The sequence below is a fragment of the Kiloniella laminariae genome (assembly GCF_027214005.1).
Lineage (GTDB): Bacteria > Pseudomonadota > Alphaproteobacteria > Kiloniellales > Kiloniellaceae > Kiloniella > Kiloniella laminariae_A.
Map to the genome: position 1 here is coordinate 171772 of NZ_JAPWGY010000003.1, position 56229 is coordinate 228000.

Here is a 56229-nt window from a genome sequence, read left to right on the forward strand (position 1 = left end):
CAAACACTCGCAAGGATTCTGACACAGCATAACTGAGGCAAAAAATCCGACAGCCCGCCAAAGTCACATTTAATCCTGACGTGGCGACTAGCTGTGAGAATATTCTTGAAGATCTTGGTGAAAAAAAGCTTATCTCATTGATATTGTTTGTTTTTAATTGATTTATCGTTGCGGGAAAGAATACTTTAGACGCCGCAGCATAGTAGAGAATTTCACGTCGATAGCAGAAACCAGATCGCTCAAGCTCACCTTTGAGATCTCCTGCCAATTCCGAAGCCGCAGGATGAAATAAAACACCGTTACCAGGGTTCAGTTGCTTGCATATAAGGGTCGCCAGATTTGTAACATCACCTTGAGCTGAAAATACTTTTTCGAATCCGGATTTTCTGGCCTCGGTTGCCGAAGCGTCTCCGACGCAATAAACCGGAGTATCAAAAGGAACCGGATACTGTTTCAGCGCACGTACACCATTGGCTGATGTAATGACAAAAGCCTGTACGCCTGTGAAATCAATATCCTTGCCGGGATAGAACTCGATTTCGATCACCGGATCACACAAGACCGTACGCCCCATGGAACGAAGATCAGAAACCAGGGGCTCACAATCAACTGTCGGCCGGGTAACAAGATGCAAAATCATCTCTCACCCCTTGATTCAGAGTTGCTGGGCTTCCAGCTCTTTAAAAAATGCCTCGCCAGCCTGCTCTTTGAGATCCTGCCCTGCAGAGCGCCCAAGTTTCTCAGCATCACCAAGTGCGCCTCGTCTTTCTGCCCGGAAAATCTGGCTGCCATCTGTCGACGCCAGAAGAGTACGCAAATAAAGCTGATCCCCTTCAATCTCGGCCAGAGCCGCAATCGGCGTTCGGCAGGACCCGTCAAGTTCTGCGAGACAGGCGCGTTCTGCAGAAATCCGCTGCATTGTCGGAAGATGATGGATCGCATCCACATAGGAGCGCACCCTTGAATCCCCGCTGCGAATTTCGAGTCCAACCGCACCCTGAGCCGGAGCAGGAAGCATTTCCTCAATAGAAAGCGCTGCAGTAATCAGTTCTGACTGTTTCAGGCGGTTCAAGCCAGCCACGGCCAATAATGTTGCATCGACTTGGCCTTCTGCCAGTTTACGCAAACGGGTTTGCACGGACCCCCTGAATGTAATCACCTCCAGATCCGGGCGACGGGCCTTGATCTGTGCCTGACGTCGCAGGGACGCAGTACCGACAACCGCACCTTGCGGCAAAGCATCCAGGGATGATGCCTTGTTTGAGAACCAGGCGTCACGGGGGTCTTCACGTTCAAGAACAGTTGAAATTTCAAGCCCCTCTGGCAACCAGGTCGGGACATCTTTCATTGAATGCACGGCAACATCAATACTTTGATCCTGCAGTCCTTCTTCGATTTCCTTGGTGAACAACCCCTTGCCACCAATCGCCGCAAGCGCCCGGTCCTGGATCATGTCCCCTGTGGTTTTGATCACCACAATCTCAATCGCGTCATCCTGAGCCAGTTCCTCATGAGCCGCAGCCAGCAACCGTTTCACTTCGTTGGCCTGAGCCAGAGCAAGCGGGCTCCCCCGTGTCCCAAGTCGCAAAATAGGTAGATCAGTCATTAGTAACGCCATTATATTTCGGGTGTTATTCGGGCCCGGTTTCTCCGGATGATTCTGCTGCACTCTACCCGTTCAGGATGATTCCGACAATTCCCATCGCCAGAAACAGCGACGCGACCAAGCGACGCAGAACAGCGCCTTCTCTGAAATAGAGTCCTCCAATAAGCACGGATATGGGAATGGAGGCCTGTCGCACTGTCGCGACAGCAGCAACATCAGCACCTTCACTATAAACGTAGAGAATGAGGAAATAAGAGCTGTAGCATATCGCTCCAATCATAAAATAATGAACCGGGCGGGCAATAAAGGCCTTAACCGTGCGCACCCCGGCATTATCACGATCAATAAGCCAGTAAAGCAGACAGTAACTGGGAAAACAGAAAAGGTTGACCCAAAAATTGAGCACTGACGGCTCAAGAACCTGCATGGCCGTTGCATCCGCAAGGGTATAAATTCCGGTCCCGAGCAGAGACAAAAGTGCAAAACCCAGGGTTACCGGATCATCAAACAGCCGGTGTCCTCGCCGGTATTGCAACATAAAGGCAGCAAAGAGAACCAGCAGGACAAAAAGGATGACAAGAAGGTCATATGACTGGCCTAAAACCAGAAAATTAAAGGCTATCACAATCAACGGCGTCGAGCGGATAATCGGATAATAGGCCGAAAGGTCGCCTCTTCTGAGCACAGCAACCAGCCCGCTGCCATAGCACATCTGACCGATCCAGGAAAAAATCACCAGATCCCATGCTTCAAAAGCAGCAAATAAATCAAACCCGGACAACAGGCTGTGACCAAAAGCAATAGTGATCATGCCCAAGGTCAGTGCCAGAAATCCGGTTCTCTGGTTTTCTCCCTTCTTGATCAGGGTATTCCAGAGTGGATGCAGGCAAGCTGATAACAACACCAGCGCAGCGATTGTAAGTCCCATAAAAAAGTACCCGGGCAGGACTCGCAATCATAACGGATTTTCTCATCCGGGATTTACGTGTCACAAAAAAAAAATAAACACATAATGTTGTATTCACCTCATTCCTGAGGGGCAACTTTTTTATCAAATAACTGATATTAATAGTAATTGTTAAGTTTATCGTTTTGTCAGAAAAGACATGTAACGGATTTGGAAAGGTCTGTTACCGGGTTATGTGTTTTTCGGCCCATTCCATCCCCTGCGCAAGCCATTCCATCTTGATATGATGCCCACCCGGATGAAGGCACAGCTCCAGCACCCTGCCAGAGTTGCAATTATCCCAGACCTGACAAACCAGTTCTGCTAACCTCTGCTCGACGGGCTCACCTTTACAGCCATTTTCATCTTGCCATATAGCCACACCTTCCCGTACATCGCCCTGATACCAGCGGCTGCCAATCTGACGACCTTTCATCGGCACCACCGTGTCCGAAAGGCCATGAATGTGCCGCAAGTTAACCGCCGTTTGGCAACTTGGTGGATGTGGACGCCAGAACGAACCCGCAACCGGGAAAAATGCCGTGAATTCTTCACCCGTATAACAGGCAACATCCCAGACCATGGACCCGCCCTGGGAAAACCCGCTCGCCCAGATCCTCGTGTCATCCAGTCGCCAGGTGGCTCGCAAATCATGTAATATATTACGGGTAAAGGTTATTTCGTCCCTTTTTTCACTCGGTGCTCCCACGTTTGACCAGCTTCGGTTCAAACCATCTGGCACAACAAGCAAAACCCCTTTATGCGCCGCCAGCGCCCGCAAGTTCCGGTTTTTGATCACGCTTTCAGCTGACTGGCCATACCCGTGATAATAAAACAGTACTGGCATGGCCTGGTCCACGAGACCATTCCCCGGCAAGACAACAAGATAATGCCCTCCCGCAACATCCCTTTTCTGAACAAGTGTATCGTCTTCTGGTGTTTCGGCCTGAGAGATTGAGGCAATTAACAGACCCAAGGCAAATACACCCAATACGACAAACAACTCTAAATGTTTCATGATTTGATCGCCTGCACCTGGCTTGTGTTAATGCCACATGATCAGGCTTCAGATGTTTATGTAAAAACAATTTTTGGTTATCTATCACCGGATGGGTTGCGGAAGACGCGCCCTTCATCATAATCCTTCAGCAAAGACTTGCCGCAGCGCGGCAGATAGTATTTTCTGGTTACAGAAACAAACGAGTCTTGGCTGAACTGTATAATTTCCGCCTGCTCCTCACGACAGCCACTTCAGACAGCAACGGGAAAAATGAAGGTTCTTGGTATCGAAACCAGCTGCGATGAAACAGCCGCAGCAATTGTCGACAGCGATCACAACATTCTGGCAAACAGGGTGCTTTCCCAGCTTGAAGAACATGAACCCTATGGCGGGGTGGTACCGGAAATCGCAGCCCGCAGCCACATGGATCATCTCGATCGGCTGATCCGTGAAGCACTCGAAGAAGCCAGACTTGGTTTCGAGGACCTGGACGGGATTGCCGCAACAGCCGGCCCCGGTTTGATTGGCGGGGTTTTTGTCGGGGTCATGACAGCAAAAGCAATTGCCGCTGCCCGAAAATTGCCTTTTCTGGCTGTAAACCATCTGGAAGGTCACGCCCTTACAGCCCGATTGACCGAAGGAGAAGCAGCGGCATTTCCCTATCTCCTGCTGTTGGTGTCAGGCGGCCACTGTCAGCTGCTCGCCGTGGAGGCTGTCGGCTGCTACAGCAGGCTTGGGGGAACAATTGACGATGCTGTCGGGGAAGCTTTTGACAAAACCGCAAAAATGATGGGACTTCCTTATCCTGGCGGCCCCTTGATGGAACAGATTGCGAAGAAAGGTGATCCTGAGCGCTTTGATCTTCCCCGTCCGATGAAAGGACGACCTGGATGTGATTTTTCCTTTTCCGGGCTGAAAACTGCAGTACGCAACAAGATTCTCGAACTGGCTGGCGAAGACGGTGCAATTTCCAATCTTACTGATCAGGACAAATCAGATCTCGCAGCCTCTTTCCAGGCTGCCGTGGGTGACGTTCTGATTGATCGCTGCTCGCATGCAATGGATCTTTTCCAAGCCAGATACGGACGCCCCGGCCCCCTGGTTGTCGCAGGGGGTGTCGCGGCAAATCTCGCCCTGCGTGACCGCCTTACCGCGCTGACAGACCAGCGTCAAACCAGCCTGCTGGCCCCACCTGTAAAACTTTGCACCGATAACGGAGTCATGATTGCCTGGGCCGGGCTTGAACGGCTGCAGCTGGGTCTGACGGACTCGCTTGATTTTGCCCCCCGCCCCCGCTGGCCGCTGGACCAGCTTACAGGTGTAAAGGATCGCGCCTGATGTCTGACACATGCTCTGCTTCTGTTGGCGTGATCGGCTCCGGTGCGTGGGGAACTGCCCTCGCAGCTGTTGCTGCAAATGCGGGTAACAGTGTGGCCATCTGGTCGAGAAATCCACAAGTAGTAGACGATATAAACAATCAGCATGAGAATGCCCTCTATCTAAAAGGTGCCGCGCTTGATCCCACTATTCGTGCAACCACGGATGCCAAGGATCTTGAGAATGCCGATCTATTACTGCTGGTTACCCCTTCCCAACATCTCCGGTCTGTGATTACCCCGATCAAACCATTGATTGACCCGGATGTTCCCCTGGTACTCTGTGCCAAAGGTGTTGAGATCAGTAGTGGCCTGTTGATGAGTGAGATGCTCGAAGAGGTACTGCCCAAGAACCCTCTGGCCGTACTTTCCGGACCAACTTTTGCCATCGAAGTTGCCCGGGATCTGCCGACAGCCGTTACACTGGCCTGTGCAGATGCGGCTCTTGGACGAAAATTGGCCAACACGCTCGGCAGCCGTGCCTTCAGAATCTATCATTCGACTGATCCCGTTGGTGCCGAAATTGGCGGGGCCGTTAAAAATGTTATCGCCATTGCTTGCGGCATCGTTGATGGCCGTCAACTGGGTGACAACGCCCGGGCTGCCCTTATTACCAGAGGCCTGTCCGAGATCGTACAGCTTGGCATCGCCAAGGGGGCGCGTCGGGAAACCCTGATGGGCCTTGCGGGTATGGGCGATCTGACCCTCACCTGCACAGCAACACAATCACGCAACTATGCCCTGGGCAAAGCTTTGGGCAGCGGCGAGAAGCTGGCAGATTACCTAAAGGGACGCATTACCGTGGCGGAGGGCCTTGGCTCAAGCAAATCCGTCTCGGCTCTTGCCCGAAAACTCCAGATCGACATGCCAATCTGCAATGCCATCTGTGACGTACTCCATCATCAGGCTGACATTGATCAGACCATTGCTGATTTACTCGCCCGTCCCCAAAAAGCAGAATTCTAACTATCGATTGCCACAACAGGAAAATACCAATGAAATTTATCTTTTCTTGCGTTGATAAAAAAGACCATGCCCACATCCGCGCTGAAAACCGCCCGGCTCACCTCGAATATCTGGGCAAGTTCATGGATCGGGTCGTTGTTGCCGGTCCTACTCTTGGTGCCGATGGAGAAAGCATGACTGGTAGCCTTCTCATCCTTGAATTCGACGATGCCATCGCCGCTCAGGAATTTGCCGAGAACGACCCTTACAAACTGGCAGGACTATTCGAACAGGTCACGATTACACCCTGGAAACAGGTTTTACCTAAATAGATTATTACCAGTCCCTGTTTCCTTCCAGCCTGACAGCGACGGACAACAGCGTTGTCTTGAAAATTCACAATGTTATGCTGGCCCTGGTTGGAAACAGGGAGAGTCTCGATGGCATACTGGCTGATCAAAACCGAACCCGGCAGCTGGTCCTGGCAGGATCAGGTCGAGAAGGGAAACGAGCACTGGAATGGTGTGCGCAACTATCAGGCTTCAAATTACATGAAAGCGATGAAGCTGGGCGATCACGCTTTTTTTTATCATTCGGTGAAAGAGAAAAGCGTGGTCGGAATCGTTGAAATTTCCCGTGAGTATTATCCGGATCACACTGATGAAAGCGGCCGTTTTGGCATGGTCGATGTTCGGACCGTCAAAGCGCTGAACAGACCTGTTAGCCTTGCAGAAATAAAAGCAGAAAAAGACCTTCAGGAAATGGCCTTGTTAAAACAGTCCCGTCTTTCGGTCATGCCTGTTACCAACGCTGAATGGCAGATTATTTGTAAAATGGGGCAGACAGTTCCAGACGTATAAACGGATATTCCGCAAACACCAAAAACCACCCGAGGGGAAGAAATACCAGAATTTCTATTTTTTCCCGCCTTCAGAGAGAACCTTTTCCACAGCCTGATTCAGGGCTGATGTCAGGCTTTTGCCAACAGCACCACCACTTCCCTTGATACCCTGAGAGATAATGATCCGCATGGCATCAACATGTGCTTCAATCAAATCGAGCCGCTGACAGGCCGCGACCATGTCCTTCTGGATCAATTTGCAGAGGGATTTACCTGTTTCAGTCAGCAGGGGAAAGTTAAAGGTCCCCGCCTGACCTTTGATGTCATGGCTGATTCCCTGTATTTCATCGATCAGAGCTTCGGGAGCCGGACTACTTTCCCGGGCCTTCTCCAACAATCTGGAAATTTTCTCTACATCCTCGGCGACCCAAACCTCGTACTCCTGCTCCATATCCTGCAAAGCAGATTCGGCTGAGGCCACAATGTCTTCAAGATCAGGTCCCCCCCGTGTCGGGACTTTGGATTTGAGATTATTCGTCGGCATTTGCACGTTCGCTTCCACTTATCGACACTTTGATCAATGCCCCTGGCTCTTCATAAAACATTTGGACCCAAGGGGGCTTTATTGCAGTTTAAAGCAAAATTCTTAACCAAGTAACAACAAGAACAAATAGAGTAACTTGTTAATTTTAAAAATAAAAAATAAACATCAACCAGGATCTGCTTCTTATCAATTTCATTTATTACCTATTAACTCCTGCTCATTAGAATAAGACTAAATATAATAGATCCCTGCCGCCCGAATTCGTTATCACCAATGTATGACCCCAAGGTAACAGCATGGATCAGTGAAGCCATTCGGAGCACCCATGAGTGAAAACGAGGTAATCGCTTCTCTACGTCAGGCCCGTGATCGTTTCCTGGCTTTTGCCTTCTGTCGTGCAGACTTGCTGATCGAACTTTCTGATACCCACAAAATTGTCTTTATCAGTGGCGCTACCCAAAGCCTATTCGGTCGCACAGTAGACGATTTGACGGGGCAGTCATTACTTGATCTCGTTGTTCCCCATGAGCGGCCCGTGCTCCACCAACTGCTCAACGGCATGGTTGGAGGAGACCGCCCCGACCCCATCAATATCCGTTTTGTTAAAAAATCGAAAGAGCCACGGGACCTTTCGATTACCGGATACTATGTCGAGGATCTCGAAAAACATTTCTTTCTTTCCTGCAAAATTCCTTCCGCTCATGCTGTGACAGCCCCACAGGTTCACGACAGACTCAGTTTTGGCCAAGCTGTGATTGAGCATCAGAAAAGCAATCCAGAAGACAAGCTGACCTTTATTGAACTGGAAAATTATGATGAATTTTCCAAACGCCTGACCAAGGAAACCAGATCTGAACTTAGCGAAACCATTAACAGCTATCTGCGTGCCAGCTCTTCAGAAGCCAACTCGGCTGCGTCTTTTGGCAATGGTCGCTATGGTTTGATCAGCCGCCCTGATCTGGATATTGAGCATCTCAGCAACGAAATCACCCGTCAGGTTCAGGCAGCAGATCCTACGGGTGTTGGCCTCAAGATTGAAAAAGCCAGCATCGCGCTTGCTGACAGTGGCATCTCTGGCGGAAATGCCGCCCAGGCCCTGAGTTTCATGATCCAGCAGTTTGCCCAGGACCATAATCAGGCCTTTAGTCTGGAAGAGTTGGCCCATTCGCTGCCGGAAATTCTTGTCCGGATACAAAAGACCGCAACACGGATCAAAAACGTGATCAACGGCGCTGATTTCATGATCGTTTTTCAGCCGATTATTGATCTCAAAACTCGCAGAACCCATCATTACGAAGTTCTCGCACGTATTAACGATGAAACAGGATCACCCCAGGATTTCATCAGATCAGCCGAAGATCTTAACCTGATCAAAGGTTTCGATCTTGCTGTCTGCCGTAAAGCAATCAAATGGCTGGAAAATAATCCGAGCAAAAATTTCAGGCGGCAACTGGCTGTCAATCTCTCTGCCGCCTCGATTGGAGAACAGGATTTCATCGAAAAACTGATCCCCATGCTCGAACCCTTCAAGGATACCCCTGAGAAGTTATTGTTCGAAATAACGGAATCCACCAAAATTCCTGATCCGGTACTCGCCAATCAATCGATACAGAGCTTGCGTAAACTGGGGCATAAAGTGTGCCTGGACGATTTTGGTGTCGGCGAGGCTTCCTTGCAATATCTTAGAATGTTCCAGATTGATATTCTCAAGATTGATGGCAGTTATGTTAGGGAAGCATTGAATGATACAACCTCGACCCACATCCTCTCTTCCATTGCTGATCTGTGTAAAAAACTGAATATCACGACTGTTGCAGAAATGGTCGAGGATGAAGCCACGACCAATATGCTGATTGGCTGTGCTATCGATTTGGGACAGGGCTATTATTTCGGACGCCCCTGTAATGACATAACGGTATTTGAGGAACCGGATAAACCTAAAATCGTCGTTCGCCGCGGCCAGAGTTCCGAAACATGGTCCTGAAGTCCTAAATTTTTACTGTCCGACCAAATTTCAAATATTTCAAAACTTTGCTGTAAAGATTTTGCTGCATTGCGGTATAATTTTTCATTATCAGACCAATAACTTATCGAAAATTTCCAGATAGATCTTGAGAAAGCATCTTTTTGCGTAAATAATCCCTGCGAAGAAAAATTCGCCGCTCAAAGAAGTGGCGCAACAATAAATAAAAATAAGGGAGACCGAAGCATGTCGGACGCCACTGTTTTCCCAGTCCCGGAAAATCTTGCCGAAAAAGCCTGGGTAGATGAATCTCGTTATCTGCAGATGTATCAACAATCCGTCGAGGACCCGGAAGCATTCTGGGCCAAACATGGCAAAAGAATACATTGGTTCAAACCCTTTACCAAAGTAAAGGATATCAATTTCGGGCCAGAAGATGTTCATATCCGGTGGTATGAGGACGGCACCACCAACGTCTGTTACAACTGTATTGACCGCCATTTACCCACGAAAAAAGATGACACCGCGATTATCTGGGAAGGCGATGACCCCAGCGAACATGAGTATATCACTTATGGTCAGCTCTATGATCACGTCTGCCGTTTTGCCAATGCGCTAAAAGCCCGAGGTGTAAAGAAGGGGGACCGGGTCACCATCTACATGCCGATGATCCCTGAAGCCACCTACGCCATGCTCGCCTGTGCCAGAATTGGTGCTGTGCACTCCATCGTTTTTGGCGGCTTCTCTCCCGATGCCCTCGCCGGCCGCATTCAGGGCTGTCAATCAAACTGTGTGATTACAGCTGATGAAGGGCTTCGCGGCGGCAAAAGCATTCCGCTTAAAGCCAACGCCGACAAGGCACTTGAAAGTTGTCCCGGTGTCGACACGGTATTTGTGGTCAAACGCACAGGCGGCAATATCAGCTGGAATGACAAACGCGACGTCTGGTGGCACGAAGCCTGCGAAGCCGCAGACAACAGCTGCCCGGCTGAAGAAATGAATGCCGAAGATCCTCTGTTCATTCTCTATACCTCCGGCTCGACCGGCCAGCCGAAAGGTGTCTTGCACACGACCGGTGGTTATCTCGTCTATGCCTCGATGACCCATAAATATGTCTTCGACTATCACGACGGCGATATTTACTGGTGTACAGCTGATGTGGGCTGGATTACCGGACACAGCTATATCGTTTACGGCCCTTTGACCAATGGTGCGACTACACTTGTTTTTGAGGGTGTCCCCAACTACCCAAGCGCCTCGCGATTCTGGGAAGTTTGCGACAAACACAAGGTCAATATCTTCTACACTGCACCAACAGCCATCCGTGCCCTGATGCGCGAAGGCCTTGCAGCGGTGAAAAAAACCTCCCGCTCCTCCCTGCGACTGTTGGGGTCGGTTGGCGAACCAATCAATCCCGAAGCCTGGATGTGGTACCACGAGGTTGTTGGCGAGGGGCGATGCCCAATCGTCGATACCTGGTGGCAGACAGAAACAGGCGGCATTCTGATCACACCGCTGCCTGGCGCCACCCCACTCAAACCAGGTTCTGCGACACGTCCCTTCTTTGGCGTGAAACCCCTGCTGGTTGATAACGACGGGAACACGCTAGAAGGCGCGACAGAGGGCAACCTCTGCCTTTCAGATTCCTGGCCCGGCCAGATGCGGTCGGTCTATGGCGATCACGAGCGCTTCATCCAGACTTACTTCTCGACGTACAAGGGCCTCTATTTCACCGGAGATGGCTGTCGCCGGGATGAAGACGGTTATTACTGGATCACCGGACGGGTCGATGACGTCATCAACGTCTCAGGCCACCGCATGGGAACCGCCGAAGTTGAATCCGCACTTGTCGCCCACCCAAAGGTCGCCGAAGCCGCCGTCGTTGGCTATCCCCACGATATCAAAGGTCAGGGCATCTATACTTACGTAACCCTGAACCTTGGGGAAGAGCCAAGTGATGAACTGCGCAAGGAGCTTGTTACCTGGGTGCGCAAGGAAATCGGCCCGATAGCCACCCCGGATCTGTTGCAGTGGGCTCCCGGTCTGCCCAAGACCCGTTCCGGTAAAATCATGCGCCGGATCCTGCGCAAGATTGCCGAAAATGATTACGGCAGCCTTGGCGATACCTCGACGCTTGCTGACCCAAGTGTGGTTGACGATCTGATCGAAAACCGCATGAACAGATAGACTACAAAATAGAAAAGAGGCAAAGCAGCATCAGTCCGCTTTGCCTCTTTTACTTTTCTATCCATATCTTAAATCAATTCCATTTCTGCTTCAGAAAATCCAGAAAAACCCTAAGCTTTAGCGGTACGTACTCCAGCTGCTGGTAATAGGCCCACATCTCGAAGGGGGCGCTGGAAAGCTCCTGCAGGACAGGGGCCAATTCTCCTCGCGCCAATTCCTTTTCGATAATCAGGGCCGGGATATAGGCAATCCCCTGACCATCGACCGCAGCGGCAATAATAGCGTCAGTATTGTCACTTCTCAGTTTCCCTTCGACCATCACTGGAGCATGCCCCGGAAACTGCCACTCCGTTCTCCCTTTCCCCAACCCATAACACAGGCATTGATGTGCAGACAGATCTGAAAGGAGTCCGGGCTCTCCCCGCGCAGCCAGATAGCTTGGAGCAGCAAAAAGGAAATTATGATATCGGCATATCCGCGCACCGACAAACGCCCCTGAATCAAAGCCAGATATCCAACGTGCCAAGGATACATCAACCTGAGACAGGGGCAGCTTGTCATAATTGACAGCCTGCAGTTCGGTTTCAATATCTGGATAACGGCGCATAAACTCACCGATAGCAGGTACCAAAAACCGGTTTAAGAGAGGTGCCGGAGCCGCAATTGTCAATTTCCCACGCGGGGTCTGCCCAAGACTGGCTGTCTCTTCCAGCAGGGTTTGCCATTCTCCTCCCAGAAACCGCATCCTGTTGTAAAAATGCTCTCCAGCTTCTGTTAGTGAAATCCGGCGTGTGGTTCGTCGCAACAGCTGAACTCCGAGCAGGTTCTCAAGTTCGACAAGCCGCTTACTGACCACTGAAGGGCTGACATGCAACGCCCTCGCAGCTCCTGCCATGGTCCCCTGCTCCACAACCAACCGAAGCATCAGACCACGATCAAAATCATCCATATTATTTCCACTACAAGAACATTCACTTCGAAAATACAGCAATTGTTTTCATCTTATCCAGCAATAAAGTGGTATCTGCTTTAAACGATACCGAACAAGGAAGTTGAAATGTATGTAATTGAAACTGTCAGCTGGAACGCAAAGCCCGGTGTAATGGATCAACAAATGATCAAAGCTGTCAGTGTAATGGTCCCGGATTTGGTGCAGTTACCAGGCTTCCTGCACCAGAGTCTGGTCAAAACGTCACAGGGAAAATGGATTGGCATTTACTACTGGGATACCGAGGCCAATGCCCATGCCTCCAATGATCTCATGGCAGGCAAGGCCTCTCTGGAACAGCTTGTTTCCCTGATTGATCTGGAGAGCCTCGCAATAGAAGTCATGGCACCGCTTCAGGAATCCACGCCCCTCATAATCACGAGATAACCCGTAGAGAAGAGAAAGGGCTTAGGGGCCTACTCCACCTGTGTTATCAAAACATCCAGCACAGCAGCGCCTCTAGACCAATCCTTCGTAAATCTTTCGCTCCGGATCAACCGCGGCGCGCTCGTCTCGCTGTAAAGCCTTCCAGATCTGAAACAGGGCATCCGAAAGGCTGGTTTCACCGGCCAAAGGTATCGCCTGTGGATCGGCGCAAATCAGGCCGCTGTTCAATCCTTGATAATAAATGATCCATTTCTGTGCGGTTTCTGCGGACAGACCCTGATCCTGAAAAATCTGGGACCACTGGTCTTCGGGAAGAGAAATCGCAGCAATATGTTTGCTCAGAACATTGCGAACCGCTTCTGAAATATCGTCAAGGTTGAAAGCCCGGGGACCGTGTAATTCCAGCAACTGCTGCCCGGCTGCCGGGTCAAGGAGCGCGGACAGCAATAAGGACACCACATCCCTGTTTGCCACCATTGGGAAAGCGGGGCCATCAGCCAGGAAAACAGGAAACACCGAATGGCTTTTTGCCATTGTCAGGGCGGGCGCCAGGTTTTCCATCAGGAACGCGATCCTCAGCACCGTCAGATCTCTGCAGCGGTCCATAAGTTTCTTTTCGACATCAGAGAAAAAATCGGCCCAACCTGTGGCTTCTCCTGCACCCATGGCAGAAAGGAGTATCACTTCGGGTTTTTCCGGCAAATCATCCAGAGCCTCAAACAGAGCCTTGCAATAGTTTTCCCGGTACGTGAAGGAGCCATCATCCCGGCTGAAGGGCGGTAATATAAGCAATAGCCGCTGGGCACCGTCCAGTGCCTTTATCCAGCTCGCTTTATGTGCGGGATCTCCTTCGTTCACCTCTGCTCCCCGCCCCCGCCAGAGATCTCGACAGCTCGCATCCGCCGTCAGAATTCTGACCAGTAGGCCTTGCCCGACCAGCTGTTCGGTTACAGAGCGGCCTATCGTGCCTGCAGCATCAGCAATGAGGTACATCCAAATTTTCCTTACAACAATTCGCTCCCTTTATCACTCTCTCAACAACTTGGGACAAGCTGCAAAAAAGCCGCAGCCCAGAGAAATCGGAAAAGGAGAAATCTGAAAACCGGAGAAACTCTGTTGCTTTATTTTTGAAAGGGGCTCTGTGATAGACTATGACATCAGGATTAATACCGCTCTGCTAAAGGTCAGTCATGCGCTCCAGTTGTCCCATTTCCCGGTCACTTGATATTCTTGGCGACAGGTGGACCTTGCTTGTCATTCGCGACTTGATGTTTTTCGGCAAAAACCAATATGGGGAATTCCTGGCCTCGCCAGAAGGAATTTCCACCAATATCCTTGCAGATCGACTGAAAAATCTGGAGCAGGTCGGCATCATAAGCAAAGAAGCCTATCAGCATAACCCGGTTAGATATACCTACTCCCTGACCTCGAAAGGCAAGGATTTACAACCTGCTCTTGCTGCTCTCTTTAGTTGGGGGCTTGAGCATGTGGAAAATTCCATCCCGCCAGACCAATCCCTTCTTAAACTGCAGGATTGATCCCCTCTAACAAGGTACATCAACAGCCTTGCAGAGAAAATGCATCATAGGCATGGCCGCTTTATAGGACTTCACAACATCCTGTAAAAATTCAGGTTTCTGCGCAGCTTCTGGTGAAGCCCGATGCATCAGAAAAAAAGTTTTGCGTTTCAGATCATCAAGATGCGGACTAGCTGCCGTAAATCCCTTTGGCGGGCGTTGTAATCCATCACCCCCGACACCTCCAAACATTTTTTTCAGCGCCTTGTCCTCAATGACCTTGCTCCAGGCTTCAGGGCGATCAGTAATTGCCCGGCGGATTTTGTAGAGAGCGTCACTGGGGGGCAACCAGATCCCAGCGCCATAGAAAACCTCATCTGTTGCCAGGTGAACATAAAACCCCGGTGCATGAACATCTCGTCCCAGACCATGACGAAAATGACAGGCCGCATGCTCCTTATAGGGACGTTTGTCTTTGGAAAAACGTACATCGCGATGAATCCGGAACATGGAACCACCATTGCGGCGCGCATCCGCAACAAAATGCGGCGTTAGTTCTGCCAGAGGATCAACCATAGCCTGGATAAAATCGAGCAGAGGATCTTGCAACGTTTCCCGATAACGTTTTTTATTGGCCTGAAACCAGTCGCGGGTGTTGTTTTCCTTCAATTCATCAAGAAAATCAAAACCGGCTTTGGGAAAACCGGAAAATCCCGAACTCATATCTAGCTCCTTCTTGGCGGAAAAGCGTCAAACTTGGGAATGGTATCATCCATTGAATCCCAAGGCAGTGCATTTTTGACAAACATATCCGCTGTCGGTCTGTAAAGCTCAGGACGATCCAATGTTGCCGCCCCGATCAGGACAAGCCCCGGGCCTATTTCGGGTTTGCCATAAAGGCGACTGTTACAGCTGGCGCAAAAAAAAGTGCGCATTTTTTTACCGCTGCCGCCTGTTGTCTCAAAACAGGTAACCTCCCCTGTCACAGAAAAACTGTTTTCAGGAACTCCCAGTAAAGAAATATAGGCAGCGCCACTCAGCTTCTGGCAGTTGCGGCAGTGGCAGTTAACCTTGAAGGCTGAATCAAGACAACTTGTCTTATATCTGACCTTGCCACAAAAACACCCGCCTTCCAGGACATCGATCATATTTTCCTCCTCAGACCTGACCTGTTTTTTTACAATTACATAACTTGCAAAACAAAAGTGACTTGAATATGTCAAATCAGAATAAGAATTCAACCCGAAGATCTTGTTGGATCAATCTTTAATAGCCCCATTCCGCAAGAACCCTGAACAGACAAATGCCACAGCTTTGCGATGAGAGAAGCATTTTTGCCTCATCTGCCTCGACACTATGACAGATCAGTCAAATTATTGCCTTTATTCAGTCACTTACCCTTTTTGTGACACAAAAATGTACAAAGAGGATGCCCAAGTTTGACCAGATCTTGTCCCTTCACTTTGCCCCGTGCCCCACCCTATGTTTTGAGGACAGCAACAACAGAACAATAAAGGAACTATACAATGAATAAATTGCTTCTTGCTTCTTGTGCTCTGGGTCTTCTTGGCGTGGCTTCCCTTGCTAATGCTGCTGAGGTCGCTGGTCGGGTCATGACAACCGACCCGGCCTCCAACACAATTGTAATGGAAGATGGAACAGTGCTGCAGCTGCCAGAAAACCAGACGGTAGAAGGCCTTGCGCCCGGGACAGAGATCATTGTGACCTTTGATGAGCAAGATGGAAAAAACATGGTCACCGATATCAAACCTGCTTCATAACAACAGGTTTATCATTAACGGTACTTATAACAGGGGCGTGTATATACACGCCCCTGTCTGTTCATTTTCAGGAAGGTATATCGTCGATGGCATTAAGTCCTGCCAGACGTTTTTTCCGGGCTTCAGCATAGCGTGTTGCCAGTTTGAAAGACACCCAATAGCCGACAAGCCCCAAACCGATGCTATAGGGAAGAAAGCCAACCAGAATTGAGGTCCCTGCTTTTTCAAGCATAAACCGGAAAACCTCGACTACTGTACCCCACAAACCGGACTCAAAGGTAAGATGCTGACCAATGGTTCTGGAGAAACTTTCAAAGTCCTGTTCCGGGTCGAAATCGAGCAGCAACAGCCTTCCTGTGACATAATAGAGATAGTACAGAGGAAGCATGGTCAAGGGATTGGAGAGCCAGGACCAGGCCATGGCGATAATCAGGCTGAATTGCCAGCGCAATACATAACGGCAAACCCACCAGACAACAAAAACCATATAGAGTTGAACGCCGACTGTTGGCGTCATGCCCAGTGCCAGTCCCATCATGACACCACGGGCAACAGTCTCCGGCTGGTCGACAGACCTGAGTACGGGTATCACCAGGCGAAAATAAAGTAACCGAAGCATTCCTGCGCTCGGTTCTTTCTTATTGCGGGCGTGCATCTTGTTCTTGAACCAGGACTTCATCTATTCTTCTGTTAACGCCCTCTATAAATATATTCGAATTTCGCAAATAGGAATTGATCATCCTTGTGACAACATACCGTGACTGTTATAAACCAAAATTATCGTTAGTCCACGGACAAAAATCCACTTTTCCGGGCTGTGACAGACCATCACAGTTCCTTGTGATCATCACATGCAAAGGGTAACGAAAGCATGAATCTACCCAACTGGCTCAGTGTTTTCAGAAGCGGCGCAGGCTTCATTGTCATTTACCTGCTCACCCAGGGTACACAACCCCTTCTGATCACAGCCATCGTGGTGATGATGATTGCCGAAATATCAGACATGGCAGACGGTCACATTGCCCGTCGCTATGGCCAGGTCACCAAGCTCGGGATGATTATTGATCCCATGAGTGACAGCCTCTACCGCGCCATGGTGTTTATCGGATTTCTTGGAATTGGCTGGATACCCGTGTGGTTTGTAGCAATTATTATCACGCGGGATATCGTGGTTTCCTACCTGCGGATTTTCGCCCAGCAACAGGGCTTTACCATGGCTGCCCGCTCCAGCGGAAAAATCAAGGCCATCGTCCAGGCATGTGCCCAGGTTTGGACAGTCGGTCTCTACGCCCTTAACGGGTTTTTCAGCCAGTACATGGATATCCCCCAGGTTTCTTTCTGGCTGTTGGCAATTGCCACAGCTGTCACGGCCTGGTCGGGTTTCGACTATGCACTGGGCTATGTGAAATCCCTGCGCAAACCCGCTTGATTTATTGCCAAGAGCCACGGGCAAGCGTTTGATTTAAACAACTTTCTCGCCAACACGCATCTTTTCTATAACCCAGGGTGCAAAACGGGAAATTTCAGGTAGACAGCGTTGTTCCAGAATTTCGCAGGACTTCTTGCTGATCATTTTTTGCAGTGATTCCAGTTCATGGCGACGGGTTGCCAGCATCAGGCTACGCGAAAACGCTGGCCCAGGCAGGGGTTCACAACGGATTGATGGCAAATGTGTCTTTGCCTGCAGGAGACAAAGCGGGGTGGTAATCGCCCAGCCGATCCCGACAGCAACCATCGCAAGCGTTGCATCGGCAGTATCGAACTCAAACCGACGCCGTGCCTCAATCCCGAGCCGTCGCAGATGAGTCTCTATGTTAATCCCGGTCAGGGAACGAGAGCTATACCGTACCAGGGGAATATCTTCCGACAGCTCCTTCAGGCTTTCTATTTTTTTTGTGTATCCCACAGGCAGGGCGAGAACAAAGGGTTCCCGCAGCAAACGATGCGAAATAATTCTCTCTTCCGTTTCCACACTGCCTTCCGTGATCACAACATCCACCTCCCGGGTAAACAGCCGCTTCACATGCAGCTTGGTCAAACCAGACCAGACTGACCACTCCAGCGCCTCATCCATCAATTCCTTAACCAGATGCGGCCCGACTGTAATCCCGAAGGAATCGACCATTCCTACATTCAATCTCGGCAGAGATCTCTGTTGGTGGGCCCGCACCATAAAGGAGGTTTCCCGCGCCGTATCAAGCAGGGATTTGGCCCGATCAAACAGGGTACGCCCTGCAGGCGTCAAGGCTGGCGGACGTACAGCACGGTCCATCAGCTTGACATTCATTTTCTTCTCAAGTCCACCAACAGCCTGGGAAACAGCTGATTGCGTAATTCCCTTCTGCTGCGATGCGGCTGTCATTCCCCCTGCTTCGACAACTGTCACAAAAATGTCCAACGCACGCAGATCAAGATCGAGATGAGACACAAAAAACTACCTTAAAAAGAGATAACTGCCCGAAACCGTTTATTTTTTGGCCACAGAGCCTTTCAGGAACCCGATAAAAGCAGGCCAACCTGATCGCCTATCCAACAATTAGCAACATTAGTATTACTTATAGTCTCATCAAAGCAAAAAGATCACACAAAGAGTGAGGGGAAGCAGCCTATAGGTCGCAACCCTTGCCTGAACGACTGCTATACGCGGATTTTTGACTGCAATATTGAAAACCCATTATCAATGAATATCTGTTGATTTTTTGTTCACTAAATGTTCCCATTAATGCTCATTTTTCAGAGGATGCATCATGGCGACAACAACTAAATTGCTGGAAGCACACTGTTCCTTTATCGAACAACAGCCGCTTTTTTTTGTGGCAACTGCTGGTCACAAGGGTCGGGTCAACCTCTCTCCCAAAGGTGTGGACAGCCTGCGTATTATTGATGAAAAAACAATCATGTGGCTTAACCTTAGTGGAAGTGGCAACGAAACTGCAGCTCACTTGCGTGAGTTAAATCGTATGACATTGATGTTCTGTGCCTTTGAAGGATCTGCTCTGATACTCCGGGTTTATGGTCAGGCAAAAGTTCTCCATCCCAGAGATTCCGGATGGAAGACATCTCTCGCCGCGTTTCCCGCTCTTGCCGGAAGCCGTCAGATTTTCATCATGACTATCGATCTTGTCCAGACCTCTTGCGGCACAGGTGTTCCTGTTATGCAGTTTGTCGAAAACCGGGCAGAGAAAGAACTTATCCCCTACTACGAAGAGATGGGACCAGAAGGTGTTGAAAAATACTGGAAGAGAAAAAACACCCGAAGCATTGATGGCCAGCCAACCGGAATATTCAATGATTCCGGGGTATGACCTTAGAGTTCATCACCATTGCAGGTCCGTCATCCGATCAGGAGATTTGCCAGTTCAACGAAGCCCTGTCCGCTCCGGCTATCCGTGATCCAGGTTGGCTCATTGGGTATACGCCCAACAAAATCAGCAACATTCGCCACACCGACCGAATGGGGAAAACGGGCAAACATCGGAGCATCATTCGGGGAATCTCCAGCAAAAACCACCTGATCCAGAACATCTTCCAGCTCAAGATTATAAACTTCCCGGAACAGCACCTCTGTCATAGTCAGTTTGTCGTAATCACCAAACCAGCCGTTTACATGAATTGAACTGATCTTTGCCTTGGCTCCCGCCTCGTTAAAAAGGTCAACTATCCGGTCAATCTGCTCTTGTGGCAAAGCCTCAACATCCTCGCAAAAATCAACAGCGAGATCAGCGATTCTGTAATCCTGATCCGAAGCAATTCCACTCCCCGGCACTGCGAGAGGGATGGATTGCCGTAGCTGCTCGATCTTCATTCGATCAAGTTTGCGCTCAGTCTCATCCTTCCAGAAACGGCAGATCATTTTACGATTGCCGTGATCATACCGAAAATAGAATGCTCCGTTTTCCCCTACAACAGCATCAACAGGCCACATCCGAGCAATATGATCACACCAGCCAGCAGGACGCCCGGTAATCGGGATCACATGGAACCCGGCCTTCTGCAGGCGATCCAGCGCCAGATAGCTTTCGCCTGTCAATCGGCCTTCGCTGGTGACGGTGTCGTCAATGTCCGTCAATACAAAGCGGATATTACGACAGACAGACTTGGGAAATTCGTTCAGGGGCTTCATCGCGCATTCCACTTTACTAGACAGAGTGGTGAGGAAGAAACTGTACCAGTGAATCTCCCCGCCAGGACTTACTCTACCTAACGTTTACCCAGATAAAAGAAAAGGTTTTCCAAAACCGTAAAAGGCCATCCAGTTCCGCCTTTTATGTCACCGCCTTCATAAAAACACCTGCCAGCTTTTGGCACCCCTGTTTGATTTCTTCCCGAGTACAGGCGCCGTATCCCATCATCAGCCCTTGGTGAATATTTTCGGGCGACGCGTAGAACAAAGACAAGGGAGACAGTGAGATTTCCTCTTGATCAGCTCGTCTGACGATTTCACGATCTGTCGTTTTTTTCATAACCTTATCTGTCAGGAATGCAGTCAAATGTAATCCGGTTTCATCGGGTTCGACCTCCAGATATTCCGGTAAAAAGCGTCTGATATTCTCGAGCATACAGATTTGCCGTTCGGCATAGAGGCGGCGCATACGGCGAATGTGCGCCGAAAAATGGCCTTCAGCCATAAAGTCTGCAAGGGCAGGCTGTGCCAGCAGGGACGAACGGTCATCCAGCAAGGCCCTGGCCGCGGCCACTGAATCAACCAGATCCTCGGGCACAACCACATACCCCAGGCGCAACACATGGAACAGGACCTTGGAAAAGGAACCAAGATAAACCACTCGCCCCGCCTGCCCGCTCCTTTGCAACCGCTCAGCTTCTAATCCCTGCAGAGAAGATAAGGGATTCCCTGAAAACCGGAATTCACTGTCATAGTCATCTTCCAGCACCCAGGAATCATTCTCTATCGCCCAATCAAGCAGTTCCAGTCGACGGCGTAAAGACATCACAACCCCGAGGGGGTATTGGTGTGAAGGCGAGACAACAGCCATACGGGCTGAAGGCGCCAGTCGCCGGCCTGCCTCGACTGAAAGCCCCTCTGCGTCTACAGGCACCGGGACTGTTGTAATTCCAGCGGAATGAAGAGGCCCCCGTAGCCCCGGATAACCTGGCTCTTCAAACCAGACCTGATCACCGGAATCAAGCAGAACCCTGGCCATGAGGTCGACCGCCTGCTGGGACCCCGATGTAATCATAACCTGTCGCCAGTCACATTGCAGTCCCCTTGCGGCTCTGAGGTGATCAGCAATTGTCTTGCGCAAGGGTGCATAACCACAGGGATCAGGGTTGCGCAGAACTTCATCTTTGGGATAACGCCAGGTTCGCGCCAGAGACCGGGCCCAAAGTGGAAAGGGAAATGAATCAAGATCAGTCATGCCCGGTGCAAAAACCCTGTGACTCCGATGAACCCTTTTCTCCATGGCGGCAAGCTCCAGCCCGCGCTTGGATAACCCTCGACCTGATCTGACTCCTCCCGTCTGCCCCTTTTCCCCTAACGCCTGTGCAATAGTCCCAAGATCTTCAGGCAACACCCCGGAAATAAAGGTTCCTGATCCCGTTTGTCCTTCCAGATACCCTTCAGCAAACAGCAGGTCAAAGGCGCCCAAAACCGTATTTCGAGAACAGGAGAGTTCTTTTGCCAGAAAGCGGGTAGACGGCAAACGCTCTCCTGGAAGAAGGCGTCCCTTGAGTACGAGATCCCTGATCTGGACATAGAGTTGCCGTTGAAGAGGCATTTCGTCCTCTTTTAGCAGACTGATTTCCAATAACGGTGTGTTGGATGATCGCGCAGAGGTGGACAAAATCAGGTTGGCTCCTGTGTTCTGAAAAATACAATGAACTGTTGGTACCAATTTTTCATGAACCTGTCTTTGCCGCAACGGAGAAAAGCTTTCTAATACTCCTTGTCAAAAATTGAACCCGAACAATTTTTCATTCCAAATATCGTTACTGCAAATTTCCTTGGCGACTGTTATGCAAGAAGGGACCTATCCAGTTTATCCAGCAGGCAAATAAATGTCCCAGCAAACCAACGGATCTTCCAGTCTTCTCGCCAGCCTCGCTCCTGGCAGCTTTGTCATTCTCTGGAGTTCAGGTTTCGTTTTTGCAAAAATGGCCTTGCCCTACGCCGAAACCATGACATTGCTGGCGACCCGTTTCCTCATCGCCATGGCTCTTATGCTGGTCATTTCCCTTATCTGGAAAGCCCGCTGGCCAAAAAGCATGACCCAGGCTTTACACATCGCTATCGCTGGTATTCTGCTTCACGCGACTTACCTTGGGGGAGTTTTCGCAGCAATTGAACGGGGACTGGAAGCAGGTGTTGCTGCCCTGATCGTAGGGATTCAGCCCCTGCTGGTCGCTTTTGTTGCAGGTATTTTTCTCAAGGAAAAGATAACAGCCAAACAATGGACAGGGCTCGTCCTAGGTGTCAGCGGTGTGATCCTTGTTGTCTGGTCCAAACTCGAAGACGGCCTGGGGACTGAACTCGGTGTCGCCATCGCCGTTATTGCCCTGATCGGTATTTCCATCGGGACGGTTTATCAAAAACGCTTCTGTGGTGAAATGGACCTGCGCACAGGTGCCGTCATTCAATATACAGCAGCAGCAATCCCGACGGGAATTTTAGCCTATTTCACGGAAACCATGATCATCAACTGGACTGGAGAAATGATTTTTGCCATGGCATGGCTGGTCATTGTCTTGTCTGTCGGGGCGATCAGCTTGTTGTATCTTCTGATCCGCAAGGGTGCCGCCTCTAAAGTCTCAAGCCTGTTCTTTCTTGTGCCCCCTACGGCATCCCTGATGGCCTGGATACTTTATGACGAGGTTTTTCAATCCGCAGCCCTCATCGGTATGATCATGACGGTGCTGGGTGTTGCTCTCGTTAACCTGAAACCGATCAAGCGGTTTGGGCTACGTAGTCGGCCTGGTTAAGAAAACCTGTTGCTGCGACGACCTAGAGATTTCCCATAAGCCGATCTTCAAGCTCGCAGGATTCGTCGATGATCAGGGTATAAAGACGCCGTACAAATTCGGGATCAACGCCTTTGAGCTTCCCTGTCTCGGCGTTGCGTTCACGGACTTCGTCAACCCGGTCCTGCAGCACAGCGGGGACCCCGTGTTTGCTCTTGAGCTGAGCCACTTCGCGAATAACCTGGAAGCGCTGGGAAAAGAGTTCCATGATCTGATCATCAAGATCATCGATACGTCGGCGATAAGGGGCTAGAAGCTCCATAAAGAAAGTAACTCCGGTACTTAAGAATCTGGCCTGTCGTGAAAATAGCAGGCCCTAGAAATCCACACAAATTCCCTTGCGTTCCCAATCACCATACCGTGTCGGCTCCAGCCCCTGCGGGCCACCGATCTCTTTTTTCCGCTCCAGGCCTTCCATCAGCTCCTTTTCGCGCTGAAGTCGGGCTTCAAGAGCACGCTCGAGATCCTTTGCGACAATCTTCTTGCGATTGGCAACAGCAGAGACTTCCTGCGAAGAGGAAGAAGAGACAACCGGGCGCTTTCCCCCCGGTTTATGTGCCGTAAATGTTCTCGTCATACCTATTCATATGGCATGTAAAAAGTCACAAGCCAAGCCCCGTTCACAAACAATTCCAGAGATAAAACACCCCCCAGATTACAGAAAACCATCTTTGCATGGCACCCTCGCTGAAAAATCGCTTTTCTCCTTTGCCAGACGTGATAAACCGTAGCTTATGACAGAAAACAGCAAAAACTCTTCCAAGGCCCGTCCCGGCGGCAAAGTAAGTTCAAGTCGGAAGTCTTCTTCCCGACGGCCTGCAAACCCGCGCGAACTGGTTTTACTTCTCCTGAAAAGCATTCTCAGGGAACAACAGACTCTTGACGAGGCTCTGGGCAACAACCTCGCTGCCTTTGAAGCAATGGAAAAACGGGATCGCGCCTTTACCCGGTTGCTGATCTCGACTCTGATGCGACGCCTCGGGCAGATCGACAAAGCCATCAATGCCTGTATGAGCCGCAAGCTCCCGGTCAAGATGGTCGATGTTCGTGATATTTTGCGCCTTGGCGCAGCCCAGTTGCTGTTTCTCGATACACCACCGCATGCCGCTGTCAGTACATCTCTTGATCTTGCCCGGGGCCCGCGCCTGGCTGGGCACAAACCCTTGATGAACGCCGTATTACGACGGATTTCCCGCGAAGCCGAAGAACTACTGGCTGGAATGGACGACAGCCGTGACAACATGCCCAAATGGATGTGGGAAAAGTGGTGCAAAATCTATGGTGAAGAAACCACCCGCGCCATTGCCCTTGCACATCTTGTAGAGCCCCCGCTTGATCTCAGTGTCAAATCTGCCCCGGAACAATGGGCAGAAAAGCTTGGTGGGACTGTCACTTCTGGAAATTCGATTCGTTTGCAGCAGGGATCCGGTGATCCAAGCCAGCTTCCCGGCTTCAACGACGGGGAATGGTGGGTTCAGGATTTTGCCGCCAGTTTGCCAGCCCTGCTTCTAGGCCCTGTAAAGGACCTCAGAATTGCGGATATCTGTGCCGCACCTGGCGGGAAAACCGCTGAGCTTGCTGCTGCAAAAGCAAATGTAACCGCGGTTGATGTTTCTTCCAAGCGGCTAAAGCGTTTGCGCGAAAATATCAAGCGCCTGAATCTCGACGTAGAGGTCCTTACAACAGATGCAACGACATGGCAGGTAGAGCAGCCTTTTGATGCCGTCCTGCTTGATGCCCCCTGTTCTGCCACCGGCACCTTGCGCAAGCACCCTGAACTGGGACGGATCAAACGACAGGCCGACGTCAACCAGCTTTCCCAGATCCAGAGCAGACTCTTGGAAAACACCCTCTCCCTGGTTAAACCCGGGGGTCTTATTGTCTATGCGACCTGCTCGCTAGAACCGGAAGAAGGGGTAGAGCAGATAGAAAAGCTCCTCGAGGAAAACCCGGCGTTGGTAGAAAGGTTACCCATCAGAGCTGAAGAGCTGGGTCCTGAACCCTGGCTCGCATCCCTTGTGACCGCTGAAGGCGATTTGCGTTGCCTTCCCTGTCACCAAAAAGAAGAAGGCGGCATAGATGGCTTTTACGCCTGCCGCCTCAAGAGGATATAGGAGCTTCGATAACTTCCAGGATACCGGGCTATGCTGCCCGGATACCCTGGATAAACGCTTCAACATTCTTGCGCATTTCTTCTGAATGACGCGCAAGTTCATTGGAAGCTTCAAGAACCTGCTGAGATGAATGCCCAGTCTGAGACGAGGCCTCGCTCACCCCTTGCATGTTGGAAGTCACTTCAGAAGTCCCCGCAGAGGCTTCCTGAACATTTCTGGAAATTTCCTGTGTTGCCGATCCCTGCTCTTCAATAGCCGTGGAGATCGAGTTGGAAATATCATTCATTGCGGCAATTGTCTTGCCAATGGCCTCAATAGCAGCAACTGCAGATTTGGTTACTTCCTGCATCTCGTTAACCTGCCCACTGATTTCATCAGTTGCTTTGGCCGTCTGGTTAGCAAGATTTTTCACCTCACTGGCAACAACAGCAAACCCTTTACCTGCTTCGCCAGCCCGAGCCGCTTCAATAGTCGCATTCAAGGCCAGAAGATTGGTTTGTTCAGCGATATCGGAAATAAGCCCGACCACCTCACCAATACGATTGGAAGCCTGCTCAAGCCCTCTGATTGTCGCAATGTTTGCATCTGCTTTGGAAACAGCATCACGGGCAATCTGACTGGACTCTCCAACCTGACGGTTTATCTCTTCGATTGAACAACTCAGCTCTTCAGCAGCGGCCGCAACAGTTTGCACATTAACCGAAGCCTCTTCTGCTGCAGCTGCAACAGTATTGGAACGCATGGCCGTATCCTGGGCGATCGTCGACATCTCGCCAGAAGTATTTTTCATCTGGGCCGCTGCAGAACCAACCTGGGTCAGAATATCATTGCTATCCTTCTCAAAAGCAGCAACCAGTTGCTCGATACGTTTCGTCCGCGCTTCCCGCAGAGAAACCATTTCCAGTTCCTTGGCCGCCATTTCATCCTGTTTGATGGCATTCTCTTTAAAGGTCTGGAGAGCAGAAGCCATATCGCCGATTTCATCGCTGCGATCCCGACCAGAAACCTCAAAGGTTTTATCTCCATCCGCAAGTTTCAACATCTCATTCGTCGACTGCTGGATAGGACGGACAATCGAGCGGGCAAAATACCAACCCAGTAAAGCCACAAGAACCAGAACAACAAGCCCGATCAACAGAATATAAATGGCAGCTTCGTTTGAAGATTCCAGTACTTCCTCTTCGTCAATTTCAGCAATCATCGCCCAGCGAATGCCTTGAAAATTCAGCGGTACATAAGCAGATACAACCGGGATTCCACGGTAATCTGGTACAGTCTCAACACCACTTTGTCCCTCAAGAGCCAAGCGAACCGTCTCTGTTTCAACTTTTGTTTTAAGGATAGTTGGCTCATTGGACAGTCTGGAATCACTGCGCATCAGATAGTCATTACCAACAACATAGGTTTCCCCACTGCGGCCCATACCTGTACTCAACTGCAATATGCTGTTGATGCGATCAATAGGCATTTGAAAGACCAGGGCACCCTGAAATCCGGTAGTAGTTATAATCGGTGTCGCCATAAAACTTGCAGGTGCTCCATAACTTGGACTGTAAGGAGCAAAATCGATAAAGGTTATATGGCCAGCCTGTTTGCTGGCTTGTGCGCCTTTGAAGGCTGCTGCCAGTCCCGTATCTTTGTACTGCCCTTCAAGCAAATTTGTAGCGTAATCCAGCTCCTTGAAAACCGTATAGACAACATTGCCCTCTGCATCGACCAGAAAGATATCATAATAACCACGGCCATCCAGCATCTGCCGGAACCATGGGTGAAAACGTTTGTGTTCAATATGGTAGGCATCGTCTATAGCAGGTCCGTCAAAGAGGTGCTTTTCGCCCAGCTTTTCCGTATTCCCGGCCGCATTTGTTTCAGTTGTGCCGCTTTCGTTGATATAAATCCCCTGAAGGGATTTCAACGGGTCGCTATGAAGTCTTTTCTCATCTCGAAACCCAAGAGCCAGATTAGACAAAGCATTATGAACATAGCCGTTGGCCGCGGTGATCGTGATATCTTCTTCAATCGACTGAAGATATTGTGCCAATGATGCTGTTCTTGCTTCTGCACGGGCAAGTAACGTCTGTTTTTGCTGATCGACAAGATTACTGGATGTGTTTATGACAGAAAACACACCAACAGAAACAACAGACAATATCGCAATAATCACAAACAATATTGGCAATTTTTGCGCTATTTTTAAATTGGTAACCATACCGGAACTCTTCATCGAAAGGTCCTCCTATAGCCCTATTTCCTTTGATTCTCTGGCTTAAAGTTTAATTTTTATCTAAAAAAGCCAAAAAATACTCCCGACTGCATACCATCGTATGTCAAAACATTTAATTCTTGCTTAAAATTTCGCCTTAAAACTCCGGGTAGAAATTCCGCATACTCAATCAATAACAAAGACGGAGCACCAGTCAGATAACCACCACCTTGCGAAAAACAGGTGTTGCTGTTACCAAAGTTAAAGAACATTTCTTTCATTTTTTGCCTGACAGGCCCCAGACAGAACGAAACAGAAAAATGCAAAAACCCACCCGCATAGCTCCCTCAATACTCGCCGCTGATTTTTCCCAACTCGGCAAGGAAATACAGCGTCTTGATCAGGCGGGTGCTGATTTAATTCATGTAGACATCATGGACGGCCATTTTGTCCCTAATATTTCATTTGGCCCGGCGATTACCAAATCTGTCCGATCAGTCACCAAAAAACCGTTTGACGTACACCTGATGATTTCACCCGTGGATCTCTACATTGAAGCGTTTGTCGAAGCAGGTGCCGATATCATCACTATTCACCCTGAAGCTGGTCCACATTTTCATCGCACCATTCAGTTGATAAAATCTTTGGGTGTTAAAGCTGGCCTTGCCCTGAACCCCGGAACCCCGATTGAGATCGTGGATCATGTCATAGAAGACCTGGACCTTTTGCTTGTTATGTCTGTAAACCCCGGATTTGGCGGGCAAAGCTTCATACCCGGCGCCCTTGATAAAATTTCTGCCTTGCGGCAGAAAATTGATACAACCGGAAAAGACATCGACCTGGAAGTTGATGGTGGTATTAATTTTGAAACGGCACCCAAGGCCATCGCCGCCGGAGCAGATCTTCTCGTCGCCGGAACCGCGACCTTCAAAGGTGGTCCAGATCACTACGCAGCCAATATCCTCAAAATGAAAGGCCAGTAAGAGCGCGCAGAGATGGAAGGGCACAGCCAGTCCCAATCACCAGAAAATACCAGAATTTCAGACCGATGGGTTCGGGGAAAGACGAACCTGAGCGAGCGACTATCTGCTTTTTTTAGACTACCAGGTCCAATTGCTCTTGCCAGAATTGGTTTCAAATTAAGGTATCTCTATTATATCAGCCCCCTGTTTTCGTCACAGTTGATACGGCGGCCCACCACCAGTCTTGTTTTCGCCCCCTCAGATCCGTGGCTCGGCAATACAACACGCGGGCGAAACATCCTTGCCGGACAGATCGAACTGGCAGGACAGATTATCCACAATCCCGCCCCTCTCTGGAATCCTCTTGGTGCTGAGCAGGAGTTTATCAAGGAACTACATTGTTTCGGGTGGTTGCGCGACCTGCGGGCTGTTGCCGGTGACCAGGCAAGACGATCCGCGCGCCAGATGGTCAACCTCTGGATAGAAGACAATAGCAACTGGAGGCCCCTTTCCTGGGAACCTTCAATGACAGGCGCTCGTCTCTATAACTGGCTTGGTCACTATGAGTTTTTTGGCAGCTCGGCCGACATAGAGGTTCGTCAAAAATTACTGGAATCTATTTCTCATCAGGCCCGTTACCTTTTCCGCTGCCTCCCTGCAGGCTTAACTGGGGTCGAGCTTATCAGAGCGATCAAGGGACTGCTTTACGCCGGTGCCTGCCTGCCAAACCGGGAACTCTGGCTTGAGCGGGCTTTAAGACTGTTGGCCAGGGAATTACCTGGTCAGGTTCTGCCTGATGGCGGCCACATACAGCGCAGCCCGCATATTCATCTCGAAGTATTGCGCCATCTGATCGATATACGCGCCACCCTTCACGCCTCGGGCAGAGAGGTGCCAGGGTATATCATCACAGCAATTGAGAGCATGTCACCAGTCCTGCGTCTGTTCCTTCACGGAGATGGAGGGCTTTGCCTGTTCAACGACTCAAATGAAGATCACGGCTGGCAAATCGATATGGTTTTGCAAAGAGCGGAAGGCAGAAAACAACCCCTTATGTCCGCCCCACAGAGTGGCTTTCAGCGTATTCAGTCAGGCAGGATACTTCTGATTGCAGATGCCGGAGCCCCTCCGCCGCCCGGACTTGATCTTAGTGCTCACGCAGGCACTCTCAGTTTCGAAATGTCGATTGGTCGCGAACGCCTTATCAGCAACTGTGGCGTGCAGCGTCATCACCCGCAATGGCGTTGGGCGCCAAGAGCAACGGCGGCCCATTCAACAGCCACGCTGGGGGAAACAAACTCAGCTTATCTTACCCCAAGCAACGGCCTGGCGCGCCGACCACAAAACGTGACCTGCAGACGGGACGAACGCTCTGGCGAAGTCTCTTTGGATATGAGCCATGACGGTTATCTGGAGAAATTTTGTCTTGTTCATTATCGGCAGATCACAGTCTTGGCAAAGGGTGAAGGAATAGTCGGCATTGATTCCTTTTCTCCACCCAGTTCAAAAATACAAGCAGATAAAGTCAATTTTGCTATCCGCTTTCATCTCCACCCGGATGTCCAGGCATCCCTGATCAATGGAGCCGATGCCATTCTGCTTCGCCTGCAAAAGGGCGGTGGATGGCAGATTACCTGTCACGGAGCGCATCTTGCCCTGGAACCCAGCATATATCTCGGTAAAGCTGGTGATATCAGAAGAAGCCAACAGGTCATCATGAGCGGTATAACAACCAGTAATGAAACAAAAGTAGAATGGAATCTGGTTAGGGTTACCAACAAAAAAACCGATGATGAACCTGACCAAAGCAACTTGTGGGACCTGTAAATTCGGTGCTTGATCTTCTGACAATTTTTGCCCTGTTCTGCCTTGCTTCCTGTCTTGCCACGAGCCTGTTGCGCAAGTTTTTACTGCGCAAAGGCGTCCTGGATACTCCCAATGAACGGAGCAGCCACACAATCCCGACTCCCAGAGGGGGGGGTATTGCACTGATGGCCGTTCTTCTCACTGGTTGGGTGGGCTATGGCCTCTCTGCTCCCGAAGTCTTACCCGGATTTTGGCAGATTATCCTGGGCAGTCTGGCTTTGATGGCTGTTTCCTGGCTTGATGATGTAAAAAATTTATCAGCAAAAACGCGTCTTGTTATACAGATTTTTGCTGTAGCCCTGGGCTTCTGGGGTTTGAATCGTGCAGGGTTGTCGGTTCAGCTATTCCCCGGTTACCTCCCCCTTTGGTTAGATCATCTCATCCTCGGTCTAGCCTGGATCTGGTTAATCAATCTCTATAATTTCATGGATGGTATCGACGGAATTTCAGGTATCCAGACAATCTCGATTACCCTTGGCTTAATTATCCTGGCCTGGCAATTGCCCCTTCCGCAAGGTTTTCAGTTTTTACCCCTTATCATTATGGCCTCGACAACCGGGTTTCTGATCTGGAACTGGGAACCAGCCTCGATTTTTCTGGGAGACGTGGGCTCAGTTCCTCTGGGGTACATTCTCGGATGGTTTTTTCTCTTGTTAATCTCCCAAGGCCTTTGGGCTGCCGCGTTGATCTTGCCGCTTTATTACCTCTGTGATGCGACCTTTACTTTGATAAAGCGCCTGCTTAAAAAGCAAAAAATCTGGCAAGCTCACCGGGAACACTGTTATCAATGGGCAGTCCGGAACGGAGCCAGCCACAAACAGGTCGTTCTGGTAATTCTGGGCTGTAATATCGGCTTGCTTGGGATAGCGGTATGGTTCAGCCAGAACCATCCATGGCTAAGTTTGACTTTTGCACTAATGCTGGTAAGCCTGACAATGATCGTTCTTCTTCGCAAACAGGGCTTAAAGGCCTCTGGCAAACAGAAGCCGTAACCATTATTGTGCCGCACAGAATTGAAAGAAATTATACTCGGTCGGTAATAAGGAAAGTGCACCAATGAGGCTTCAGGCCACTCCCCGTTTCAAGTCTCTGGTAGCTTTTGTCCATGACCTGATCATGGTCGCGATTTCTTTTGCCCTGGCACTTGCTCTGCGCACCGATGTCACTCAGCCCGTTTTGCTGCCTTCAGGCGACCTGTTGCCGACTTGGGGATTCTTTATAATAGTCGGTGCTTTTTCCTTTTGGTTACTGGGCTTTTACAAAGGAATATGGCGCTACGCCTCAATGAACGATCTTTTTAACATTATCAAAGCCGCCACTTTGATCATGTTAATCTTTGTTCCTGTATTGTTTTTCTGGAACAGACTGGAAGACATCCCTAGAAGCTCGCTGATTATAAACTGGTTTATCCTGATCTTCTTGCTGGGTGCCCCCCGGATGCTCTATCGCATCTGGAAAGATCAGGGCTTTCGCCGGATAATGGAAAAAAACAGTCATCTCAGAATACCTGTCTTTCTGATCGGGGCCGATGATCTCGCGGAAGCTTTTGTTCGTCATATCAGCCGTGATCCCGGTAGCCTGTACGAGGTCGTCGGCATTCTTGATCCCAGCGGAAAAGAAGCGGGACGGCGAATTCATGACATCCCGGTTGCTGGCCCCCTCGAGAAACTTGAGACTGCGCTAAAAGTCTGCAGCACGACGAACAGAGCACCACAAAGGCTTGTCATATCAACAGTGCTGGAACGTGAGGTCATGCAGTTTATCAATGCTATAGCTGAAAAGCAGGCACTGATACTGGACCGCTTACCGAACCCTACCGAATTTAAAAGCAGTAATGGCGAAAACATCGAAGTGCGGCCAATTGCTATTGAAGATCTTCTGGGCCGGAAACAGGCCACTCTTGATCGGCAAGGAATGCGGGATCTGATTTCTGATCGCAGAGTATTGATCACAGGTTGCGGTGGTTCAATCGGCTCGGAGTTGGCACGGCAAATCGCATCCTTTGGTCCAGCACACCTGATCCTGCTCGATAGTTCTGAGTATAATCTCTATTCAATCGATCTGGAAATTGATGAAAATTTCCCGAATTTAAAAAGAGATGCTATCATTGGTGACGTCCGCGATCGTTCCCGACTTGAGCAGGTCTTTGAACGTTTCAAGCCCGAACTGGTCTTCCATGCTGCTGCACTGAAACATGTCCCGCTTGTAGAAGCTAACCCGGTAGAAGGCGTCCATACCAATACATTGGGCACCCGAAATACTGCCGATGCCTGTCGTAAGGCAGGCGTGAAAACGATGGTATTGATATCCACCGACAAAGCGATCAACCCTCCGAATGTCATGGGCGCAAGTAAGCGACTGGCAGAAAGCTATTGCCAAGCTCTCGATATTGCCGGAAGAGACGAAGGAAAAACCCGTTTTGTCACCGTTCGTTTTGGCAATGTTCTCGGCTCAACCGGGTCTGTTGTCCCCCTTTTTGAACGGCAATTGCGTGCCGGAGGGCCCCTTACCGTTACCCACCCAGATATTACACGCTATTTCATGACCATCCGAGAAGCCGTTGAGCTTGTCTTGCAAACCATGACTCTTGGCGCAGAACTTGGCAGTAACGATGCCGGAAAAATCTATGTTCTGGATATGGGTGACCCGGTAAAAATAGTGGATCTGGCCAAACAGGTTATCCGGCTTGGGGGATTTGAACCTGATCAAGAAGTCATGATCGAATACACTGGTTTACGACCAGGAGAAAAACTTTACGAAGAGCTTTTCCACGAAAGTGAACCACTCCTCCCAACCAACCATAACAGCCTCAAACTAGCTTCACCCAGAACGGCAGATCTGGAATTTATGATCCAGAGCCTGGATCACCTGTCCCAGCTCATCCAGAAAAGAGACCGGCCAGGGGTAATTGCCCAGCTGCGCCGTCTGGTTCCGGAGTATAATGGCCAACAACCCCAGGATAGAGATCTCGAAGCAGCAGCCTCTCACCAATGAGATTATAGCTGCCACTTCAAGCACTCGACGCATTGCATCAACCGACACTTCACGCTATTAGTGGCGCGCCATTCGAAAAATCGGCCAACCAGGGCGACCACCCTTGTCAAAAGACACAGGGAACCGCCCCACCTCCTGCTCCGGCGGGCAACCGGGGTAGAAGACAGCTGCTAAGGAACTGCTATGTCTGAGACCATCCGTCGTGCGCTCGTTTCCGTTTCCGATAAATCCGGGCTTGTAGAATTCGGCAAGTTTCTTGCTGATCAGGGGATTGAGATCCTCTCAACCGGCGGATCAGCCAAGGCCTTGAAGGATGCTGGCGTACCGGTCAAGGAAGTATCCGCGCACACCGGTTTTCCTGAAATAATGGACGGGCGGGTCAAGACCCTGCACCCGAAGATCCATGGTGGTATTCTGGCCAGGCGCGATCTGAAAACCCACACCGATGCCATGACCGAACACGACATCGCCCCGATTGATCTGGTGATCGTTAACCTCTATCCCTTCGAGGCAACCGTGACCTCTGGTGCGGATTACGAAACCTGTGTGGAAAACATCGATATCGGAGGCCCCGGTATGGTACGGGCTGCAGCCAAGAACCACGGCTTTGTTACCATAATTACCGATCCGGCTGATTATCAGCTTGTGATCGACGAGATGAAGGCGCAGGGCAACAGCACATCCGCTGAACTCCGCCGCAAGCTGGCCGCCAGTGCCTACAGCCATACTGCCAGATATGATTCGATGATCTCCAACTGGCTCCAGAGTGAATGCGGGATCGACTTCCCCCGCGAGACCACTCTTGGCGGCAAACACAAACAGTCCCTGCGTTACGGCGAAAACCCGCATCAGGTTGCTGCCGTCTACAGCTCTATCGACGCACGTCCCGGTGTGGTCACCGCAAAGCAGCTGCAAGGGAAAGAGCTCAGCTACAATAACCTCAATGATACCGACGCTGCTTTTGAACTGGTTTCCGAATTTGAGGCCCCGACCATTGCCATTATCAAACACGCCAACCCCTGTGGCGTAGCAACGGGCGACAATCTCAGTGATGCCTACAAGGCAGCGCTTGCCTGTGACCCGGTCAGTGCTTTTGGGGGCATTATCGCCACCAATCGGACCATGGACGCTGCCACAGCTTCTCAGGTCGCTGATCTTTTCGCCGAGGTTATCATTGCTCCGGATGTAGATGAAGAAGCCCGGGCGATCTTCGCATCAAAGAAAAACCTGCGTGTCCTGATCACTGGTGCCATGCCAAACCCGGCTGATCGGGGCATGACCATGAAAACCATCTCCGGCGGTTTCCTTCTGCAAGGTCGCGATAATGGGCGCATTACCGCTGCTGATCTGAAGGTCGTGACCAAACGCGCCCCGACAGAACAGGAACTTGCAGATATGCTGTTTTCCTTCCGTGTGGGCAAACACGTCAAGTCAAACGCCATTGTCTACGTCAAGAACGGTGCAACAGTCGGAATAGGTGCCGGACAGATGAGCCGGGTTGATTCCTCCCGCATTGCCGCCTGGAAAGGCAAAGAGGCTGCCGAGGCTGCAGGTCACGCACAATCAGTCACTGTTGGCTCGGTGGTTTCCTCTGATGCCTTCTTCCCCTTCGCTGACGGTCTGCTTGCAGCTGCAGAGGCAGGCGCTACAGCCGTGATACAGCCCGGTGGATCCATGCGGGATGACGAGGTCATCGCTGCGGCTGACAAAGCTGGTCTGGCAATGGTCTTTACCGGCATGCGCCACTTCCGCCACTAGGCACAGAGCCCCGTATCTGCAACAAAGGCTGCCGATTGGCAGCCTTTGTTCTTGTACAAGACAGTTACAGTTCAGGCCGCAGCAGTTTCCTGATCAAGTTCGACAAGCTCGAAAAGCTTCTCAGCTCTTTTTCCCTGCCAAACCGCCAGGCGTGACGATGTGTTCGTGGTTGACCAGATCCCAGGGTTTGCCGTTGCTGCGATAGATGCGTTTGCCAAGTTTGGGATAATCGGCACTGTCGTGAGCAAGGCGTTGGCCAACAACGATACACTTGAGCGGCTCTGGCCCGTCATTGATCATCGTATGGGCCAGACCACCCGCGCGATAGCCAATAAAATCACCCGGCCCGATACTGTGTTCTTCCTCGCCGATAATCACCTTGCCTGTACCGGAAAGCACATAGCTGCATTCGTCTTCGTTGTAATGCACATGATATTCGGTGGATTCACAGCCCGGTGGTACCTCTATGATATGAAAACCCAGCCCGGTCAGGCCCGTAAGATCACCCAGCGATTTGTTATTTCGCCGGGCATTATCATTGAGAAAGTGGGTTTTCTCGAGACCTTCCATCGCTTCGATTTCGGCTTTGCTTATCACATATTTATCCATGATCTCTCCCAGCTCTGCATATCAAGAGTAATTCTGTCTGACCTGCGCACTCTTGCTGAATCATTTCAGATCGTCACGACAAACAATATGAACCTTGTTGCCATCGGGATCGCGCAGATAGGCCCCGTAGTACCTCTCGCCGTACTGAGGCCGGGGTCCAGCGGCACCTTCATCACTTCCACCACTTTCCAGTCCCGCTTTCCAGGCAAGATCTACACAGGCGGGGTCTGGCGCCAGAAAGGCGACCATTACACCGTTACCAGCCAGGGCCGATTGGCGGTCAAAAGGTTGATAGACATAAAATCGTGGCAAAACCTGATCTGGAGAAACCCAGCAAAGCGCCTTTGGTCCCCCATCATCCGTCACCTTCCGGCGGCGCAGGCCCAGGGGGATCAAAATCGCATCATAAAAATTTCCGGCCCGCTCCAGATCATTGCTGCCAACTGTCACATGACTAAACATTCCGTTTCCCCCTTCATCTATACTGCACGCAGTGTCTTTTGAACCCGGACCCTATGAAGGCTCATTAATACATATTAGATCAGTCGCCTATCGCTATCACATCCTTACTGCTCACTACCTGGCAGTATTCGCCGTCAAGATTGGCAAGGGAGAGATTATGCACCTCTTCGGCGCTGCGCAGCACCCCGGAAAAATCAGGGCGGGCAAAGGTAAAACAGGTATCGGCCAGCAGCAGGGTGTCATAGCCCAGATTACCTGCCATACGCACCGTGGCCTCGACCGAATTGTTGGTGATCACCCCCATAACAAGCAATCGTCTGATGCCCTGGTCGCGCAGGATCTGGTCAAGATCGGTACCGATAAAGGCAGAGTTAACCCGCTTGCCCAGAACCAGCTCGCCTTCGCACGGAACCACTTCAGGCTTGAAAGCGTGGCCGGGAGTCCCCGGACAATAGGTTGAAGCGGCTTCGCTGCTGTCATGGCGGATATGAATCACCCGCAGGCTCCGCCTGCGCCAATCGGCCAGCACTGCCGCCATGACCTGCTCGGCCTGTGGATTGTTCCGAGGTCCAAATTCTGCCCAGCGCGGGTCATCAATCGCCTGTTGCACATCCACCACCAGCAAGGCACTTTCACGACCAAAAGGAAGGTTGAGGCCCTTACGATTCTTTCCGGCATCTGAATCCGGTGTAACTGGCATTTCTGATTTTACCCTGCACGCTCGAAATTGTTTTCCGGCAGATGAAACTTTTCTGCCATAAAGTCGACAAAGGCCCGGACTTTGGGCGAAAGATGCCGCCCCGGCGGATAGATCGCATAGATAGCGCTGTCCGGCACATGATAATCCACCAAAATCTCCCGCAGACGCCCCTCACGGATTGCCCGGCCCACCAGCCAGAGCGGCAGCAAAGCCACCCCGACATCACGCATGATCAGATCCATTATCACTTCGGGATTGTTGGCTTCAATCGCGCCGCCTACATGCACCGTTTCTTCCCCTTCCTGGCTGGTAAAGCGCCAGTCATTTCGAAAAGCCCGTGAGGTATAGATCAGGCAGTGGTGATGTTCCAGTTCACGCGGACTGTGGGGCACTCCATGTTTTTCCAGATAGCCCGGCGAGGCACAGACTACCCGGCGGTTGGCTGCCAGTTTCTTGGCGATGAGACTGGAATCTTCCAGATCACCAATACGCACCGCCAGATCATACCCCTCGCTGAGCAGGTCAACAAAACGGTCCTGCAGATTCAGCTCCAGCTTGATTTCAGGATAGAGCTCCATAAATTCGGGGATCAAGGCCGCAATCCACAAACGGCCAAAGGCCACAGGGACATTGAGCTTCAAAGTCCCGCGCGGTGCAGCATGCAGGTTGGCCACCGCATTTTCCGCTTCTTCCACATCTGCCAGAATCTGGCAGCAGCGATCATAGAAACCGCGCCCGACTTCGGTCAGGCTCAGATGGCGGGTCGTGCGGTTGAACAGCCGCGCCCCCAAGCGGTCTTCCAGCCGCCCGACCTGCTTGCTGACTGCCGAAGGAGTCAGGCCCGAGGCCCGCGCCGCCGCTGAAAAGCTGCCTTCCTTGACCACCTTGACAAAGATACCCATCGCCGAAAGGTTATCCATCTGCTTCCCCTGTCGCCCGGCTCCGCTTCAGGAGCCCTTATTTATGCCGATCAGGAATTAATAGCAGAGTTTGCTCAACAAGACACCCATCTTGCGACTTAAATATAAGGGATTTTGTCGCAGAGCTGACAGCTATTTGCGTAAGTAAGGCGAGTAATCGTGTCCATAAACTATCTCATCCAAGAATATACTGGTACACGAACAGGGGCAATAAAACGGTTTATCGGCTCAGCAACCTTCTCAGCATATGTCTTACATGATCCTGTCCGCCAAAGAAGATGGCAAGAATACGGACCGTTTCGCTTGATGGATTCAGTTCGAACCAGACAATTGCCTGATCCAGGGTGACATGCCGCAGGCCCGGCAGGATTTCATCGTGCAAGGTTCCCCGGTAAGGCGCATTTGCAAGGCTCTCCGCTGATATCCTGATTTCTTCGATACGTTCAGCAGCCTGATCAAAGGCAGTTTCAATAGCGGCACCAAAAGCGCGGTAACTTTCGAAGAGATGATCGAAGATCAAATCAAAATCCTGTTCGGCATCAGCCGAAAACTCAACCTTCCAGACCATGCACCCGACGCTTTTTTGTTAGCCTGGCTGAAAGACGCTGTTTCATTTCGTTCCCGGAAATAAAATCTCCCTCACGTCGCTGGGCAATCAAAAGCCGCAAGGCTTCAGCTTCCAGAACTTCGGCTTCGGTTTTTTGCCGCAGCAAATCAAGCCCCTGTTGCACCACGGAACTCAGACTGGCGTAACGTCCTTCCCTTACCAGTGAACGGGCAAAGGCTGCCTGCTGATCAGTCAGAGATATCGATGATTTGACGGTCATCCGGGTTTTCTTCCTTGTTGTTCCTGGCTACACGCATGCATGCCTCGATGGTACGACCTAGTCGCACCAAAATCAAGATCATGACACCTCGCAGCAAGTTTCCAGTATAAAGAAAGAGAAAAACAGCCCCTCCAAACAAATTCGCCCTGCCGGGGTCTTATTTGACGCCCCAGTCGAGGATAACCTTGCCAGAGTTGCCAGAGCGCATGATCTGGAACCCCTCTTCAAAATCATCGATGTCAAAGTGGTGAGTGATCATCGGAGTCAGGTCGAGCCCGCCCTGAATCAGGGCCGCCATCTTGTACCAGGTTTCATACATTTCCCGGCCATAGATGCCCTTGATCACCAGTCCCTTGAAGATTACCTGATTCCAGTCAATGCCCATACGGCCTGGCGGAATGCCGAGCATGGCGATACGCCCGCCATGATTCATGGCCGACAGCATGGAGTTGAAGGCTGGTTCACTGCCGGACATTTCCAGCCCGACGTCAAAACCTTCGGTCATGCCAAGATCTTTCATCACCGAGGGGATGGTTGTTTCCGAGACATTGACCGTATGTTTGATTCCCATCTTCCGCGCGAGGTCAAGGCGGTAGGGATTGATGTCAGTGATTACCACGTGGCGGGCGCCGATATGGCGACAGATCGCCGCCGCCATAATGCCGATGGGTCCCGCCCCGGTAACAAGCACATCTTCGCCGACCACATCAAACGAGAGCGCGGTGTGAGCGGCATTGCCAAAGGGATCGAGAATCGCGGCGATATCATCGGTAATCTCGTCCGGCAGAACAAACACGTTGCTCGCCGGAAGCGACAGGTATTCGGCAAATGAGCCGGTACGATTGACCCCGACACCTTCGGTATTGCGACAGAGATGGCGCCGTCCGGCACGGCAGTTACGACAGTGGCCGCAGGTGATGTGACCTTCGCCGGAAACCCGCTGGCCGATCTGCAGGTGGCTGACCTGACTGCCGACCTGTTCAATCGTGCCAACATATTCGTGTCCCGTGGTCATGCCGACCGGAATGGTCGCCTTGGCCCAGTCATCCCAGTTGTAGATATGCACATCGGTGCCACAGATGGAGGATTTCCTGATCCTGATCAACACATCGTTGGGGCCGATTTCCGGGCGGGCTTCTTCGCGCATCCAGATACCGGGCTCGGATTTCAGTTTAGCCAGGGTTTTCATTGCCGTGAGTCCACTTCTGTTTTTCCACCAGAAATCATCCTGCTGCCTACTTCAGCACAGGGATTTGGGCAGCTCTCGTCCCGTAATGCGGGGGGGCCTTAAGAGATAATGCCGAGTTCGCGACCTGCTTCACCAAAGGCAGCAATCGCACGATCCAGTTGCACGCGCGTGTGCGCCGCCGACATCTGTGTGCGAATGCGCGCCTTGCCTTTTGGTACAACCGGGAAGGAGAAGCCGATGACATAAATGCCCCGTTCCAGCAGCTTGTCTGCCAATTCGGTCGCCAGCGCTGCATCCCCGATCATCACCGGTATGATCGGATGTTCGCCGGACAGCAGATCAAAACCGAGCGCCGCCATTCCAGCGCGGAAATAGTTGCTGTTTTCCACCAGTTGCGCGCGCAGGCCTTTGCCGTTTTCCACCAGATCCAGAACCGCCAGCGAGGTTGCGGTGATCACCGGAGCCAGAGAGTTGGAAAAGAGATAGGGTCGCGAGCGCTGACGCAACCAGTCAATAACTTCACGCTTGGCCGAGGTATATCCGCCGGAAGCCCCCCCCAGGGCCTTGCCCAAGGTGCCCGTAATGATATCTACCCGGTCACGCACACCGCAATGATCCGGTGTGCCTGCACCGTTTGGCCCCATAAAGCCGACGGCATGGCTGTCATCAACCATAACCAGCGCATCGTATTTGTCCGCCAGATCACAGATCGCGGTCAGATTGGCGATATAGCCATCCATGGAAAAGACACCATCCGTAACGATCAGACGGAAACGCTGGTCCTGAGATTCCTGCAGACAGCGCTCCAGCTCTGCCATATCCGAATTGGCATAGCGATAACGCTTGGCTTTGCAAAGACGTACCCCATCAATGATACTGGCATGGTTGAGGGCGTCGCTGATGACCGCATCGCCTTCGCCCAACAGGGTTTCAAACAACCCGGCATTGGCATCGAAGCAGGAGGAATAGAGGATCGTATCTTCCTGACCAAGGAAACCGGACAGGCGGGATTCCAGTTGCTTGTGGATATCCTGCGTGCCGCAGATAAAACGTACCGAGGAAAGTCCAAAACCGTATTCCTCCAGTGCCTTTTGCGCTGCCGTAACCAGGGCCGGATCATTCGAAAGACCAAGGTAGTTGTTGGCGCAGAAGTTCAGCACCTCGCCACGCCCCGCCACATCAATTGCCGGAGATTGCGATGAGGTAATAACCCGCTCGGCCTTGTACAGCCCTGCTGATTTTAACTCCGCCAGTTCACTGGCTAGATGCTTGATGATGGATCGGCTCATTAATCCTGCCTCGGCTCATGTTTAATATGAGAGATACATTATCCAGTATAGTGGATTTGTCAAGTCAGAAGTCTCTCATCTTTGACTTATGACTGCAGTCAGACTGACTTCGCCAGAAACCGGATCGCAAATCTAGCTTTGTGCATTTCGGCTTTCTTGCAATCAAGAAGAGCGATTATACCATACCGGGAGCAAGTTTTGCAGGATTTACGACCCCTTGTCCTCAAGATCCATACTGGCGCTCTTGCTATAGAAAAGGCCGCGCCCTCGAAGACGATCGACAAAAATCGATGATCCCCACACCGCTTTGCCCGGCTGGCTTGTCCAGCTTGAATACCGGGAACATCCCGTCTATTTCGATCACTACGATTTTTAAGCAAACAGCCAACCTGAAGCCAATCGCCTGTTTCAGGCTGGAAGCTCAAACCAGCTGGTAGTTCTGACGATAACGGGTCGGACTGATTCCCATCTGGTCACGGAAATGATGTCGCAAGGTATCTGCCAGTCCAAAACCACAGTGATCGGCAATTTCCTCCACAGACATACGGGTTTCTTCCAGACAGGTGCAAGCAAGGGCCAGCCGCTCCTGAATCATCCAGCGCGCTGGCGGAAGACCTGTGGCTTCCTTGAATCGACGGATAAAGGTCCGAAGGCTCATATGTGCCCGCCTGGCAAGGTCCTCAACCCGAATTTGTTGCTTCAGATGTTTACGCACCCACTGCAAAAGTTCCTGCATTGCCTTTTCGTGTCGAACCTGCGGCCGATCAATAAACTGGGCCTGCCCCCCATCACGTTGAGCCGGAAGCACCAGACGCTTGGCTACCTTGTTCACGATCGCTGCCCCATGATCCTTGCGGATAATATTAAGGCAAAGATCCAGTCCTGCAGCAGAGCCGGCCGAGGTCATGATTCGCCCGCTATCAATAAAGAGAACATTGGGATCAACCTTCAGGTCCGGGTACATTTTTGACAGAATATCAGCATGGCGCCAATGAGTTGTAACCTGCTGATTCCCGAGGATTCCGGCTGCAGCCAAAACGAAAACACCCGAGCAGACCGAGACAATGCGCGCCCCGCGATAATAGGCAGCCCAGATTGCCTCAAGCAAAGCTTCCGGGGGCCGTTCATACACAGAACGCCAGCCCGGAATCACGATGGTATCAGCCTCTTTCAAAATTTCCAGCCCGTGATCTGCCACGACCTGTAACCCGCCCACAGCCTTACAGGGGCCGCTGTCTGCAGAGCAACTGACAAAGCGATACCAGTTATCAAATTCCGGTCGCGGCAGGCCAAAGGCCTCAACAACCTGGCCATATTCGAAAGTGCAAAGACCGTCATAAATAACTGCTGCAACAAGATGATCTTTTTTAAACGACATGTCGGACACTCCCTGAATATTTTGTCATTATATACATGAATATATGTATTTATGCCAAATAACAAGCATAAAAGCCCTATGGTTTTGCAGTTTTTCAATTTTTATTTCGGAGAAGGAATGATGTTCAGTGGCAAATATAAATGCATACTTAACAAGGCCCCCCACAGGAGCCTTCTCTTAGCGCGCTGACGAGACAGAAAAGGCGATTTCACCAGATAACAAACGCTGGAAAATTAGGGGCTGAACCCTTGAAACGATTTATATTCAGGCCTGAATACTTAAAGATCCTGATCAAAATGCCGCCGCAAGTTCATTCCGGAGCACAAAACAGCCCTATCAACTGCGCCCAGCAAAAAAGGCAGGTGCCAGAGACACCCGCCTTTATCCACTAAAACCCCAGAAAATCAGACCTCTGATAAGACCAGGTGACATCATACATCTGCACAAAAGGACAGACCGTTCTTTACGCAGCAGGCGACATAGCCGCTCTAGGCAAAAATTGATCTTCTTACTGCACGCCCTGCAAGCGCTCGACCACCAGCAGGGCCAGAGCCTCGCAATCGCCGGGATTGATCAGCGCATGATCGCAATCTGCCGGGTAACGAGCCGTTCCACCCGTTATCACAGAATCGCGCGCCCCTGCAGATTCAACCGTAATGGAGCCAGCTAGGACGGTAAGATGTTCGCGGGTGCCCCGGGCATGTGGGGCTGACCGCAAGACCCCGCCGGGCTCAAAGCGCAGCTCATACCATTCACAAACCGCCGCATTTTCCACAGGCGACAGGATGCGCATGACACAGGAACCATCCGGACTGGTCATGGTTGGCGTCAGATTTCCCGGCACCAGCTCGATCCGCACAACATCGGGCTCCGGCCCTCGCGGTGTTCCCTCAAGCAGTTCATGGATATCCATGCCAAAACTCTGGGTCAGATTCCACAGGGTAGCAAAGGTCGGATTGGCTTGACCGCGCTCGATTTGTGAGAGCATGGATTTCGACACACCGGAAAGAGCAGCCAGTTGATCCAGCGTCAGGCTCTTTTCCTTGCGCAGGTCTCGGATCCTGTCGCCGATCTGGGGAACACTTTTACGTTTTGTCGGCATCCTGGTTCGACTTCCTGCTTTTTTGATCTATTTTCCAACATAATGGATTTTTTACACCTGAGCCAGTCCCGAAACGACAGAAAGCCCTCCAGAAACCTTATTGCCAGAGCAGTAAATAGAGAATCTCACGAAAAGATAAGGCCACAGCGCTTCCTCAAGAAACGCTGTGGCCTTACTATTTTTAGCAACAGCCTGTTGGTTTTCGCCTTGCTTCTGGCTTTCTAGGCCGAAACCATGTTCTTCAGCTGGCGATTGGCAACCGCCAGCATGGCATAGTCCGGTTTCCCGGCCGCATTGAGTTCTGCAAGTATTTGCTCGGTCCGGTTCACCAGAGGTTTCTTGGACTCGGCCCATTCCTTGATCGCGGCCTCAACCCGATCCACCTTGCCAGCTGCCTCCAGTACCCGGGCGGTCAATTCACCCTGATGGCCGAAGAGATCATCGACAATCGCGGTAACCGCCAGCTTGTCCCAGGCCGACTCACTCGGCAGGCGTCCCGCAGCCCCGCGCAACCAGTCAAAACCATAGCGCTCGCCAATAGAGAAGTAGGTGCTGCCAACCTTGTCCACCGGCATTTTCAACCGCTGGGCCAGACGGACAATGTCACAGGCAGGAGTCAGCAAACGCAAGCCGGCGATCTGCTTGGCAATATCTGCCGGCACACCCTGTTTGACATAGTTCTTGATCTGGCTGGCCAGAAGGCTGGCGTTGTCTTTCGACACCAGCTTTTCCAGCTGTTTGGCAATGACCTCGACTTCCGAGGCATAGGAGGCAATTTCCTGATTGATGTCCAGCGGATGAGTACCGTTCCTCAGGAACCAGACCGTGCCCTGTTCAATCAAACGACCGCATTCCGCCAGCAGGCTGGATTGCAGGGAAGCAGGAGCCTTGTTATCAAGATCCTCGATCATGTCGAACAGCTGGCGCATACCAAAAACCTCACGGGCAATGGTATAGGCCCGGGCGATATCGCAGGATGCCAGCCCGGTTTTTTCCTTCACCTCATAGACAAAGGTAATACCGACGCGGTTGACCATGTCGTTGGTAATGACGGTGGCGATGATCTCGCGGCGCAGACGGTGCAGACCGATCTGCTTCGCATACTTTTTCCGCAGTGCCGTCGGGAAGTAATCCACCAGCGGCCCCTCCATATAGGGATCATCGGGCAGATTGGAAGAAAGCAACTCGTCATACAGCGCGATCTTGCTATAGGACATCAATGTTGCCAGTTCCGGGCGCTCAAAGCCCGTCCCCTGTTTCATCCGTTCAAGCACCATTTCATCATCCGGCAGGAACTCGATCGCCCGATTCAGCAGTCCCTGTTTTTCCAGAGAGCGCATATAGCGGGCAATACGGTCCAGCAGACGACCACCAATATTGGCGGTTACCGAAATCGCCTGACTCTGCAGATAGTTATCACGCAATACCAGCTCGCCGACCTCATCGGTCATGCTTTCCAATAGCTTGTCACGCTGTTTGCGGGTGATGTCACCTTCTGCCTCGACAGCACCGAGCAGAATCTTGATGTTGACCTCATGGTCTGAACAGTCCACCCCGGCCGAGTTATCAAGGAAGTCTGTGTTGATCAGACCGCCATTCTGGGCAAATTCAACACGGGCAGGATGGGTCATCCCCAGGTTGGCACCCTCGCCAACCACCTTGCAACGCAGCTGTTTGGCATTGATCCGCAGGGCATCGTTGGCACGATCACCGGCATCGGCATGGCTTTCGCCACTTTGCTTGATATAAGTACCGATACCGCCGAACCAGAGAAGCTCGGCTTTGGATTTCAGCATGGCCCGCATCAGATCCATCGGTGCCAGCTCATCCTCACTGATCTCGAACAGAGATTTCATTTCCTTGCTGATCTTGATCGACTTGGCACTGCGCTCGAATACACCGCCACCCTGAGAGATCAGCTTGGCATCATAATCCGTCCAGGCGGAACGGGGCAGATTGAACAGGCGCTGACGCTCGGCAAAACTTTTCGCCACATCAGGTTCGGGATCGACAAAGATGTGCATGTGGTTGAAAGCACCGACCAGCTTGATCTGGGTCGAGAGCAACATACCGTTGCCAAAGACATCTCCCGACATATCTCCGACACCAACAACGCTGAAAGGCTCTTTCTGGATATCCTTGCCCAGCTCGCGAAAGTGCCGTTTGACCGATTCCCATGCGCCTTTGGCCGTAATGCCCATTTTTTTGTGGTCATAGCCAGCCGAGCCGCCCGAGGCAAAGGCATCATCAAGCCAGAATCCATAGTCGACAGAAACACTGTTGGCGATGTCAGAGAACGTCGCGGTTCCCTTGTCAGCTGCAACAACCAGATAGGGATCGTCACTGTCCCGACGCACCACATCAACCGGCGGCACGACCTCACCCGCAACCAAGTTGTCGGTTATATCGAGCAGACCCCGGATAAAGGTTTTGTAGCAGCCGATACCTGATTCAAGGAAAGCCTCTCGCCCGGCACTGGCAGGCGGTGGATTCTTGACTACAAATCCCCCTTTGGAACCAACCGGAACAATAACCGAGTTCTTGACCTGTTGCGCCTTGACCAGCCCGAGAACCTCTGTCCGGAAATCCTCGCGGCGATCAGACCAGCGCAGCCCTCCACGAGCGACAGAACCAAAGCGCAGATGGATACCCTCGACTTCCGGGCTATAGACAAATATCTCGCGGAAGGGGTTAGGCAGCGGCAGATCAATGATCTTGCGTGAATCAAGCTTGAAGGAAAGATAGGACTTATATTTCCCATCTTCAGATTTTTGCAGGAAGTTGGTCCGGAGAGTACAGTCAATCACATTCCGGAAACGCCGGATAATGCGATCCTCGTCAAGATTGCTGACATTGTCGAGCAGACCATTGATCTCCTGATTGATCGCTGTCGCCTTGCCTTCATCCCCCTTACCGGCAAAGCGGACAAGGAACAGATCAACCAGCAGCCGGGTCAAATCGGGATTCTGTGCCAGTGTCTGTTCCATGTAGGACTGGGAGAAAGGTATCCGGGCCTGGAGCAGGTACTTGCAATAGGCACGGAGGATTGTCACTTCACGCACCTTCAATGCGGCAAGCAATACCAGACGGTTAAAGCCGTCGTTCTCCATCCGGCCATGCCAGACCGCCGCAAAGGCTTCGTGAAAACCTTCCCTGACAGAGCTGACAGAAACTTCGAGTTCTCCGGCCAGGACCATGTTGAAATCATGCATCCATACGGATTCACCTGTTGCTTTCGAATGAAAGTTATAGGGAATTTCGCTAAGAACCTTCAGCCCCATGTTTTCCAGCATCGGCAGGACATCGGAAAGCGGAACCGGATTGTCTTTGAGATAGATCTTGAAACGGATCTGGTCTGGATCTGCCCCAAGGGGACGATAGAGATTCATCGCCAGACCATCCCCGGCAAGAGCTTCTTCAGCCCGGGAAAGATCAAAAACGGCATCGTTCTCGTTGAAATGCTCTTGGTAGTTAACAGGGAAAGAAGCACCAAAACGGCGCATTGCCCGTATGCCCTGCTCTTCGCCCCGCGCCTCAACCAGCGCCTCTTCAAGACGATCTGCCCAGGAACGGCCAGCCTCGGCAACCTGTTGTTCCAGTTCCTGCACATCAACAACCGGCACCTGTCCCCGGGTTGTCTTGATAATAAAGTGGACCCTGGCCAGGGCTGTATCAGAAAGATGAGTAAAAAAGGCGCTGATCTGCCCGTCGTAGGCCTGGCAGAGAATATCCGACACCTTGCGGCGCAGAGCCGTATCAAAACGATCGCGCGGAATGTAGGTCAGGCAGGAAATAAAACGCTCGAAGGGATCCTTGCGCACAAAAATCGCGATGCGGCGGCGCTCCTGCAGATGCAGAATCCCCAAGGAAGTACTGAACAGCTCGTCTTCTGAAATCTGGAACAGTTCGTCTCGGGGAAAGGTCTCGAGAATATGACTCAATGCCTTGCTGTCATGGCTGGCTGATTTGAATCCGGAACGATCCAACACCTTCTTGACCTTGTGGCGCAGCAAAGGAATATCACTTGGAGAACGGGCATAAGCTGTAGAAGTGAAGAGACCGGCAAAGAGAATCTCGCCGATGACCTTGCCATTTTTGTCAAACTGCTTGACCGCCACAGTATCAAGATGAACCGAACGATGTACCGTAGAGCGACGATTGGCTTTGGTAATCCGGATCAAAACCGGTTGCGTCATAAAAGAACGCACTTCAGCAGGCAAACTTCCGAAATCGCGCAGACCATCAAAAACGTGCACATTGATATCACGCAGAACACCCAGGGAATTGGGGGCCACTTTCAGCGTCGCCTCCGTCCCCGTTCCATCGAATTGATATTCGCGATACCCGAGGAAGGTAAAGTTATCCTGTTTCAACCAGTCCAGAAAAGCGATCGACTCGCTGATTTCGCCTTTGGAAACAGCAGGCGGGGATTTTTGCATTTCATCCGTAACCACCTGCAGCTTTTCCACCATGGTTTGCCAGTCTTCAACCGCAGCTTTCACATCGGCAAAAACATCGGCAAGTTCATGTGCAATCTGGCTGTGGCTTTCCAGAACCTGCTCACTGATCTCAATATGCATCACAGATTCAGTGAGTTGTCCGGCGCCGCCTCCATTACCATTGACGGCTATGAGCTTGCCCTTGCCATCACGAAGGCAGCTGATCACCGGGTGGATAACCAGATGCACCTCGACTTCGAGCCTTTCAAGGGCCGCCGTAACGGAATCGACCAGAAACGGCATGTCATCATTAATGACTTCAATAACGGTATGGGATGATTTCCAGCCGTGCTCTTCGGGACGGGGATTATAAACCCTGATTTTAGGCTCTCCGGGGCTGCGTTGCTGCAACTGTCCCCAAAGAGCCAGAGATGAACCAAAAAGATTGTCGGCGGTTTCTCCGCGCAAATCATCTGGAGGAACGTTGTCATAGAAGGTTCGCACGAACTGTTCAATCATTGGTGCTTTATCAGCATTCAGTTTCTTGTGCACCAGTTCCGCTACTTTTTCGATACGCTCAGATATACTGTTGATGCCAGTAATGGCCATTGCTCTTCCCTCGGACCGCTGTCGCTTTGTTATTAGGTTTTTTTGCTCTATTCGACGCCTTTGCCCCTGATCCGACCCAAGGGACGAAAGACCCTCACAAGTTAACCTATTTAGGAAGCAATGTGAGTAAAAAATGTGCCGTAATCAGGATATTTCTCCTACCCCTTAAGAAACGATGAATTTAAATGGCAAACCACATCCCTTTACCGAAATAACAATATTATTTTCGCGTAAAAAGATCATTTTTTCTTATGACTCCTGATCTGCTCGCCTCGTCTGGCCCTGTCAAGACAGACAGCGGTGGTCCTTGCACCCTTGTCCGCAAACAGCAGAATCGAAAGAACATCAGTCGGGTTGGATCAGAAGAGTTTCCACATCAGGATAAAGAATTTGTTCATATTTAAGACACAGAGCCGGCACAATTGCTGAGTAATTTTTACGAGCTGTTCAGATTTTCCCAGCGCTGGTTCGCTTCATTTTGATTGAACGCGACGGAAGTAAACCCCGCAAAACTGACCAGGCGACGAGAAACTGTGAAGAACTTGCACCCGTCAAACAAAAGAGATAATTCTATGTGCATGAGTCAGATCCTAAACCTAACAGCTGTGCGAATGCCTGCAGATACCCGAATGACCAACGGCACTTGTATGCCGAGCCGTTCGCCTGCCTGTTATCCTGTTTGCATCACGAGATCTGACCATGCCATCCTCCCATTTCGCCTGCCCGGCAGATAAAACCGCACTACTGGCTCTTGCCCATATAGAATTTTCTTTGGGAGACCAGTCGCTTGATTTTGTCATCGACATCCTGCAGAAGCGCGGGTATGGCCCCTGTAAGTTTACAGGGCCTCTGCCTGCCACTGATAAGAACGAACTCTTATCCCGGCAGAAAAAAAGCATCAACCTGATGCTGCAAACAGATATCGATCCTCATTGGATCGTTCCTTTTGGCCGCTGGTTGATGAGAAAAGCCTTACTTAAGCAGCTTAAACTCGAACTCGTTGATTCTGAGGGAGAGATTCTGGCAGCAGTTCAACTCTACTGCACAGGCAACAACAGCTTCTGAAGCTGAGGGTCTTTCAGTATTTTGGGACACTGGTTGTCTAACATCGCCAGATAGAGAAAGAAATTCCCGGTTTCAGCCTTGAAAGCCGCCTGATCTTCCGGTCGAAGTCCCTGGCGACGAACCAGACGGCTGAAGGGTTCCTTCAGACTCTCAGGTGTCTTCGCCAGTACCGCATCGGTTGCGCAGTCGCAATGATGCTTCATCTTTGCCGCTTCGACAGCACCGATACGCTTGCCCAGCTCCGCGAGACAAAAGCTAAAGGTTTCATCCCGGTTTAGCTCTCCTGCAGCCAAAACAACTGTGTTTCCCGTCAAAAACAGGCCACCAGCAAACAGCATGATTTTCAGCCAGAGCTTCATTGTCCGGATTCCTCTCTTTTACGCTTCATCCAGAACATAAGTTTCGCAATTGGATAAATCCAGACTAGTCCAACAAAAGGATAATAGAGAAGATGCACATACCAGTAATCCGGCAACCAGTCAGTCCCGATCGTGACCACGAGGCTGACATAGGCCAGTAAAAACAGAAATGTCAGGAAATACAGGGTTAAAGATCTGGCCAACGGACAAGCATCCTCAAACGATCAAAAGAACAAAGCACAATATATTACCGCTGAGTGATAGCCGAAAGAAGAAGCAAAAAACAGCTCAATCTCTCTCCTCTCGCATAAGCATCATTCAGTCAATCAGGGGAACAGTCCATTTCACAGGGATATTTTTTGGACCTCCGCATCCGGACCTCCACATAGAGACAAAAGCCAAAGAATAAAGATTAAACCCGGAAAACAGTCAAAGCCATCCACCCCGACCAGGACAAATCTAACAAGGCTGGTTTGAATAAGAGAAGTTGAAAAGAAAAAACCCGGCCAAAGCCGGGTCATTTTCAGACAACACTGGAGCGGGCGATGAGATTCGAACTCACGACATTCACCTTGGCAAGGTGACGCTCTACCCCTGAGCTACGCCCGCGCTCTCTGTGTTGGTGACGGGTATTTACTCCACGGTGTTTGCCTTTGCAAGGGCTTTTTTCAAAATAATATTCTTCCTTGCTCCCATAAGAGATCAAAAGCTAAAAAAACACTCAGACCTGTATCACTTACTCTCTCTCGTTCGACAACCAACGACAGGTAAAGGCAGAAATTTGATGACGACACCCCTTTCTCCCCTCACCCCGCAACAGCTTTTACAAAAATTACAGGATCTGGGAATCCAGGCAGAAACAAAGACACATGCCCCGGTATTTACTGTCGAGGAATCCAAGGCATTGCGAGGTGATCTGCCCGGTGCTCATACAAAAAACCTGTTCCTGCGCAACAAAAAGGGACAGATGTGGCTTCTCGTCTGCCTTGAAGATCGCAAAATCGACATCAAAACACTGGGCAAAGCCCTTGATGCAGGAAAACTTTCTTTTGGCAGTTCCGACAGGCTGATGGAATTTTTGGGGGTCGAGCCTGGGTCAGTTTCAGCTTTCGCCGCCATTAATGACCGGAATACTGAGGTAAAAGTTGTCCTCGATCAGCAGATGATGCAGCAATCCCCGATCAACTGTCACCCTCTTATCAACAGCATGACCACAGCGTTATCACCGGAAAATCTTGTTCTTTTCCTTGAAAGCATCAATCATAGTCCCGAACTGCTGGACATGGATAAACTTAACGAATCAGCCCAGGACGCAGGCTGAGCTGTTATTCCTTGCAGAAGACCGGCCGAATCATCATCTTGGCTGGCAGATTCTCTCTCGTTTGATTTAACACACCAGAAGTCACGGACGACGGCACCATGGAAACACTAATTGGCGACTCTCCCGCTCCAAAAGCTGATCTTATTAAGGATTCCAATCAACAGGAGTTTGCTCAGGACGTAGTAAAGGCATCAATGGATCAACCGGTCCTGGTTGATTTCTGGGCCCCCTGGTGCGGACCGTGCAAGCAAATGATGCCTGCGCTTGAAAGCGCCGTTCTTGCAGCCAAAGGTGCTGTCAAGCTGGTCAAAATCAATATTGATGAAAACCAGATGCTGGCCTCTCAACTTCGTGTCCAGTCTGTACCAACCGTCTATGCTTTTTATCAGGGCCAGCCTGTTGATGGCTTTAACGGCGCCTTGCCCCCAAGTCAGCTTACCCAGTTCATCGAGCAGCTGATCAAAAAAACTGGCGCTGAAAAAGCTGATCCGCTCGCCGATGCTCTGGAACAGGCAGCATTGGCTCTGGAAAACGACGATGCCTTGGCAGCCATTGCCATTTACAGCCAGATTTTGGAACATTTCCCGGAAAACGAAGCCGCCCTTGCCGGGCTGCTGCACAGCCAGCTTGCCGCTAAAATGACGGATGAAGCCCGCGATTTTTTTGAGCAACTCCCAGAGGAAATCAAGACCAAGCCTGAATTCTCTGCTATTATTACAAAACTTGAACTTGCTGCTCAGTCTCTTGATAGTGCAGCTGTTCTGGAGTTGCGTAGAAAGATTGAACAGAACCCCTCTGATAACCAGGCAAGATACGAACTGGCACAGGCACTTCAGGCCGAAGATAACCGGGAGGAGGCTGCAGATCATCTTCTCTATATCATCAAAACAGACCGCAGCTGGAATGAAGATGCGGCAAAGGTCCAGCTGTTAAAATATTTTGAAGCCTGGGGGATGAAAGACCCGATGACTGTTAAAGCCCGCAGCAGGCTGGCAGCCATACTCTTCAGCTGAGGCGTGAACAACAAGGGCGTGCCTGCCACCATTGGGAACCAAATATGACACGTGGTTTTTTTGACCCGAAGTACAGTAAGCTTCCAGAGGATATTCCGCTTTTTCCTCTCACAGGGGCACTCTTGCTTCCCGGTGGCACCCTGCCCCTCAATGTCTTTGAACCCCGTTACCTTACGATGGTTGATCACGCCCTGAGCCAGGCACGCTGTATCGGCATGATTCAACCCTGCGAAGAAAGCAAAGATGAAGGCACTGCAAGCCTGTACAATATTGGCTGTCTGGGACGTATTACCTCCTTTATGGAAACAGATGACGGACGCTATCTTATATCCCTGCAGGGATTAATCCGCTTTAGGATAGCCAAAGAGACCAACCACCCCTTCGGCTTCAGGCAAGCCCGTTGTGACTACAGCAACTTTCGAGGTGATATCGAGGAAAACGGCGCAGAAATAGTCGATCGCACCCGCTTGCTCAAATGTCTGGAAAGCTATTTTGAAATCAACAGCATCAATGCCGACTGGAAAGCAATCGAACACACAGAAAACAGTCGCCTGGTCAACACACTGGCAATGATTTGTCCCTTTTCCGCAGCTGAAAAGCAGGCCATACTTGAGGCCCAGACCCTGTCTGAACGCTCTGAGGTTATGGAAACGATCATGGATATGGCCATTCACCAGAAAAACCAGAAGCTTGCGACACAATAATTGTTTCTGTAATGCCGAATTCCAGAGTAGAAAACTCACAGAACCAGCTGAATCAAAGAATAAATGGAGCACAGCATGAGCGACGACCCGCGTGTTGATAGAAAACTGCTTGAAATCCTTGTTTGTCCCGTCACCAAAGGACCTCTAGAGTATGATAGCGCCAATAACGAGCTGATCTCGCGTCAGGCCAAACTGGCCTACCCGATCCGTGAAGGTATTCCGATCATGCTTGCAGATGAAGCCCGCCCCCTGGAACAAACATCTGCATAAGCTCACCAGCAGGCAACCCACAGAAGAATTTAGCACATGAGCCGTTCGATCAAGGAAGAAAACGCCCAGTCTTTCAATACTGAACACTGGCCGACTGACATCCGCTATAAATCAGATGCGCGGGCCCTGGAGATCACCTTTGATAACGGTGAAAGCTTTACCTTGCCTGCCGAATTCCTCAGGGTAGAAAGCCCTTCTGCAGAAGTACAGGGACATCATCCCAGCCAAAAACAGACTCTTTCAGGGCGTCGCATGGTTGGGATTATCAAGATAGAACAGGTTGGCAACTATGCCATTAGGCTGACTTTCGACGACCTGCACGACAGCGGCATCTATTCCTGGCAGTACCTCTACAAGCTGGCATGTAATCAGCAGGATCTCTGGCAAAAATATCTGGATGAGTTGTCCGCAAAAGGCCTTTCACGAGACCCGTAATGGCGTTTCGCAATTAAAAAATCCCGCCAGGGAGTTAAGCCACCCAAAAGCCTTTTCTCCCTGTCACATTCTATCTATTGAGGGGCTCGAATCACCACGACGGAAGGCTTGCCGTCGAGCTGTGATAACACAGGAAGCCATTCAGGAGGGCAGGACTGTTGGGTAGATCCCTTGTGGCATGCCCATCCGGTTCTGATACCCTCAAAAGCAGCCCGCATCGCGTTTTCGGTTACAGGCTGGGCCCCGACTTCAAATTCAGGCACCCGGAAAACATGCTGAATCAGATACAAGGCATTGCGACCGACTGTGGCCCGGAACAGGGCAACTTCACCAGTGTTGCGCGTCAGATCCCGGGTGCAGTTAATCAACCTGAATCCGGTAGGAAAACCATTTACCTGATCTTTCAGGGGCGGCGTTGCCCCACTGGCCTCGCAATTCTGGCCGTAAATCTCTGCAAGTTCGTTGAGGAAGTCATCGACATCGCCCCCGGCCCAACCAGGAAAGACCTGAACAGTGATCATGTTGGTCCAGTTCTCGACATGCTGTCCCGGCGGCAACCATTCCGCAGTCGTCTGCTGCTGTTCAGTAGCCCGGGGCAGCGCATGCCAGCCTTCGGGTAAAGCTGCAAAAAAGACCTCTCCGTCACCGCCTTGGGCAATTACTGAATCACCCGCAGCTTGCACAGCAGCCACGGGAATAAAGACCAGTAGTATTGCTGCAGCGAGTTGTCGCCACGGCTTTATTTTCGACAAAAACCCCTGTCGCATGGATTTCTCTCCAACCACTACACACCACCCGAAAAAGGTATCTGTTGCCCTGAAACTTCTTGCGCAGGCCGCATATTTGTTTCCAACAAGAAAGATCATGACAAATGGACCAATACTTCAATCATAGAAAGCAACTCGGGCAAATTTGTGGCTTCCCCTCAAACTAGAGGCCTTCTCCGCGCATCAGACGTGGCAGGTCCCCGACAATACCCATTGCATGTTTCATAAAAAGTCGTTTGACCGGCGGAAGTTTGTCTACCGTTGCAAGCCCAAGATCCCGCGCAATGCGCAGGGGCGCCAGATCATTAGAGAAAAGCTTGACCAGACCATCCATCGCCCCCAGCAACAGCACATTATCAAAACGCCGCCAGCGAGCGTAGTCTTCAAGAACCTGGGCGGAACCGATATCCAGACCAACCCGACGTGCATCGACAATAACCTCGGCCAAAGCTGCCACGTCCCGCAGCCCCAGATTCAGGCCCTGCCCCGCAATTGGATGCATGCCATGAGCAGAATCACCAACAAGAGCCAGGCGCAAATCAGTATAGCGCTCGGCATGTAAAGAGCTCAGTGGATAGGACCAGCGCATATCCGTAACCGTGAAATCTCCCAGCGCCTGACCAAACCGTCGATGCAACTCTGCAGCAAAAGCCTCATTATCCAGCGCAAGATAATCATTAACCAGCTCTCGTTTCTCGGACCAGACCAAAGAAGATCGGTGCACACCTTCTTCACTGTCTGGCAGGGGCAGAAGAGCAAAGGGGCCTGAGGGCAGAAAATGTTCAAAGGCCACGCCATTATGCGGTTTCTCGTGCACAACCGTACAGACGATACCGTTTTGGTGATAGTCAGTCTCTGCGACTTTGATGCCCGCTTCTTTACGCAATTGCGAATTGCGTCCATCAGCTCCGATGACAAGGCCAGCCCTCAGATTGCGCCCATCGTCCAGTTGGGCACTCACCCCACGCTTGCTTCGCTCAAGCAGAGCAAGACTATGCGGTGCAAGATGATGAAGATTGGTCAGGTTGGCTGCTTTTTCGTGAGTTGCGAGACGAATGGCCCGGTTCTCAACGATCCAGCCCATAGGCACGTTGCCAACTTCACTAAAATCATAAGACATGGAAAGCGGCGAAGCACCACGATCTATCTGACCATCTGTGATCTCGATATGCCGGATTGCTTCAGCTGCCCAGGACATCCCCTGCCACAGCCCCACCTGATCAAAGACCCGCTGGGAACCCAGAGCAATAGCCGAAGACCGTCCATCAAAAGGGGCCGCCTTTTGATTGCCCGGTGCCTCTCGATCAACAACAGCCACCTCCAGCCCGGCCGTTGCCAATGCCACCCCAAGTGTGAGGCCAACCAGCCCTCCACCAACAACAAGTACTTCTACAGCAAGATCTTTTTCAGACATACCCTGTCCCAGATTTTGTCAAAGGCCCATTGAAACACCACATTTATACCAAGCGATCCCGGCTTTAGTGATATGGACCCTTCCTCTATAAAATGCACCGGAATAAATGAAAAGGACACTTTGCCAAAAGTTCGGCTCTCTTGGCATTGCTTTCGAGGCTCGACACACTCAAGCTGACCTTGTCCCCATTGAAATAAACTCACAACAAACCGAAAACTGTCGAATGTATCCAAGGCCGCTATTATGCCTCAGGCAGAATCATTTAGATAATTTTCAGATAATACAATTATAACAGATAGATAAATATAATTTCCCCAACTGCCCTCTTCGTTATATTTTCAGGGCCAAGAAAATATGCACATTTATTAATCAATGTTGTGAAGTTGCCTATTTTTTGAGCT

The 56229-nt window shown here is 50.9% G+C and carries 56 protein-coding genes and 1 tRNA gene (1 of these 57 only partly in view); 24 read left to right on the forward strand and 33 right to left on the reverse strand.

The genetic code is table 11. From position 1 onward, the window contains the following. From O4H49_RS09830 to O4H49_RS09845, 4 genes are all read right to left on the reverse strand, one after another. A protein-coding gene (locus O4H49_RS09830) for a uroporphyrinogen-III synthase (protein ID WP_269423260.1) crosses the window boundary here: on the reverse strand, positions 1 to 640 show its 5' portion. The gene continues 74 nt to the left of window position 1, outside the view; the window shows 640 of its 714 coding nt (coding positions 1-640); it begins with the start codon at positions 638 to 640; its stop codon lies beyond the left edge, outside the window. Between the two features lie 15 nt (positions 641 to 655). Then, positions 656 to 1606, reverse strand: a complete 951-nt coding sequence (gene hemC / locus O4H49_RS09835; RefSeq protein ID WP_269423261.1) for a hydroxymethylbilane synthase — start codon at positions 1604 to 1606, stop codon at positions 656 to 658. A gap of 64 nt (positions 1607 to 1670) precedes the next feature. Continuing rightward, positions 1671 to 2534: a hypothetical protein gene (locus O4H49_RS09840; RefSeq protein WP_269423262.1), complete on the reverse strand. Its 864-nt coding sequence runs from the start codon at positions 2532 to 2534 to the stop codon at positions 1671 to 1673. A 202-nt stretch (positions 2535 to 2736) separates the two neighbouring features. Further along, the gene (locus tag O4H49_RS09845; protein WP_269423263.1) at positions 2737 to 3570 is read right to left on the reverse strand and encodes an alpha/beta hydrolase family esterase; all 834 of its coding nucleotides are present in this window, start codon (positions 3568 to 3570) and stop codon (positions 2737 to 2739) included. Positions 3571 to 3822: 252 nt separating this feature from the next. Here O4H49_RS09845 and tsaD point away from each other — a divergent pair, with 252 nt between their 5' ends. From tsaD to O4H49_RS09865, 4 genes are all read left to right on the forward strand, one after another. Beyond that, positions 3823 to 4890: a tRNA (adenosine(37)-N6)-threonylcarbamoyltransferase complex transferase subunit TsaD gene (gene tsaD, locus O4H49_RS09850; protein WP_269423264.1), complete on the forward strand. Its 1068-nt coding sequence runs from the start codon at positions 3823 to 3825 to the stop codon at positions 4888 to 4890. Further along, positions 4890 to 5894, forward strand: a complete 1005-nt coding sequence (locus O4H49_RS09855; RefSeq protein ID WP_269423265.1) for an NAD(P)H-dependent glycerol-3-phosphate dehydrogenase — start codon at positions 4890 to 4892, stop codon at positions 5892 to 5894. The genes tsaD and O4H49_RS09855 overlap by 1 nt, the downstream gene beginning before the upstream one ends. Positions 5895 to 5923: 29 nt before the next feature. After that, entirely contained in the window at positions 5924 to 6205 is a 282-nt protein-coding gene (locus O4H49_RS09860; RefSeq protein ID WP_269423266.1) for a YciI family protein, read from the forward strand. 108 nt (positions 6206 to 6313) lie between these two features. Further along, positions 6314 to 6733 (forward strand): EVE domain-containing protein, encoded by a 420-nt coding sequence (locus tag O4H49_RS09865; RefSeq protein WP_269423267.1) that lies wholly within the window; start codon positions 6314 to 6316, stop codon positions 6731 to 6733. A 54-nt stretch (positions 6734 to 6787) separates the two neighbouring features. Here the strand turns inward: O4H49_RS09865 and O4H49_RS09870 are convergent, their stop codons facing one another. Then, complete coding sequence (locus O4H49_RS09870) at positions 6788 to 7258, reverse strand: Hpt domain-containing protein (RefSeq protein ID WP_269423268.1); 471 nt, start codon at positions 7256 to 7258, stop codon at positions 6788 to 6790. A gap of 325 nt (positions 7259 to 7583) precedes the next feature. Between O4H49_RS09870 and O4H49_RS09875 the strand changes: the two genes are divergently transcribed. Both O4H49_RS09875 and acs read left to right on the forward strand, forming a co-directional pair. Then, complete coding sequence (locus tag O4H49_RS09875; RefSeq protein WP_269423269.1) at positions 7584 to 9242, forward strand: EAL domain-containing protein; 1659 nt, start codon at positions 7584 to 7586, stop codon at positions 9240 to 9242. 225 nt (positions 9243 to 9467) lie between these two features. Further along, positions 9468 to 11408, forward strand: coding sequence for an acetate--CoA ligase (acs, locus tag O4H49_RS09880; RefSeq protein ID WP_269423270.1), 1941 nt, complete (start codon positions 9468 to 9470; stop codon positions 11406 to 11408). A 73-nt stretch (positions 11409 to 11481) separates the two neighbouring features. Here acs and O4H49_RS09885 read toward each other — a convergent pair whose 3' ends face one another. After that, positions 11482 to 12357 (reverse strand): LysR family transcriptional regulator, encoded by an 876-nt coding sequence (locus tag O4H49_RS09885; protein ID WP_269423271.1) that lies wholly within the window; start codon positions 12355 to 12357, stop codon positions 11482 to 11484. Positions 12358 to 12465: 108 nt separating this feature from the next. Here O4H49_RS09885 and O4H49_RS09890 point away from each other — a divergent pair, with 108 nt between their 5' ends. Further along, positions 12466 to 12783, forward strand: coding sequence for a hypothetical protein (locus tag O4H49_RS09890; protein WP_269423272.1), 318 nt, complete (start codon positions 12466 to 12468; stop codon positions 12781 to 12783). Positions 12784 to 12855: 72 nt separating this feature from the next. Here the strand turns inward: O4H49_RS09890 and O4H49_RS09895 are convergent, their stop codons facing one another. Continuing rightward, on the reverse strand, positions 12856 to 13776 hold the full coding sequence (locus tag O4H49_RS09895; RefSeq protein WP_269423273.1) for an NAD(P)H-binding protein: 921 nt from the start codon (positions 13774 to 13776) through the stop codon (positions 12856 to 12858). A gap of 197 nt (positions 13777 to 13973) precedes the next feature. Between O4H49_RS09895 and O4H49_RS09900 the strand changes: the two genes are divergently transcribed. After that, positions 13974 to 14321, forward strand: a complete 348-nt coding sequence (locus tag O4H49_RS09900; protein WP_269423274.1) for a winged helix-turn-helix transcriptional regulator — start codon at positions 13974 to 13976, stop codon at positions 14319 to 14321. 6 nt (positions 14322 to 14327) lie between these two features. Here the strand turns inward: O4H49_RS09900 and O4H49_RS09905 are convergent, their stop codons facing one another. Further along, on the reverse strand, positions 14328 to 15023 hold the full coding sequence (locus O4H49_RS09905) for a DUF2461 domain-containing protein (protein WP_269423275.1): 696 nt from the start codon (positions 15021 to 15023) through the stop codon (positions 14328 to 14330). A gap of 2 nt (positions 15024 to 15025) precedes the next feature. Next, positions 15026 to 15448 carry a GFA family protein gene (locus O4H49_RS09910; protein WP_269423276.1) on the reverse strand — a complete coding sequence of 141 codons (423 nt, stop codon included), beginning with the start codon at positions 15446 to 15448 and terminating at the stop codon, positions 15026 to 15028. Between the two features lie 378 nt (positions 15449 to 15826). On the opposite strand from O4H49_RS09910, the gene O4H49_RS09915 reads away from it, so the two are divergent. Continuing rightward, on the forward strand, positions 15827 to 16081 hold the full coding sequence (locus O4H49_RS09915; protein WP_269423277.1) for a DUF1344 domain-containing protein: 255 nt from the start codon (positions 15827 to 15829) through the stop codon (positions 16079 to 16081). Positions 16082 to 16148: 67 nt separating this feature from the next. Here O4H49_RS09915 and O4H49_RS09920 read toward each other — a convergent pair whose 3' ends face one another. Next, positions 16149 to 16760 (reverse strand): DUF2062 domain-containing protein, encoded by a 612-nt coding sequence (locus tag O4H49_RS09920; RefSeq protein ID WP_269423278.1) that lies wholly within the window; start codon positions 16758 to 16760, stop codon positions 16149 to 16151. Positions 16761 to 16952: 192 nt separating this feature from the next. On the opposite strand from O4H49_RS09920, the gene pgsA reads away from it, so the two are divergent. Further along, positions 16953 to 17510, forward strand: coding sequence for a CDP-diacylglycerol--glycerol-3-phosphate 3-phosphatidyltransferase (gene pgsA / locus O4H49_RS09925; protein WP_269423279.1), 558 nt, complete (start codon positions 16953 to 16955; stop codon positions 17508 to 17510). Positions 17511 to 17543: 33 nt separating this feature from the next. Here the strand turns inward: pgsA and O4H49_RS09930 are convergent, their stop codons facing one another. Next, complete coding sequence (locus O4H49_RS09930; protein ID WP_269423280.1) at positions 17544 to 18509, reverse strand: LysR family transcriptional regulator; 966 nt, start codon at positions 18507 to 18509, stop codon at positions 17544 to 17546. A gap of 319 nt (positions 18510 to 18828) precedes the next feature. Between O4H49_RS09930 and O4H49_RS09935 the strand changes: the two genes are divergently transcribed. Continuing rightward, on the forward strand, positions 18829 to 19386 hold the full coding sequence (locus O4H49_RS09935; protein ID WP_269423281.1) for a pyridoxamine 5'-phosphate oxidase family protein: 558 nt from the start codon (positions 18829 to 18831) through the stop codon (positions 19384 to 19386). Between the two features lie 29 nt (positions 19387 to 19415). Here the strand turns inward: O4H49_RS09935 and O4H49_RS09940 are convergent, their stop codons facing one another. Further along, positions 19416 to 20204, reverse strand: coding sequence for an HAD family hydrolase (locus tag O4H49_RS09940; RefSeq protein WP_269423282.1), 789 nt, complete (start codon positions 20202 to 20204; stop codon positions 19416 to 19418). A 142-nt stretch (positions 20205 to 20346) separates the two neighbouring features. Continuing rightward, on the reverse strand, positions 20347 to 21819 hold the full coding sequence (locus tag O4H49_RS09945; protein WP_269423283.1) for a PLP-dependent aminotransferase family protein: 1473 nt from the start codon (positions 21817 to 21819) through the stop codon (positions 20347 to 20349). Between the two features lie 280 nt (positions 21820 to 22099). Here O4H49_RS09945 and O4H49_RS09950 point away from each other — a divergent pair, with 280 nt between their 5' ends. Beyond that, the gene (locus O4H49_RS09950; RefSeq protein WP_269423284.1) at positions 22100 to 23020 is read left to right on the forward strand and encodes a DMT family transporter; all 921 of its coding nucleotides are present in this window, start codon (positions 22100 to 22102) and stop codon (positions 23018 to 23020) included. 22 nt (positions 23021 to 23042) lie between these two features. Here O4H49_RS09950 and O4H49_RS09955 read toward each other — a convergent pair whose 3' ends face one another. Together O4H49_RS09955 and O4H49_RS20610 are read right to left on the reverse strand one after the other, a co-directional pair. After that, entirely contained in the window at positions 23043 to 23321 is a 279-nt protein-coding gene (locus tag O4H49_RS09955) for a chorismate mutase (protein ID WP_269423285.1), read from the reverse strand. A 54-nt stretch (positions 23322 to 23375) separates the two neighbouring features. Beyond that, on the reverse strand, positions 23376 to 23636 hold the full coding sequence (locus tag O4H49_RS20610; RefSeq protein WP_331283754.1) for a DUF1674 domain-containing protein: 261 nt from the start codon (positions 23634 to 23636) through the stop codon (positions 23376 to 23378). Positions 23637 to 23793: 157 nt separating this feature from the next. Between O4H49_RS20610 and rsmB the strand changes: the two genes are divergently transcribed. Continuing rightward, positions 23794 to 25173 carry a 16S rRNA (cytosine(967)-C(5))-methyltransferase RsmB gene (gene rsmB / locus O4H49_RS09965; RefSeq protein ID WP_269423286.1) on the forward strand — a complete coding sequence of 460 codons (1380 nt, stop codon included), beginning with the start codon at positions 23794 to 23796 and terminating at the stop codon, positions 25171 to 25173. 28 nt (positions 25174 to 25201) lie between these two features. On the opposite strand, the gene O4H49_RS09970 is transcribed toward rsmB, so the two are convergent. Both O4H49_RS09970 and O4H49_RS09975 read right to left on the reverse strand, forming a co-directional pair. After that, entirely contained in the window at positions 25202 to 27397 is a 2196-nt protein-coding gene (locus O4H49_RS09970; protein ID WP_269423287.1) for a methyl-accepting chemotaxis protein, read from the reverse strand. Positions 27398 to 27453: 56 nt separating this feature from the next. Beyond that, positions 27454 to 27657 (reverse strand): hypothetical protein, encoded by a 204-nt coding sequence (locus O4H49_RS09975; RefSeq protein ID WP_269423288.1) that lies wholly within the window; start codon positions 27655 to 27657, stop codon positions 27454 to 27456. A 39-nt stretch (positions 27658 to 27696) separates the two neighbouring features. Between O4H49_RS09975 and rpe the strand changes: the two genes are divergently transcribed. The 5 genes from rpe (at position 27697) to purH (ending at position 34956) form a co-directional block, all read left to right on the forward strand. After that, on the forward strand, positions 27697 to 28359 hold the full coding sequence (gene rpe, locus O4H49_RS09980; protein WP_269423289.1) for a ribulose-phosphate 3-epimerase: 663 nt from the start codon (positions 27697 to 27699) through the stop codon (positions 28357 to 28359). A gap of 12 nt (positions 28360 to 28371) precedes the next feature. After that, positions 28372 to 30165 (forward strand): heparinase II/III family protein, encoded by a 1794-nt coding sequence (locus O4H49_RS09985; protein ID WP_269423290.1) that lies wholly within the window; start codon positions 28372 to 28374, stop codon positions 30163 to 30165. 5 nt (positions 30166 to 30170) lie between these two features. Further along, complete coding sequence (locus O4H49_RS09990; RefSeq protein WP_269423291.1) at positions 30171 to 31196, forward strand: MraY family glycosyltransferase; 1026 nt, start codon at positions 30171 to 30173, stop codon at positions 31194 to 31196. Between the two features lie 64 nt (positions 31197 to 31260). Then, entirely contained in the window at positions 31261 to 33198 is a 1938-nt protein-coding gene (locus O4H49_RS09995) for a polysaccharide biosynthesis protein (RefSeq protein WP_269423292.1), read from the forward strand. 183 nt (positions 33199 to 33381) lie between these two features. Continuing rightward, positions 33382 to 34956 carry a bifunctional phosphoribosylaminoimidazolecarboxamide formyltransferase/IMP cyclohydrolase gene (gene purH, locus O4H49_RS10000; protein ID WP_269423293.1) on the forward strand — a complete coding sequence of 525 codons (1575 nt, stop codon included), beginning with the start codon at positions 33382 to 33384 and terminating at the stop codon, positions 34954 to 34956. A 120-nt stretch (positions 34957 to 35076) separates the two neighbouring features. On the opposite strand, the gene O4H49_RS10005 is transcribed toward purH, so the two are convergent. The 11 genes from O4H49_RS10005 to O4H49_RS10055 all read right to left on the reverse strand — a co-directional run bounded on the left by O4H49_RS10005 (position 35077) and on the right by O4H49_RS10055 (position 48480). Next, positions 35077 to 35565, reverse strand: coding sequence for a cupin domain-containing protein (locus tag O4H49_RS10005; RefSeq protein WP_269423294.1), 489 nt, complete (start codon positions 35563 to 35565; stop codon positions 35077 to 35079). 60 nt (positions 35566 to 35625) lie between these two features. Further along, complete coding sequence (locus tag O4H49_RS10010) at positions 35626 to 36027, reverse strand: VOC family protein (protein WP_269423295.1); 402 nt, start codon at positions 36025 to 36027, stop codon at positions 35626 to 35628. 79 nt (positions 36028 to 36106) lie between these two features. Continuing rightward, positions 36107 to 36727, reverse strand: a complete 621-nt coding sequence (locus O4H49_RS10015) for a cysteine hydrolase family protein (protein WP_269423296.1) — start codon at positions 36725 to 36727, stop codon at positions 36107 to 36109. A gap of 8 nt (positions 36728 to 36735) precedes the next feature. Next, the gene (locus O4H49_RS10020; protein WP_020590364.1) at positions 36736 to 37647 is read right to left on the reverse strand and encodes a LysR family transcriptional regulator; all 912 of its coding nucleotides are present in this window, start codon (positions 37645 to 37647) and stop codon (positions 36736 to 36738) included. A gap of 220 nt (positions 37648 to 37867) precedes the next feature. Continuing rightward, a complete protein-coding gene (locus O4H49_RS10025; protein WP_269423297.1) occupies positions 37868 to 38215 on the reverse strand; it encodes a type II toxin-antitoxin system RelE/ParE family toxin in 348 nt (115 codons plus the stop codon). Beyond that, complete coding sequence (locus O4H49_RS10030; protein ID WP_269423298.1) at positions 38199 to 38474, reverse strand: ribbon-helix-helix domain-containing protein; 276 nt, start codon at positions 38472 to 38474, stop codon at positions 38199 to 38201. The genes O4H49_RS10025 and O4H49_RS10030 overlap by 17 nt, the downstream gene beginning before the upstream one ends. A 157-nt stretch (positions 38475 to 38631) precedes the next feature. Next, positions 38632 to 39663 carry an L-threonine 3-dehydrogenase gene (tdh, locus tag O4H49_RS10035; protein ID WP_269423299.1) on the reverse strand — a complete coding sequence of 344 codons (1032 nt, stop codon included), beginning with the start codon at positions 39661 to 39663 and terminating at the stop codon, positions 38632 to 38634. Between the two features lie 98 nt (positions 39664 to 39761). Next, positions 39762 to 40952, reverse strand: a complete 1191-nt coding sequence (locus tag O4H49_RS10040; protein ID WP_269423300.1) for a glycine C-acetyltransferase — start codon at positions 40950 to 40952, stop codon at positions 39762 to 39764. 421 nt (positions 40953 to 41373) lie between these two features. After that, positions 41374 to 42330 (reverse strand): transcriptional regulator FtrA, encoded by a 957-nt coding sequence (ftrA, locus tag O4H49_RS10045; RefSeq protein ID WP_269423301.1) that lies wholly within the window; start codon positions 42328 to 42330, stop codon positions 41374 to 41376. Positions 42331 to 42838: 508 nt separating this feature from the next. Continuing rightward, positions 42839 to 43432 (reverse strand): helix-turn-helix domain-containing protein, encoded by a 594-nt coding sequence (locus tag O4H49_RS10050; protein ID WP_269423302.1) that lies wholly within the window; start codon positions 43430 to 43432, stop codon positions 42839 to 42841. 221 nt (positions 43433 to 43653) lie between these two features. Further along, positions 43654 to 48480, reverse strand: a complete 4827-nt coding sequence (locus O4H49_RS10055) for an NAD-glutamate dehydrogenase (RefSeq protein ID WP_269423303.1) — start codon at positions 48478 to 48480, stop codon at positions 43654 to 43656. A 699-nt stretch (positions 48481 to 49179) separates the two neighbouring features. Between O4H49_RS10055 and O4H49_RS10060 the strand changes: the two genes are divergently transcribed. After that, positions 49180 to 49545, forward strand: coding sequence for a hypothetical protein (locus O4H49_RS10060; protein WP_269423304.1), 366 nt, complete (start codon positions 49180 to 49182; stop codon positions 49543 to 49545). Here O4H49_RS10060 and O4H49_RS10065 read toward each other — a convergent pair. From O4H49_RS10065 to O4H49_RS10075, 3 genes are all read right to left on the reverse strand, one after another. Continuing rightward, the gene (locus tag O4H49_RS10065) at positions 49518 to 49904 is read right to left on the reverse strand and encodes a hypothetical protein (RefSeq protein WP_269423305.1); all 387 of its coding nucleotides are present in this window, start codon (positions 49902 to 49904) and stop codon (positions 49518 to 49520) included. The genes O4H49_RS10060 and O4H49_RS10065 overlap by 28 nt on opposite strands. Beyond that, the gene (locus tag O4H49_RS10070) at positions 49901 to 50107 is read right to left on the reverse strand and encodes a DUF2842 domain-containing protein (RefSeq protein ID WP_269423306.1); all 207 of its coding nucleotides are present in this window, start codon (positions 50105 to 50107) and stop codon (positions 49901 to 49903) included. The genes O4H49_RS10065 and O4H49_RS10070 overlap by 4 nt, the downstream gene beginning before the upstream one ends. 331 nt (positions 50108 to 50438) lie before the next feature. Next, positions 50439 to 50513 (reverse strand) — tRNA-Gly (locus tag O4H49_RS10075). A 175-nt stretch (positions 50514 to 50688) separates the two neighbouring features. On the opposite strand from O4H49_RS10075, the gene O4H49_RS10080 reads away from it, so the two are divergent. The 5 genes from O4H49_RS10080 (at position 50689) to O4H49_RS10100 (ending at position 53647) form a co-directional block, all read left to right on the forward strand. Further along, positions 50689 to 51225, forward strand: coding sequence for a prolyl-tRNA synthetase associated domain-containing protein (locus O4H49_RS10080; protein WP_269423307.1), 537 nt, complete (start codon positions 50689 to 50691; stop codon positions 51223 to 51225). A gap of 98 nt (positions 51226 to 51323) precedes the next feature. Further along, the gene (gene trxA / locus O4H49_RS10085) at positions 51324 to 52238 is read left to right on the forward strand and encodes a thioredoxin (protein WP_269423308.1); all 915 of its coding nucleotides are present in this window, start codon (positions 51324 to 51326) and stop codon (positions 52236 to 52238) included. A gap of 44 nt (positions 52239 to 52282) precedes the next feature. After that, complete coding sequence (locus tag O4H49_RS10090; protein WP_269423309.1) at positions 52283 to 52942, forward strand: LON peptidase substrate-binding domain-containing protein; 660 nt, start codon at positions 52283 to 52285, stop codon at positions 52940 to 52942. A 75-nt stretch (positions 52943 to 53017) separates the two neighbouring features. Further along, positions 53018 to 53212 carry a Trm112 family protein gene (locus O4H49_RS10095; protein ID WP_269423310.1) on the forward strand — a complete coding sequence of 65 codons (195 nt, stop codon included), beginning with the start codon at positions 53018 to 53020 and terminating at the stop codon, positions 53210 to 53212. 36 nt (positions 53213 to 53248) lie between these two features. Continuing rightward, the gene (locus O4H49_RS10100) at positions 53249 to 53647 is read left to right on the forward strand and encodes a DUF971 domain-containing protein (RefSeq protein WP_269423311.1); all 399 of its coding nucleotides are present in this window, start codon (positions 53249 to 53251) and stop codon (positions 53645 to 53647) included. Positions 53648 to 53721: 74 nt separating this feature from the next. Here the strand turns inward: O4H49_RS10100 and O4H49_RS10105 are convergent, their stop codons facing one another. Together O4H49_RS10105 and O4H49_RS10110 are read right to left on the reverse strand one after the other, a co-directional pair. Further along, the gene (locus tag O4H49_RS10105; protein WP_269423312.1) at positions 53722 to 54414 is read right to left on the reverse strand and encodes a hypothetical protein; all 693 of its coding nucleotides are present in this window, start codon (positions 54412 to 54414) and stop codon (positions 53722 to 53724) included. Between the two features lie 163 nt (positions 54415 to 54577). After that, positions 54578 to 55828 carry a UbiH/UbiF/VisC/COQ6 family ubiquinone biosynthesis hydroxylase gene (locus O4H49_RS10110; protein ID WP_269423313.1) on the reverse strand — a complete coding sequence of 417 codons (1251 nt, stop codon included), beginning with the start codon at positions 55826 to 55828 and terminating at the stop codon, positions 54578 to 54580. Positions 55829 to 56229 lie beyond the last annotated feature (401 nt).

Excerpts from the sequence above, each read along its gene's own strand:
- O4H49_RS09900 (WP_269423274.1), top strand. The coding sequence starts at position 13,974 with ATGCGCTCCAGTTGTCCCATTTCCCGGTCACTTGATATTCTTGGCGAC.
- O4H49_RS10100 (WP_269423311.1), top strand. The coding sequence starts at position 53,249 with ATGAGCCGTTCGATCAAGGAAGAAAACGCCCAGTCTTTCAATACTGAA.
- O4H49_RS09855 (WP_269423265.1), top strand. The coding sequence starts at position 4,890 with ATGTCTGACACATGCTCTGCTTCTGTTGGCGTGATCGGCTCCGGTGCG.
- O4H49_RS10050 (WP_269423302.1), bottom strand. The coding sequence starts at position 43,432 with ATGCCGACAAAACGTAAAAGTGTTCCCCAGATCGGCGACAGGATCCGA.
- O4H49_RS09940 (WP_269423282.1), bottom strand. The coding sequence starts at position 20,204 with ATGAAGCCCCTGAACGAATTTCCCAAGTCTGTCTGTCGTAATATCCGC.
- O4H49_RS09915 (WP_269423277.1), top strand. The coding sequence starts at position 15,827 with ATGAATAAATTGCTTCTTGCTTCTTGTGCTCTGGGTCTTCTTGGCGTG.
- O4H49_RS09945 (WP_269423283.1), bottom strand. The coding sequence starts at position 21,819 with ATGCCTCTTCAACGGCAACTCTATGTCCAGATCAGGGATCTCGTACTC.
- O4H49_RS10105 (WP_269423312.1), bottom strand. The coding sequence starts at position 54,414 with ATGCGACAGGGGTTTTTGTCGAAAATAAAGCCGTGGCGACAACTCGCT.
- O4H49_RS10015 (WP_269423296.1), bottom strand. The coding sequence starts at position 36,727 with ATGCCAGTTACACCGGATTCAGATGCCGGAAAGAATCGTAAGGGCCTC.
- O4H49_RS10080 (WP_269423307.1), top strand. The coding sequence starts at position 50,689 with ATGACGACACCCCTTTCTCCCCTCACCCCGCAACAGCTTTTACAAAAA.
- O4H49_RS10055 (WP_269423303.1), bottom strand. The coding sequence starts at position 48,480 with ATGGCCATTACTGGCATCAACAGTATATCTGAGCGTATCGAAAAAGTA.
- O4H49_RS09875 (WP_269423269.1), top strand. The coding sequence starts at position 7,584 with ATGAGTGAAAACGAGGTAATCGCTTCTCTACGTCAGGCCCGTGATCGT.
- O4H49_RS09955 (WP_269423285.1), bottom strand. The coding sequence starts at position 23,321 with ATGGAGCTTCTAGCCCCTTATCGCCGACGTATCGATGATCTTGATGAT.
- trxA (WP_269423308.1), top strand. The coding sequence starts at position 51,324 with ATGGAAACACTAATTGGCGACTCTCCCGCTCCAAAAGCTGATCTTATT.
- O4H49_RS09935 (WP_269423281.1), top strand. The coding sequence starts at position 18,829 with ATGGCGACAACAACTAAATTGCTGGAAGCACACTGTTCCTTTATCGAA.
- tsaD (WP_269423264.1), top strand. The coding sequence starts at position 3,823 with ATGAAGGTTCTTGGTATCGAAACCAGCTGCGATGAAACAGCCGCAGCA.
- purH (WP_269423293.1), top strand. The coding sequence starts at position 33,382 with ATGTCTGAGACCATCCGTCGTGCGCTCGTTTCCGTTTCCGATAAATCC.
- O4H49_RS10010 (WP_269423295.1), bottom strand. The coding sequence starts at position 36,027 with ATGTTTAGTCATGTGACAGTTGGCAGCAATGATCTGGAGCGGGCCGGA.
- O4H49_RS09840 (WP_269423262.1), bottom strand. The coding sequence starts at position 2,534 with ATGGGACTTACAATCGCTGCGCTGGTGTTGTTATCAGCTTGCCTGCAT.
- O4H49_RS09895 (WP_269423273.1), bottom strand. The coding sequence starts at position 13,776 with ATGTACCTCATTGCTGATGCTGCAGGCACGATAGGCCGCTCTGTAACC.
- O4H49_RS20610 (WP_331283754.1), bottom strand. The coding sequence starts at position 23,636 with ATGACGAGAACATTTACGGCACATAAACCGGGGGGAAAGCGCCCGGTT.
- O4H49_RS09970 (WP_269423287.1), bottom strand. The coding sequence starts at position 27,397 with ATGAAGAGTTCCGGTATGGTTACCAATTTAAAAATAGCGCAAAAATTG.
- O4H49_RS09950 (WP_269423284.1), top strand. The coding sequence starts at position 22,100 with ATGTCCCAGCAAACCAACGGATCTTCCAGTCTTCTCGCCAGCCTCGCT.
- hemC (WP_269423261.1), bottom strand. The coding sequence starts at position 1,606 with ATGACTGATCTACCTATTTTGCGACTTGGGACACGGGGGAGCCCGCTT.
- O4H49_RS10090 (WP_269423309.1), top strand. The coding sequence starts at position 52,283 with ATGACACGTGGTTTTTTTGACCCGAAGTACAGTAAGCTTCCAGAGGAT.
- rsmB (WP_269423286.1), top strand. The coding sequence starts at position 23,794 with ATGACAGAAAACAGCAAAAACTCTTCCAAGGCCCGTCCCGGCGGCAAA.
- O4H49_RS09985 (WP_269423290.1), top strand. The coding sequence starts at position 28,372 with ATGGAAGGGCACAGCCAGTCCCAATCACCAGAAAATACCAGAATTTCA.
- O4H49_RS10005 (WP_269423294.1), bottom strand. The coding sequence starts at position 35,565 with ATGGATAAATATGTGATAAGCAAAGCCGAAATCGAAGCGATGGAAGGT.
- O4H49_RS09860 (WP_269423266.1), top strand. The coding sequence starts at position 5,924 with ATGAAATTTATCTTTTCTTGCGTTGATAAAAAAGACCATGCCCACATC.
- O4H49_RS10065 (WP_269423305.1), bottom strand. The coding sequence starts at position 49,904 with ATGAAGCTCTGGCTGAAAATCATGCTGTTTGCTGGTGGCCTGTTTTTG.
- O4H49_RS10095 (WP_269423310.1), top strand. The coding sequence starts at position 53,018 with ATGAGCGACGACCCGCGTGTTGATAGAAAACTGCTTGAAATCCTTGTT.
- acs (WP_269423270.1), top strand. The coding sequence starts at position 9,468 with ATGTCGGACGCCACTGTTTTCCCAGTCCCGGAAAATCTTGCCGAAAAA.
- ftrA (WP_269423301.1), bottom strand. The coding sequence starts at position 42,330 with ATGTCGTTTAAAAAAGATCATCTTGTTGCAGCAGTTATTTATGACGGT.
- O4H49_RS09910 (WP_269423276.1), bottom strand. The coding sequence starts at position 15,448 with ATGATCGATGTCCTGGAAGGCGGGTGTTTTTGTGGCAAGGTCAGATAT.
- O4H49_RS09865 (WP_269423267.1), top strand. The coding sequence starts at position 6,314 with ATGGCATACTGGCTGATCAAAACCGAACCCGGCAGCTGGTCCTGGCAG.
- O4H49_RS10025 (WP_269423297.1), bottom strand. The coding sequence starts at position 38,215 with ATGGTCTGGAAGGTTGAGTTTTCGGCTGATGCCGAACAGGATTTTGAT.
- O4H49_RS10060 (WP_269423304.1), top strand. The coding sequence starts at position 49,180 with ATGCCATCCTCCCATTTCGCCTGCCCGGCAGATAAAACCGCACTACTG.
- pgsA (WP_269423279.1), top strand. The coding sequence starts at position 16,953 with ATGAATCTACCCAACTGGCTCAGTGTTTTCAGAAGCGGCGCAGGCTTC.
- tdh (WP_269423299.1), bottom strand. The coding sequence starts at position 39,663 with ATGAAAACCCTGGCTAAACTGAAATCCGAGCCCGGTATCTGGATGCGC.
- rpe (WP_269423289.1), top strand. The coding sequence starts at position 27,697 with ATGCAAAAACCCACCCGCATAGCTCCCTCAATACTCGCCGCTGATTTT.
- O4H49_RS09890 (WP_269423272.1), top strand. The coding sequence starts at position 12,466 with ATGTATGTAATTGAAACTGTCAGCTGGAACGCAAAGCCCGGTGTAATG.
- O4H49_RS09920 (WP_269423278.1), bottom strand. The coding sequence starts at position 16,760 with ATGAAGTCCTGGTTCAAGAACAAGATGCACGCCCGCAATAAGAAAGAA.
- O4H49_RS09845 (WP_269423263.1), bottom strand. The coding sequence starts at position 3,570 with ATGAAACATTTAGAGTTGTTTGTCGTATTGGGTGTATTTGCCTTGGGT.
- O4H49_RS09905 (WP_269423275.1), bottom strand. The coding sequence starts at position 15,023 with ATGAGTTCGGGATTTTCCGGTTTTCCCAAAGCCGGTTTTGATTTTCTT.
- O4H49_RS10110 (WP_269423313.1), bottom strand. The coding sequence starts at position 55,828 with ATGTCTGAAAAAGATCTTGCTGTAGAAGTACTTGTTGTTGGTGGAGGG.
- O4H49_RS09975 (WP_269423288.1), bottom strand. The coding sequence starts at position 27,657 with ATGAAAGAAATGTTCTTTAACTTTGGTAACAGCAACACCTGTTTTTCG.
- O4H49_RS10030 (WP_269423298.1), bottom strand. The coding sequence starts at position 38,474 with ATGACCGTCAAATCATCGATATCTCTGACTGATCAGCAGGCAGCCTTT.
- O4H49_RS09995 (WP_269423292.1), top strand. The coding sequence starts at position 31,261 with ATGAGGCTTCAGGCCACTCCCCGTTTCAAGTCTCTGGTAGCTTTTGTC.
- O4H49_RS10020 (WP_020590364.1), bottom strand. The coding sequence starts at position 37,647 with ATGGATAACCTTTCGGCGATGGGTATCTTTGTCAAGGTGGTCAAGGAA.
- O4H49_RS09885 (WP_269423271.1), bottom strand. The coding sequence starts at position 12,357 with ATGGATGATTTTGATCGTGGTCTGATGCTTCGGTTGGTTGTGGAGCAG.
- O4H49_RS10040 (WP_269423300.1), bottom strand. The coding sequence starts at position 40,952 with ATGAGCCGATCCATCATCAAGCATCTAGCCAGTGAACTGGCGGAGTTA.
- O4H49_RS09870 (WP_269423268.1), bottom strand. The coding sequence starts at position 7,258 with ATGCCGACGAATAATCTCAAATCCAAAGTCCCGACACGGGGGGGACCT.